The 55,979-nt window shown below is 63.0% G+C and carries 53 protein-coding genes (1 of these 53 running past the window's edge); 27 read left to right on the forward strand and 26 right to left on the reverse strand.

The window, feature by feature from the left end; translation table 11 throughout:
* Positions 1–125: 125 nt before the first annotated feature.
* The 3 genes from ACS8Y6_RS07870 to ACS8Y6_RS07880 all read left to right on the forward strand — a co-directional run bounded on the left by ACS8Y6_RS07870 (position 126) and on the right by ACS8Y6_RS07880 (position 4,157).
* On the forward strand, positions 126–1,922 hold the full coding sequence (locus ACS8Y6_RS07870; RefSeq protein WP_440855336.1) for a DUF262 domain-containing protein: 1,797 nt from the start codon (positions 126–128) through the stop codon (positions 1,920–1,922).
* A 540-nt stretch (positions 1,923–2,462) separates the two neighbouring features.
* Positions 2,463–3,242, forward strand: a complete 780-nt coding sequence (gene tam, locus ACS8Y6_RS07875) for a trans-aconitate 2-methyltransferase (RefSeq protein ID WP_440855337.1) — start codon at positions 2,463–2,465, stop codon at positions 3,240–3,242.
* A gap of 186 nt (positions 3,243–3,428) precedes the next feature.
* Positions 3,429–4,157: a gamma-glutamylcyclotransferase gene (locus ACS8Y6_RS07880; RefSeq protein ID WP_440851496.1), complete on the forward strand. Its 729-nt coding sequence runs from the start codon at positions 3,429–3,431 to the stop codon at positions 4,155–4,157.
* A 292-nt stretch (positions 4,158–4,449) separates the two neighbouring features.
* Here ACS8Y6_RS07880 and ACS8Y6_RS07885 read toward each other — a convergent pair whose 3' ends face one another.
* From ACS8Y6_RS07885 to ACS8Y6_RS07905, 5 genes are all read right to left on the reverse strand, one after another.
* Entirely contained in the window at positions 4,450–5,460 is a 1,011-nt protein-coding gene (locus ACS8Y6_RS07885) for a dipeptide ABC transporter ATP-binding protein (protein ID WP_440851495.1), read from the reverse strand.
* Entirely contained in the window at positions 5,457–6,464 is a 1,008-nt protein-coding gene (locus tag ACS8Y6_RS07890; protein WP_440851494.1) for an ABC transporter ATP-binding protein, read from the reverse strand. The genes ACS8Y6_RS07885 and ACS8Y6_RS07890 overlap by 4 nt, the downstream gene beginning before the upstream one ends.
* A 9-nt stretch (positions 6,465–6,473) precedes the next feature.
* The gene (locus ACS8Y6_RS07895; protein WP_440851493.1) at positions 6,474–7,379 is read right to left on the reverse strand and encodes an ABC transporter permease subunit; all 906 of its coding nucleotides are present in this window, start codon (positions 7,377–7,379) and stop codon (positions 6,474–6,476) included.
* Positions 7,380–7,383: 4 nt separating this feature from the next.
* Positions 7,384–8,394, reverse strand: a complete 1,011-nt coding sequence (locus ACS8Y6_RS07900) for an ABC transporter permease subunit (RefSeq protein WP_440851492.1) — start codon at positions 8,392–8,394, stop codon at positions 7,384–7,386.
* Between the two features lie 75 nt (positions 8,395–8,469).
* Complete coding sequence (locus ACS8Y6_RS07905; protein ID WP_440851499.1) at positions 8,470–10,017, reverse strand: ABC transporter substrate-binding protein; 1,548 nt, start codon at positions 10,015–10,017, stop codon at positions 8,470–8,472.
* A gap of 843 nt (positions 10,018–10,860) precedes the next feature.
* Here ACS8Y6_RS07905 and ACS8Y6_RS07910 point away from each other — a divergent pair.
* Entirely contained in the window at positions 10,861–11,277 is a 417-nt protein-coding gene (locus ACS8Y6_RS07910) for a helix-turn-helix domain-containing protein (protein ID WP_440855338.1), read from the forward strand.
* 5 nt (positions 11,278–11,282) lie between these two features.
* The gene (locus tag ACS8Y6_RS07915; protein WP_440855339.1) at positions 11,283–12,551 is read left to right on the forward strand and encodes a type II toxin-antitoxin system HipA family toxin; all 1,269 of its coding nucleotides are present in this window, start codon (positions 11,283–11,285) and stop codon (positions 12,549–12,551) included.
* 205 nt (positions 12,552–12,756) lie between these two features.
* On the opposite strand, the gene ACS8Y6_RS07920 is transcribed toward ACS8Y6_RS07915, so the two are convergent.
* The 7 genes from ACS8Y6_RS07920 to ACS8Y6_RS07950 form a co-directional block, all read right to left on the reverse strand.
* Positions 12,757–13,473, reverse strand: coding sequence for an ABC transporter ATP-binding protein (locus ACS8Y6_RS07920; RefSeq protein ID WP_440851489.1), 717 nt, complete (start codon positions 13,471–13,473; stop codon positions 12,757–12,759).
* A complete protein-coding gene (locus ACS8Y6_RS07925) occupies positions 13,470–14,264 on the reverse strand; it encodes an ABC transporter ATP-binding protein (RefSeq protein WP_440851488.1) in 795 nt (264 codons plus the stop codon). The genes ACS8Y6_RS07920 and ACS8Y6_RS07925 overlap by 4 nt, the downstream gene beginning before the upstream one ends.
* The gene (locus ACS8Y6_RS07930; RefSeq protein ID WP_440851487.1) at positions 14,261–15,187 is read right to left on the reverse strand and encodes a branched-chain amino acid ABC transporter permease; all 927 of its coding nucleotides are present in this window, start codon (positions 15,185–15,187) and stop codon (positions 14,261–14,263) included. Before ACS8Y6_RS07930 ends, ACS8Y6_RS07925 begins: the two co-directional genes overlap by 4 nt.
* Positions 15,184–16,089, reverse strand: a complete 906-nt coding sequence (locus ACS8Y6_RS07935; RefSeq protein ID WP_440851486.1) for a branched-chain amino acid ABC transporter permease — start codon at positions 16,087–16,089, stop codon at positions 15,184–15,186. The genes ACS8Y6_RS07930 and ACS8Y6_RS07935 overlap by 4 nt, the downstream gene beginning before the upstream one ends.
* A 33-nt stretch (positions 16,090–16,122) precedes the next feature.
* Positions 16,123–17,265 (reverse strand): branched-chain amino acid ABC transporter substrate-binding protein, encoded by a 1,143-nt coding sequence (locus ACS8Y6_RS07940; protein WP_440855340.1) that lies wholly within the window; start codon positions 17,263–17,265, stop codon positions 16,123–16,125.
* A 303-nt stretch (positions 17,266–17,568) separates the two neighbouring features.
* Positions 17,569–18,396 carry a LysR substrate-binding domain-containing protein gene (locus ACS8Y6_RS07945; RefSeq protein WP_440855341.1) on the reverse strand — a complete coding sequence of 276 codons (828 nt, stop codon included), beginning with the start codon at positions 18,394–18,396 and terminating at the stop codon, positions 17,569–17,571.
* Positions 18,397–18,414: 18 nt separating this feature from the next.
* Complete coding sequence (locus ACS8Y6_RS07950; RefSeq protein WP_440855342.1) at positions 18,415–19,329, reverse strand: LysR family transcriptional regulator; 915 nt, start codon at positions 19,327–19,329, stop codon at positions 18,415–18,417.
* A gap of 108 nt (positions 19,330–19,437) precedes the next feature.
* Here ACS8Y6_RS07950 and ACS8Y6_RS07955 point away from each other — a divergent pair, with 108 nt between their 5' ends.
* On the forward strand, positions 19,438–20,403 hold the full coding sequence (locus ACS8Y6_RS07955; RefSeq protein WP_440855343.1) for an NAD(P)H-binding protein: 966 nt from the start codon (positions 19,438–19,440) through the stop codon (positions 20,401–20,403).
* A 3-nt stretch (positions 20,404–20,406) separates the two neighbouring features.
* On the opposite strand, the gene ACS8Y6_RS07960 is transcribed toward ACS8Y6_RS07955, so the two are convergent.
* On the reverse strand, positions 20,407–20,616 hold the full coding sequence (locus ACS8Y6_RS07960) for a putative motility protein (protein WP_440855344.1): 210 nt from the start codon (positions 20,614–20,616) through the stop codon (positions 20,407–20,409).
* A 563-nt stretch (positions 20,617–21,179) separates the two neighbouring features.
* On the reverse strand, positions 21,180–21,863 hold the full coding sequence (locus ACS8Y6_RS07965) for a PEP-CTERM sorting domain-containing protein (protein WP_440855345.1): 684 nt from the start codon (positions 21,861–21,863) through the stop codon (positions 21,180–21,182).
* A 1,141-nt stretch (positions 21,864–23,004) separates the two neighbouring features.
* On the opposite strand from ACS8Y6_RS07965, the gene ACS8Y6_RS07970 reads away from it, so the two are divergent.
* Positions 23,005–25,041 (forward strand): phosphatase PAP2 family protein, encoded by a 2,037-nt coding sequence (locus ACS8Y6_RS07970; RefSeq protein ID WP_440855346.1) that lies wholly within the window; start codon positions 23,005–23,007, stop codon positions 25,039–25,041.
* A 1,337-nt stretch (positions 25,042–26,378) separates the two neighbouring features.
* On the opposite strand, the gene ACS8Y6_RS07975 is transcribed toward ACS8Y6_RS07970, so the two are convergent.
* From ACS8Y6_RS07975 to ACS8Y6_RS07985, 3 genes are all read right to left on the reverse strand, one after another.
* Positions 26,379–27,485, reverse strand: coding sequence for an AMP-binding enzyme (locus tag ACS8Y6_RS07975; protein WP_440850113.1), 1,107 nt, complete (start codon positions 27,483–27,485; stop codon positions 26,379–26,381).
* A 136-nt stretch (positions 27,486–27,621) separates the two neighbouring features.
* Positions 27,622–27,999 carry a photoactive yellow protein gene (gene pyp, locus ACS8Y6_RS07980; protein WP_109993106.1) on the reverse strand — a complete coding sequence of 126 codons (378 nt, stop codon included), beginning with the start codon at positions 27,997–27,999 and terminating at the stop codon, positions 27,622–27,624.
* 106 nt (positions 28,000–28,105) lie between these two features.
* Positions 28,106–28,312, reverse strand: a complete 207-nt coding sequence (locus tag ACS8Y6_RS07985; protein WP_440850112.1) for a putative motility protein — start codon at positions 28,310–28,312, stop codon at positions 28,106–28,108.
* Positions 28,313–28,512: 200 nt separating this feature from the next.
* Between ACS8Y6_RS07985 and ACS8Y6_RS07990 the strand changes: the two genes are divergently transcribed.
* Complete coding sequence (locus ACS8Y6_RS07990; protein WP_440855347.1) at positions 28,513–30,537, forward strand: S9 family peptidase; 2,025 nt, start codon at positions 28,513–28,515, stop codon at positions 30,535–30,537.
* 71 nt (positions 30,538–30,608) lie between these two features.
* On the forward strand, positions 30,609–30,887 hold the full coding sequence (locus ACS8Y6_RS07995) for a peptidylprolyl isomerase (protein WP_440850110.1): 279 nt from the start codon (positions 30,609–30,611) through the stop codon (positions 30,885–30,887).
* Positions 30,888–30,922: 35 nt separating this feature from the next.
* Here the strand turns inward: ACS8Y6_RS07995 and ACS8Y6_RS08000 are convergent, their stop codons facing one another.
* Positions 30,923–31,555 (reverse strand): IMPACT family protein, encoded by a 633-nt coding sequence (locus tag ACS8Y6_RS08000; RefSeq protein WP_440850109.1) that lies wholly within the window; start codon positions 31,553–31,555, stop codon positions 30,923–30,925.
* Between the two features lie 266 nt (positions 31,556–31,821).
* Here ACS8Y6_RS08000 and ACS8Y6_RS08005 point away from each other — a divergent pair, with 266 nt between their 5' ends.
* Entirely contained in the window at positions 31,822–32,463 is a 642-nt protein-coding gene (locus tag ACS8Y6_RS08005) for a YoaK family protein (RefSeq protein ID WP_440850108.1), read from the forward strand.
* An 87-nt stretch (positions 32,464–32,550) separates the two neighbouring features.
* Here the strand turns inward: ACS8Y6_RS08005 and ACS8Y6_RS08010 are convergent, their stop codons facing one another.
* Both ACS8Y6_RS08010 and ACS8Y6_RS08015 read right to left on the reverse strand, forming a co-directional pair.
* Positions 32,551–32,973, reverse strand: a complete 423-nt coding sequence (locus ACS8Y6_RS08010) for an RbsD/FucU family protein (protein ID WP_440850107.1) — start codon at positions 32,971–32,973, stop codon at positions 32,551–32,553.
* Positions 32,974–33,521: 548 nt separating this feature from the next.
* The gene (locus ACS8Y6_RS08015) at positions 33,522–33,743 is read right to left on the reverse strand and encodes a hypothetical protein (protein ID WP_440850106.1); all 222 of its coding nucleotides are present in this window, start codon (positions 33,741–33,743) and stop codon (positions 33,522–33,524) included.
* Positions 33,744–34,068: 325 nt separating this feature from the next.
* On the opposite strand from ACS8Y6_RS08015, the gene ACS8Y6_RS08020 reads away from it, so the two are divergent.
* The 5 genes from ACS8Y6_RS08020 to ACS8Y6_RS08040 are packed head-to-tail and all read left to right on the forward strand — an operon-like array spanning position 34,069 to position 39,778.
* Entirely contained in the window at positions 34,069–34,746 is a 678-nt protein-coding gene (locus tag ACS8Y6_RS08020) for a CerR family C-terminal domain-containing protein (RefSeq protein WP_440850105.1), read from the forward strand.
* The gene (gene hlyD / locus ACS8Y6_RS08025) at positions 34,743–35,738 is read left to right on the forward strand and encodes a secretion protein HlyD (protein ID WP_440855348.1); all 996 of its coding nucleotides are present in this window, start codon (positions 34,743–34,745) and stop codon (positions 35,736–35,738) included. The genes ACS8Y6_RS08020 and hlyD overlap by 4 nt, the downstream gene beginning before the upstream one ends.
* A gap of 1 nt (position 35,739) precedes the next feature.
* Positions 35,740–37,497, forward strand: coding sequence for an ATP-binding cassette domain-containing protein (locus tag ACS8Y6_RS08030; RefSeq protein WP_440855349.1), 1,758 nt, complete (start codon positions 35,740–35,742; stop codon positions 37,495–37,497).
* Positions 37,494–38,663 carry an ABC transporter permease gene (locus ACS8Y6_RS08035; RefSeq protein ID WP_440855350.1) on the forward strand — a complete coding sequence of 390 codons (1,170 nt, stop codon included), beginning with the start codon at positions 37,494–37,496 and terminating at the stop codon, positions 38,661–38,663. The genes ACS8Y6_RS08030 and ACS8Y6_RS08035 overlap by 4 nt, the downstream gene beginning before the upstream one ends.
* Positions 38,663–39,778, forward strand: a complete 1,116-nt coding sequence (locus ACS8Y6_RS08040) for an ABC transporter permease (RefSeq protein WP_440855419.1) — start codon at positions 38,663–38,665, stop codon at positions 39,776–39,778. The genes ACS8Y6_RS08035 and ACS8Y6_RS08040 overlap by 1 nt, the downstream gene beginning before the upstream one ends.
* 53 nt (positions 39,779–39,831) lie before the next feature.
* Here ACS8Y6_RS08040 and ACS8Y6_RS08045 read toward each other — a convergent pair whose 3' ends face one another.
* Together ACS8Y6_RS08045 and ACS8Y6_RS08050 are read right to left on the reverse strand one after the other, a co-directional pair.
* Positions 39,832–40,446 carry an alpha/beta hydrolase gene (locus ACS8Y6_RS08045; protein WP_440855351.1) on the reverse strand — a complete coding sequence of 205 codons (615 nt, stop codon included), beginning with the start codon at positions 40,444–40,446 and terminating at the stop codon, positions 39,832–39,834.
* Between the two features lie 48 nt (positions 40,447–40,494).
* Positions 40,495–41,427, reverse strand: a complete 933-nt coding sequence (locus ACS8Y6_RS08050; protein WP_440855352.1) for a VOC family protein — start codon at positions 41,425–41,427, stop codon at positions 40,495–40,497.
* 121 nt (positions 41,428–41,548) lie between these two features.
* Here ACS8Y6_RS08050 and ACS8Y6_RS08055 point away from each other — a divergent pair, with 121 nt between their 5' ends.
* The 3 genes from ACS8Y6_RS08055 to ACS8Y6_RS08065 all read left to right on the forward strand — a co-directional run bounded on the left by ACS8Y6_RS08055 (position 41,549) and on the right by ACS8Y6_RS08065 (position 43,594).
* Positions 41,549–42,457, forward strand: a complete 909-nt coding sequence (locus ACS8Y6_RS08055; RefSeq protein WP_440855353.1) for a LysR family transcriptional regulator — start codon at positions 41,549–41,551, stop codon at positions 42,455–42,457.
* Positions 42,458–42,542: 85 nt separating this feature from the next.
* Positions 42,543–43,091, forward strand: coding sequence for a peptide deformylase (gene def / locus ACS8Y6_RS08060; protein WP_440855354.1), 549 nt, complete (start codon positions 42,543–42,545; stop codon positions 43,089–43,091).
* A 77-nt stretch (positions 43,092–43,168) separates the two neighbouring features.
* On the forward strand, positions 43,169–43,594 hold the full coding sequence (locus ACS8Y6_RS08065) for a lysozyme inhibitor LprI family protein (RefSeq protein ID WP_440850096.1): 426 nt from the start codon (positions 43,169–43,171) through the stop codon (positions 43,592–43,594).
* A 79-nt stretch (positions 43,595–43,673) separates the two neighbouring features.
* Here the strand turns inward: ACS8Y6_RS08065 and gndA are convergent, their stop codons facing one another.
* Positions 43,674–45,086 (reverse strand): NADP-dependent phosphogluconate dehydrogenase, encoded by a 1,413-nt coding sequence (gene gndA / locus ACS8Y6_RS08070; protein WP_440850095.1) that lies wholly within the window; start codon positions 45,084–45,086, stop codon positions 43,674–43,676.
* Positions 45,087–45,296: 210 nt separating this feature from the next.
* Here gndA and ACS8Y6_RS08075 point away from each other — a divergent pair, with 210 nt between their 5' ends.
* Together ACS8Y6_RS08075 and ACS8Y6_RS08080 are read left to right on the forward strand one after the other, a co-directional pair.
* Positions 45,297–45,749: a YaiI/YqxD family protein gene (locus ACS8Y6_RS08075; protein ID WP_440850094.1), complete on the forward strand. Its 453-nt coding sequence runs from the start codon at positions 45,297–45,299 to the stop codon at positions 45,747–45,749.
* Positions 45,750–46,092: 343 nt separating this feature from the next.
* Positions 46,093–46,299 (forward strand): cold-shock protein, encoded by a 207-nt coding sequence (locus ACS8Y6_RS08080; protein ID WP_109993088.1) that lies wholly within the window; start codon positions 46,093–46,095, stop codon positions 46,297–46,299.
* Between the two features lie 463 nt (positions 46,300–46,762).
* Here the strand turns inward: ACS8Y6_RS08080 and ACS8Y6_RS08085 are convergent, their stop codons facing one another.
* Positions 46,763–46,969 carry a hypothetical protein gene (locus ACS8Y6_RS08085; protein WP_440850093.1) on the reverse strand — a complete coding sequence of 69 codons (207 nt, stop codon included), beginning with the start codon at positions 46,967–46,969 and terminating at the stop codon, positions 46,763–46,765.
* Between the two features lie 136 nt (positions 46,970–47,105).
* Here ACS8Y6_RS08085 and ACS8Y6_RS08090 point away from each other — a divergent pair, with 136 nt between their 5' ends.
* The 7 genes from ACS8Y6_RS08090 (at position 47,106) to ACS8Y6_RS08120 (ending at position 54,602) form a co-directional block, all read left to right on the forward strand.
* Positions 47,106–47,534 (forward strand): YkgJ family cysteine cluster protein, encoded by a 429-nt coding sequence (locus ACS8Y6_RS08090; protein WP_440850092.1) that lies wholly within the window; start codon positions 47,106–47,108, stop codon positions 47,532–47,534.
* Between the two features lie 425 nt (positions 47,535–47,959).
* On the forward strand, positions 47,960–49,297 hold the full coding sequence (locus tag ACS8Y6_RS08095) for an APC family permease (RefSeq protein WP_440850091.1): 1,338 nt from the start codon (positions 47,960–47,962) through the stop codon (positions 49,295–49,297).
* 596 nt (positions 49,298–49,893) lie between these two features.
* Positions 49,894–51,120: an ABC transporter substrate-binding protein gene (locus tag ACS8Y6_RS08100; protein ID WP_440850090.1), complete on the forward strand. Its 1,227-nt coding sequence runs from the start codon at positions 49,894–49,896 to the stop codon at positions 51,118–51,120.
* 167 nt (positions 51,121–51,287) lie between these two features.
* Entirely contained in the window at positions 51,288–52,049 is a 762-nt protein-coding gene (locus tag ACS8Y6_RS08105; RefSeq protein WP_440855355.1) for an ABC transporter ATP-binding protein, read from the forward strand.
* Positions 52,049–52,771 carry an ABC transporter ATP-binding protein gene (locus tag ACS8Y6_RS08110; protein WP_440855356.1) on the forward strand — a complete coding sequence of 241 codons (723 nt, stop codon included), beginning with the start codon at positions 52,049–52,051 and terminating at the stop codon, positions 52,769–52,771. The genes ACS8Y6_RS08105 and ACS8Y6_RS08110 overlap by 1 nt, the downstream gene beginning before the upstream one ends.
* A gap of 2 nt (positions 52,772–52,773) precedes the next feature.
* Positions 52,774–53,634 (forward strand): branched-chain amino acid ABC transporter permease, encoded by an 861-nt coding sequence (locus ACS8Y6_RS08115; protein ID WP_440850087.1) that lies wholly within the window; start codon positions 52,774–52,776, stop codon positions 53,632–53,634.
* A complete protein-coding gene (locus ACS8Y6_RS08120; protein WP_440850086.1) occupies positions 53,631–54,602 on the forward strand; it encodes a branched-chain amino acid ABC transporter permease in 972 nt (323 codons plus the stop codon). Before ACS8Y6_RS08115 ends, ACS8Y6_RS08120 begins: the two co-directional genes overlap by 4 nt.
* A gap of 358 nt (positions 54,603–54,960) precedes the next feature.
* Here the strand turns inward: ACS8Y6_RS08120 and ACS8Y6_RS08125 are convergent, their stop codons facing one another.
* Positions 54,961–55,575, reverse strand: coding sequence for a trimeric intracellular cation channel family protein (locus ACS8Y6_RS08125; RefSeq protein WP_440850085.1), 615 nt, complete (start codon positions 55,573–55,575; stop codon positions 54,961–54,963).
* A protein-coding gene (locus ACS8Y6_RS08130; protein ID WP_440855357.1) for a class I SAM-dependent methyltransferase crosses the window boundary here: on the reverse strand, positions 55,572–55,979 show its 3' portion. It continues 297 nt past the right edge of the window; only the last 408 of its 705 coding nucleotides appear in the window; the start codon falls outside the window, past its right edge; it ends in the stop codon at positions 55,572–55,574. The genes ACS8Y6_RS08125 and ACS8Y6_RS08130 overlap by 4 nt, the downstream gene beginning before the upstream one ends.

A 55,979-nucleotide genomic window follows, 5' to 3' on the forward strand; every position in this document is an offset into this window, starting at 1 on the left:
GGCATCATGCGGCATGATCTCGTTGACGATTAATCGTGGTCTGTCCCATATTATTCTCTAATCGTGGTCTGTCCCCTTCTGCCCCGACTTATTTCAACTTACTAAGAATTCCTAGGTCCAAATATATGGCAGCGAATCAGCAAGAATTAGTAGTTCGTGGCGAACAACTAGAACGTATCTATATAAGCTATATAGGCGAAAAATACGTAGTAAACCGCCGATATCAAAGAAAGCTTATTTGGACATTAGAAGAAAAGCAAAAGTTTATTGATTCAATTATAAACGGTTACCCCATACCAATTATTCTGTTAGCCGAACCAGCTGATCGCAACGATGGGTCGCTCGAAATTATCGATGGATTGCAGCGGATGAACGCCATGACATCGTTTATAAGTAATGAGTATCCGGTAGCTGACGGTTACTTCGATCTAAATACTTTCGCTACGACGAAAGATTTACTTGACAGGGATGTTTTGGAGCAAAAAACACCTGTCCTTTCGCGTGAACAATGTCTGGCTATTGCGTCCTATCCTGTTCCATTTTCCATATACGAGTTTGCTCAAGCCGAGTCAGTGAATGAAGTTTTTCGTCGAATCAATTCTGGAGGGCGGCAACTTTCCCGCCAAGAGCTGCGCGCCGCTGGTGCAGTAAATCCCTTCGCTAACTGTATACGAATCATCGCTTCTCGAGTCCGTGGTGATACTTCAAATTCAGATGTTCTTCTGCTCAATCGAATGAAAGAGATCAGCATTACGAATCATGAGCTGCCTTACGGCATAAGGGTTGAGGATGTTTTTTGGGTAAAAAATGGAATCCTTGCAAAAGACCAATTGAGGCAAAGTCGGGACGAAGAACTAATTGCAGATCTAGTTGCTTACATGATTTCTGAAGCTCCTACAGCTTCTAGGACAGAACTTTTTGATGACTACTTTGGTGCTTCGTTTCCGCTAGAGGGTGCGCGGCGCGAGCGATTTGAGGCAGTCGATCAAGGAATCCGGCGAAGGACAGAAGAGCTTGTAGAGAATGACTATCAACGTGTCCATGATGCAATAGAGCTAACGTTGCATCACGCTGGTAAGAGTTTCTACGAGCTCTTATTTGAACGAGATCGTAGTAACAATCCGGTCCCGAGATATTTTCAGGCTGTCTTTCTTGCTTTTCATGAGGTAGTTGTGAAACGAGGGATGCAGGTGTCTGATCGCGCGGGACTCGTCAATGTTCTCCGTGATCTAGGGAAAAATATTACGATTCAGGAAGGGGGACGTTGGGGCGCCGATAATCGTGCCAGTGCTGTCAACTCCGTTGTCGGCGTAATTCAGAGCTGTTTCGAAGAGGATAATGCGCCAGACCCGGCGACCATTCAATGGGTCTCTAAGTTCCAAAATTTATTAATGAACTCGAAGACTGAACAGGCGGCGTACGATTTTAAGCAAGGTTTTATGACATTGGCTACTCAGCCATCATTTGATGAAGACTCTTTTGAAAAGATTTTAAAGACATGTACTGCTATTTCGAATATTGCTCCGCAGCATAAAGGTTATGTGATCGTGGGTGTTGCGGAAACCCTAGAGACAGCAAGTCGGGTGGAAGAAACGTTTGGCATTCGAGCGATGACCTATTCAGGGTTCTACGTTACCGGTGTGGAGCATGAAGCAACTCAAATGAGTAAAAGCCTAGACCAATTATTCCAAGAGGTGACGAATCGAGTTTCGCAGAGCGGAATTTCTGAACCGCTTCGTTCGTATATCACGTCAAGAATTAAGACAGTTAGCTATTACGACAAGGTTGTTTTCATATTCGAAGTCACTGGCCAGGACCAGCCATCCCTATACGAGGAAAGTTACTTCGAGAGGAAAGGCGCGCAGGTTTTTGAAGTTGTACCAGCAAGCTATCCCGCGCTTTTCGCTCGGTTTCGCGCTTAAAATATAATTTGGCTGACTCAACTTCCCTCACTGTCAGACTACCTGTCGTGCCTTCGAATACACTGTCTTAAACGAGAGGGCGATAGGAGAATGTCATGCCTCGTTATTCTGAGAGATGTTTTACTGAGAGATGTTTTAGGGTCAGATACGAGGTCTTGCCTTTTGCGTCAAGAGAGATGTTTTAGGGTCAGGTCTTGCCTTTTGCGTCAACGCCGTAATAGTGGAGGCAGACCGCTGCTTTGCAGGCGGCTGTCCGGTCGGGTCTTGGATCGTGCATGAATGGCCTCCCGATTTCTTTGACACTCCTGGGTTTGATTTCGCCTCGCGCGTGGTGTGGGCGCAATGAAGCGTTTTGGTTTTCGAGTTGAGGATGTTTCGCATCTAGAAGATCTGGATCGACGCGACGTTGGCATGGCAAGCGGGTAAGATTCGATTTGCACTCGGGCCGAGCATCTCCGATGATTTTTAGTGCTACGATCGCCGTGGTTTCGTTGACGCGCCCCAGGTCGCGCCGATGACGATTTACGGTGGGTGTCTCACGTGAGCTGGTCCGCGCATCAGTATTCGCAGTTCGAAACAGAGCGGAATCGGCCGGTCGTCGATCTGTTGTCGCACTTGCCGGAGGCCGGAGTTAACCGGGCGGTCGATATTGGCTGTGGCTCCGGCAATTCGACGGGGTTGCTTCGACAGCGATATCCGCAGGCGTCGATCTACGGTATCGACAGTTCGGCCGATATGATCGCGGTCGCACGAAGGCGGTTGCCGGCGATCGATTTCCAGGCGATCGATATCGATGAGTGGAGGCCCGACGTACCGCCCGATTTGATACTGGCCAACGCCGTGTTGCAGTGGCTACCCGATCACGAGCGGCTGTTTCCGCGTCTGCTCGGCCAATTGGCAGGGGGCGGGCGCCTCGCGGTGCAGATGCCGGACAATCTCGATGAACCGGCCCATGTCCTGATGCGTGAGGTGGCCAGCTGGCCCCGATGGGCCGGCGTGTTCGACGACGTCGGCACCTTGCGTGCGCCGCGTCATGATGCGGCTTGGTACGTGCAGCGCCTGGATGCCCACGCCGGGCTCGTCGACGTATGGTGTACGACGTACTATCATCGGCTCGCCGCGGGCATTGATGGGGTAGTCGAGTGGTTCAAGGGTTCGGCGCTGCGCCCGTATCTCGATCGACTGTCGGCCGCGGACGAGCCGGCTTTCCTGGCGGCGTATCGAGAGGCGCTCGACGGCGCTTATCCGATCCTGGCCGATGGCGCCGTGCTGTTGCCGTTCCCTCGGCTGTTCATTTTAGTGACCGCCGAAGCCGATTGAGCGCAAGCGAACTGCCGGCGAAGTCATGGCTGATGTGATCGTGGGGACAGACCACGGTTTTCGCTGCGAGCGACCGTCCTTTGCCTGGCGGGGTTCGCTGAACGGGCAATATGGACCGGGCCAATTTGCATTGGCTTGCCTCACGCTTTTTAGCCAGCCGCGCCCGGTCGGCGTAATAATGACCGCATGACACGATCCGACCCGCGCCATCGTCCGCTGCCCAACGGGATTACCCGCGAGGTGCTCGAACGGGACGAATTACGCCAAGCGCTGGCCACGGCGCATCCGGATGTCGCGATGATCAGCGACAAGCAGATGCAGGACTCGATTCAGGCGATGCTGGCGCAGCGGCCGCCCGCCGCCGATCTCGACACGGGTGTATGGGTCTTCGGCTATGGATCGCTGCTATGGAACCCGTGCGTGCCGGTCGCGGAATGGCTCGACGTTTTGCTTTATGGTTTCCATCGCGATTTCCGCATCCGGCTGACGCATGGTCGCGGTTCGGCGGAAGCGCCGGGGTTGATGCTCGGCCTGGTGCCGGGCGGTTCCTGCCGGGGCATGGCGCTGCGGCTGCCGCCGGACGATCTGGAGCACGAGCTGCTGATGATCTGGCGGCGCGAGATGCTCACGGGGGTTTACACGCCGCGTTGGGTCACGCTGTACGATCGTGGTGGCGCGTCGCTGCCGGCCATGACCTTCGTGGCCAACACCGCACACCACAGCTTTTGCGGGCGGCTGAAAGACTCGACGGTGATCGATATGCTGGCCACCGGCCACGGCATGATCGGTTCGGCCGCGGAATATCTGAACAGCACCGTGGCTCATCTCGACGAGCAGGGCATCCACGATCAGCGGCTGCGCTCGCTGCGTGCTCGGGTGAATGCGGCGGTTGCCGCGCGTAACACCGGCAATTAACCGCCGTCCGGCGTGAAGCTGTAAGGGTCAAGTCTACTCATTATCTAAATGTGACTAAGAAACAAGCGGCGTGTGTATAGACTTGACTCCTGGTATGAATTGCATCGCAAGCATCTGTGCCAAAAAGACTTTTGTGGCGCCGATTTCGGCCTATCCCAAGGGCATCATGGATTGCGATGCAATCCATATGGTCTAGTGTCTGATCTCGCTTATGGGGTGCGCAAACACCAGATGCCCTATCAACCCCAAGACGTCGTATGAGTCCCTTGGTGCTGCGTCGGCAAGATTACATCTAGCTTTCGGCGACCGCCGGCCGGGCCGACGGTTGTTTGTCGGCAGCGATCGCCTCGGCGTGATGACAGGCCACCAGGCGCTTGTTGAACCGGCGGAGCGCGGGTCTGTCCTGCCTGCATACATCGGTTGCATAGGGGCAGCGCAAATGAAACGCACAGCCCGGCGGTGGGTTCATCGGCGACGGCGGTTCACCGGAAACAGCGACCCGCTTGCCGCGCCGCGCCGGATCGACCGCTGGCGTGCTGCCCAGCAACGCCATGGTGTAGGGATGCGCCGGCGCCTCGAACACCTGCGCCGACGGCCCTTTCTCGACCGCACGGCCTAGATACATCACCATGATTTCATCGGCGAAGTGATGCACCACACTCAGATCGTGGGCGATGAACAGATAGGCCAGCTGCAGTTCGTCCTGCAGATCGGCGAACAGGTTCAGCACCTGGGCCTGGATGGACACGTCGAGTGCGGACACCGGCTCGTCAGCAACCACGATAAGCGGATTGAGCATCAGCGCCCGGGCGATGGCCACGCGCTGGCGCTGGCCACCCGAGAACATATGTGGATAGCGGTCGTAGTGCTCTGGGCGCAGACCGACCTTCTGCATGATCGCGAGCGCCTTCTCGCGGCGCCCGGATCGCTTCAAGCGCGTGTTGATGACCAGCGGCTCTTCGAGAATGCTGCCGATCTTCTTGCGCGGATTGAGCGAGCCGTAGGGGTCCTGAAAGACCATTTGCACACTCTGGCGCAGGCGTTTTCGGGTCGCGCGCGAAGCAGCGGCGGCATTCTCGCCAGCGATCTCCAGGTCGCCGTGATCGGCGGTCTCGATCAAGGCCACCAAGCGCGCCAGGGTCGACTTGCCGCAGCCGGATTCGCCAACCACGGCCAGGGTCTGCCCCGCAGACAGAGAGAAGCTGACATCGGTCAGCGCTTGCACCTTGGCCCGGCGGCCCATGCCGCCGACGTCATAATGGCGGGTCAGGTCAGTGGCCTTGAGTACCGGTTGCTCGCTCATGTCTCGATCGCCTGTCTGGCCGGCTCCGGGCCGTCGGTGGGCTGGCCGTCGTCGAGCGGAAAATGGCAGCGAACACGCCCGTCGCGGTCGGGATCGAAAGCCGGCCGTCGGGCGCGGCAGTAATCCTCGGCAAACCGGCAGCGTGGCTCGAACACACAGCCGGTCGGGCGGTCGGCCAGCCCCGGCACCACGCCAGGAATCGTGGGCAATCGATCACCGCGGCTGCGCTCGGGCAACGCATCCAGCAGCGCTGCCGTATAGGGGTGACGCGGATTGTCGAACAGGCTGGCGGCCGGGCGTTCCTCGGCCTGCTGACCCGCATACATTACACACACACGCTCGGCGGTTTCGGCGACCACCCCCATGTCATGGGTGATCAGTACCAGGCCCATGCCGTGATCGCGCTGCAGGCTCACCAGCAAATCCAGAATTTGCGCCTGGATGGTCACATCCAGCGCCGTGGTTGGCTCGTCGGCGATCAAAAGACGCGGATTGCAGGCGATGGCCATGGCGATCATCACGCGCTGGTTCATGCCGCCCGATAGCTGGTGCGGGAACGCCTTGAGCCGATCCGCCGGAGCCGGGATGCCGACCTGGCGGAACAGCTCGATGGTGCGTTCCCGGCGTTGCCGGCGGCTGCCGCCGCGATGCGTGGCGAGCGCCTCCATGATCTGGAAGCCGACCGTGAACGACGGGTTCAGGCTGGTCATCGGCTCCTGGAAGATCATGGCGATATCCGAGCCGATCAGGCGACGGCGTGCCTTCGGCGTCAGGCTCAGCAAGTCGCGGCCGTCGAAGGTCAACCGGTCGGCGGTGATGCGCGCGGTCCAGGGCAGAAGCCCCATGACCGCGAGCATGGTCACGCTCTTGCCGGAGCCGGATTCGCCCACCACGCCGAGAATCTCGCCGGCGTCCACGCTCATGTCGATGCCTTCCAACGCCCGCAGCGCGCCTTGCGAGGTCTGGAACTCGACTTGTAGGTTGTGGATTTCGAGCAATGGCATAGCAGAAACTCAACTCCGCTTCATCTTGGGGTCGAGGGCGTCGCGCAGGCCGTCGCCCATGACGTTGAAGGCCAGCACGGTGATCAGGATGGCCAGCCCCGGAAAGGTCACCGCCCACCAGGCGCTGAGTACGAACTCGCGCGCGTTGGCCAGCATCGTGCCCCATTCCGGCAGCGGCGGCTGGGCGCCCAGCCCCAGAAAACCCAGTGCGGCGGCATCCAGGATCGCCGAGGAAAAGCCGAGCGTGCCCTGCACGATCAGCGGCGCCATGCAGTTGGGCAGTACCGTAATCAACATCAACCGGATCGGCCCGGCACCGGCCAGACGCGAGGCGGTGACGTATTCGCGCGACAGTTCGGTGATCGCCGAGGCCCGGGACAGGCGCGTGAACTGCGGCAGATAGACCAGCGCGATGGCGAACATGGCGTTGAACAGGTCCGGCCCGAGAATGGCGACGATGACGATGGCCAGCAACAGACTGGGCACAGCCAGCATGATATCCATCAGCCGCATGATCAGGCCTTCGATTACACCGCCCGCGAAGGCGGCAATCAGGCCCAGGAGGGTGCCGACCGAGAGCGACAGGGTCACTACGATCAGCCCGATCAGCAGCGAGTAGCGCGCGCCGTAGAAGATGCGCGACATGATGTCGCGGCCCACGGCATCGGTGCCCAGCGGAAACGACCAGCTGCCGCCGTGCATCCATACCGGCGGTTGCAACAGTGCGTTGTTGTGCTGCGCGTCCGGGCCGTGCGGCGCCAGCACGCCGGCGAAGATCGCGATCAGGCAGATGACGACGATGATGACGAGTCCGGCCAGCGCGCCGCGATTTTCGGCAAAGTAGTGCCAGGTCTCGCGCAGCGGATGCGGCGGTTTGGTGGCCGGCCGGGTGATGGCAACGGTTTGACTGTTCATGACGCTAACGCTTGTACCGAATGCGCGGATTGATCAGACCATAGATCAAATCGACGGCCAGGTTCACCAGCATGATCAACGAGGCGATGATCAAGACACCGCCCTGTACGGTCGGATAATCCCGCTGATAGACGGCGTCCACCAGCCATTTGCCCACGCCCGGCCAGGAGAAGATGGTCTCGGTCAGGATCGCGCCGGAGAACAGGAGCCCGACCTGCAGGCCGGTGACCGTGACCACCGGGATCAAGGCGTTGCGCAGTGCATGCACGCAGATCACCCGCATCGGCGACAACCCTTTGGCGCGGGCGGTGCGCACATAGTCTTCACCGAGCACCTCGAGCATGGCCGAGCGCGTCTGGCGCGCGATCACCGCCAATGGAATGGTGCCGAGCACGATCGCCGGCAGAATCAAGTGATCCAGCGCCGACCAGAATGCCGGGATATTGCCCTCCAGCAGGGTATCGACCAGCATCAACCCGGTGATCGGCTTGATGTAGTAAGCCACATCGATCCGCCCGGACACCGGCGTCCAGCCGAGAAAACCGGAAAAGAACACGATCAGCAACAGCCCCCACCAGAAAATGGGCATCGAATAGCCGGTCAGGGATATGCCCATGACCCCGTGGTCGAATATGGAGCCGCGTTTGACCGCCGCGAGCACCCCCGCCGGCAAACCGACCACGAGCGCGAACAGCATGGCGAAGAACGACAGTTCGAAGGTGGCCGGGAAACGGGTCAGAAACGCGCTGACCACCGGCTCGCGGGTCGTCAACGACTTGCCCAGGTCACCGTGGGACAGCCGGTCGAGGAAATGCAGATACTGCTTCCACTCCGGCTGATCAAAGCCATATTCGTGCATCAGCCGTGAGTGCTCGGCCGGGGTCAGATTGTGCTGGCCGGCCATGACCTGGATCGGATCACCCGGCACCAGACGTACCAGTCCGAAGGCGATCAGGGTAATCCCGAAGAAGGTCGGGATCACCAAGGCAAGCCGGCGCAGGGTGAATCTCAGCATAAAAACGTGGGTTCGAGAAAAAAACAGTGCCCCGCCGAATGGCGGGGCACGAGCGGCGACAACACGGCGGCTGCGCTACTTCTGGATACTGACTTCGCGGAAGTAGTGCTCGCCCAGCGGATCCATCACATAGCCGTGCACTTCCTTGCGCATCGGCACGAACACGGTGGAGTGATCGATGGTGATCCACGGCGCCTGCTGCTTGAAAACCTTGATGGCCTGCTGGTACAGCTTGGCGCGCTTGGCGTTATCCGTGGTTTGCTGGGCTTCGGTCACCAGTTTGGTGTACTTCTTGTTGCACCAGCGCGCGATATTGTTGCCGGTATGCACACCGGGGCAGGCCAGCAGCGTGTAGAGGAAGTTGTCCGGGTCGCCATTGTCGCCGGTCCAGCCCATGAACGCGGTCTGGTGGTCGCCCTGCGCAGTGCGCTTTAGGTACTCACCCCATTCGTAGGTCACGATCTTGGCCTTGACCCCGACCTTGGCCCAGTCGGCCTGGACCATCTCGGCCATGCGACGGGCGTTCGGGTTGTACGGACGCGCCACCGGCATCGCCCAAATATCGGTGCTGAAACCGTTCGGGTAGCCAGCCTCCTTGAGCAGCTTCTTGGCCTTGGCCGGATCGTATTTGTAGCCGGTCACGTTCTTGTTGTAGCCGAGCATGGTCGGCGGGATCGGATTCGAGGCGACCTGCGCATGCCCATGGAAAATAGCGTTGATGATTGCCTTCTTGTTGACCGCATAGGCCAGTGCCTGCCGGACCTTGACCTTGTTGAACGGCTTTTTCTCGGTATTGAAGGCCAGATAGCCGATGTTCAGCCCGGGCTGGGACTTCATCGTGATCTGTGGATTCTTTTTCAGCGAAGCGATATCCGACGGATTCGGATAGACCATGACCTGGCATTCGCCGGCCTTGAGTTTCTCCAACCGCACCGACGCATCGGGCGTGATCACATAGATCAGGTTCGCAAGCGACGGCTTATTGCCCCAGTAATCCGGGTTGCGCTTGTAGCGAATGACGGCGTCCTTCTGATAATGCAGAAGCTGGAACGGCCCGGTGCCGACCGGCTTGAGGTTCATCTGGTCCGGGTGGCCGGACTTGAGCAGCTGATCGGCGTACTGCTTGGACAGAATCGCCGAGAAGTTCATCGCCATGTCCGCCAGAAAAGCGGCGTTGGGCTTGTTGAGGGTGAACCTGACCGTGTACTTGTTCACCTTCGTGATGGACTTCAGCAGCTTGGAAAAGCCCATCGACTGGAAGTAGTTATAGGTGCCGCCGTTGACCTTGTAGTAGGGGTTATTCTTCTTCCACTGGCGATCGAAGGAAAACACCACATCGTCGGCGTCGAAATCGCGCGTCGGCTTGAACCAGGGCGTGGTCTGGAATTTGACGCCGTGGCGCAGGTGGAAGGTGTAGACCAGTCCGTTCTTGGAGACCGTCCAGGACTTGGCCAGCGCCGGCTCGATCTTCGTGGTGCCCAGCTTGAACTCGACCAGCTTGTCGTAAATGGGGTGGGTGGCATCGAAGGTCGTGCTATCGGTATACAGCTCCGGATTGAAGCCCGACGGGCTGCCTTCGGAACAGTAGACGAGCGTGCCGTTGGCCGCACTCGCGACCGCCATCTGCGTGAGCGACAGCGCGGCCAGTAGCAGCACCAGCCCGAACCGGGCATGGCCGCGACTGCCGACAGGCGCGGCTTTTGACAAATATGCCTTGAATTTCAACTTATCCCCCTTGCCGTGCTTGCTTGGCAGCACAGACTGTCGAATGGCGATCACGCTTGGTCGAACTGTCCCAGCAAAAGCCGCGCCAGTCTGCAGCAGATTTCCGAACCGTGGGCTTCATCTACGGTATGGCGCCCAGTATTGGCAATGAGCGATAACGTTATCACCCCCTTGACTGTTTCGGATTCACCGATTAGGCGTAGAAATTAACGGCCCTGATTTGCTGGGTGCCCCTCAAGAGGGCCCGCACCCGGTGCCAGATATCCGACGTCAACTGCTTTGGCCGGTCGATGATGCGTTCGGCGATTGGCGAACCAGGCATCGGCGCCTGCCGCATCAATGAGACACGGCTTGCCAACGCGATGCAGGATCGACTCGTCGGTGCCGTTGGTTTCGACAGCGTGATGGAAATGCCACTGATAAACGTCGCCCTTCTGGACGATGACCGGTTGGCCGCAAGCGATGCAGCTGCATTCGCAGTCCCGGCTGCGAGATACAGTCGACACCTGGACTGGACTGGCCGGCGCGATCGAGGGCCCAGCCGATCTTGGTTCTTGGATGGCGTGGCTCGCGATCCATAACCATTTGTAAAGCCGAGTATTTTAAGGCTGCCGAGACGCCAACATATCAGCTGAATGATATGGCTGTAATATCACCAGACCGAATAAAGCCTAACAATATCATTTTAATGATATTATTCTATTATCATTAAAACGAATAAATGCTGAGGTGTTTCTCGACATGAAAGTCACGACGCTGAAACAGCTTGGCGCCTTCATTCGTGACCAGCGCCGCCAGCGCAAGTGGACACAGAAGCAACTTGCAGACGCATCCGGGACACTGCAGTCCTGGTTATCGGGCGTTGAGAAGGGGAAAGGCAACCCTGAGTTCGGCAAGCTCATGGCGGTGCTGCGGGCGCTTGATGTGACGCTGGACCTTCATCGGCAAAGCGCCGGGCCTAAGCCTGTTCCGCGCCCGAATGCTAGTCCAGCCCAATTGGATCGCGCCAGCACGGTTCGACGCACGGCTTCTGGCGGACTGGACTCGTCTCGGCGTGACGCCCCCTCTCCGGCATCGGGGGGCATCGCTCGTGGAAGCGCGCAAGCACCGTCAGTGCAATCGCTTCGTGCGCGTTTCCAGAAGAGCGGCAAGAAGTAGCCGGCATGGAACAAACGGTCGAGATCTTCTTGAATGAAATCCGGATCGGTGCGGTCACCCGGCTGACCGGCGCCCGGTTCGAATTCGAGTACGACAAAACATATCTTGCGGACGAGGCCAACCATCCGCTGTCGCTTTCCATGCCGATGACCGCGGCTGTGCACCGCGATTCGCGCGGCGAGTCGATCGTGAGCAACTTCATGTGGGGATTGCTCCCCGATGATAGAGAGGTTCTGCGCCGATACGCGGCACATTTTGATGTACCCGAGGCCGATCCGCTCGCCTTACTCGAGGCCATTGGTGAGGATTGTCCGGGTGCGGTGAGTTTTGGAACGTCCGACCTGGGGCGAGGTTTGGGTCCGCTCGATGAAGCGGAAATGGCCGAAGTCGTCGATGGACTCAGGCGTGGTCGGACACCAGAGATTTTCGGTCGAAATCCCGGCTATTTTTCATTGGCCGGCGCCCAGCCGAAAACTGCCTTCGTTTATCGCGACGGCCAGTGGTACATGCCCGTCGGCGACGAGCCGAGCACGCATATCGTCAAGCCGGCGATGCGTAATCTTGATGACCAGCCGCTCAACGAGCATTTCTGTTTGCAGCTCGCGCGTGAGGTCGGCCTCGCTGCGCCGGAGTCATGGGTCGAGCGAATGGGCGCGGAGCAGGCAATCGTGGTCGAGCGATTCGATCGAATGACCGATGCCGGGCCTGAGACGCGTCGCATCCATATCGAGGATATGTGCCAGGCGCTGGGGTATGCCCCGAGCCAGAAATACGAGGAGAACGGCGGCCCCGGCATTCGGGCTATCGGCGAACTCCTACGTGACAACGCGACCGATCCTGCCGCGGACCTCGAACAGTTCATGCGGGCGGTGATGTTCAATGTGCTTATATGCGGTACAGACGCCCACGCCAAGAACTACTCGATCTGGCATGTGACAGGGCCGCAACTCGCGCTCGCGCCGCTGTACGACATCAACAGTGTCTACCCATATTTTCTGCGATGGAATGATCGGAAGATGGCTATGGCAGTTCGCGGCAAAAAGGTTCAGCACAATATCCGTCCGGAACATTTCGTGGCCGATGGCAAGGCACTGGGTCTGTCGGCAGAACAGATTCGGGGATGGTTGGGCGATATGGCCGAACAGCTGCCGGAGCAGGCCCGGTGGACCCGTGATCAGATGCCTTATGAATCAACGGTCATCGATCTCATCGTCGATGAGATCGCGCGCTGTACAACACGTCTTCTCGGTCAATTGCGTGGCCCAGCCGGGTGATGAGGTCTGCAACACTCACTTCGGCTTGAACGCTTCGACGGCGAACCGAACGCCTGAGTCAGGATAGAAAACAGCAGCTTTTCACCGTGCCGTTATACGTCCGGGGCAGATCTTGTCTGATGCGTCACATGGCCATTCGATGTCTGACCTTAAAAGGCGTCGTCCGCCGCGGGTCGGGCCGAGCCGTCGGCCCGCGGCGGACAAGTCATGCGCTTTTGCCGAGATAGGCTTCCTGCACTTCCGGCGAGGCCAGTAGGGCCGAGGCCTTGTCTTCGTGGACCATGCGGCCGACCTCCAGCACATAGCCGCGGTCGGCGAGCTTGAGCGCGATGCGCGCGTTCTGCTCGACCACCAGCACGGTGACACCCGAGTTGGCGATCTCGCGCAGTGCGGCGAAAATGCCCTTGACGATGAGTGGCGCCAGGCCGAGGCTCGGCTCGTCCAGCAGCAACAGGCGCGGTTTGGCCATCAGCGCCCGGCCGATGGCCAGCATTTGCTGTTCGCCGCCGGACAGGGTGCCGGCCAGTTGCGCGCGCCGCTCCTCCAGCTTGGGAAACATGCGGTAGACCTCGGCACGGGTGGTGCCGACTTCCGCCGGCGGCCGGGTATAGGCGCCGAGCCCGAGGTTCTCCTCGACCGTGAGGGTGCCGAACACGCGCCGGCCTTCCGGCGACTGGGCGATGCCCTTGCCGACGATCAGATCGGCGCGCACGCCCACCAGTTCCTCGTCGCGATAGACGATGGAGCCCGACTTCGGGCGCAGCAGACCGCTGAGCGAACGCATCAGCGTGGTCTTGCCGGCGCCGTTGGAGCCGAGAATGGCCACCACCTCGCCCTCGGCGACCCGCAGCGAGACGCCCTTCAGGGCCTCGATCTGGCCGTAGTTGACGTGGAGGTCGGATACCGTCAGAAGATCGCTCATGCGGCCGCCTCGTCATCGTCGTCGTCGGCGCCCAGGTAGGCTTCGATTACTTGCGGGTTGTTGCGCACCGAGGCGGGATCGCCTTCGGCGATTTTCTTGCCGAAGTTGATCACCACGATGTTGTCGGTGACCTTCATCACCACGTTCATGTCGTGTTCCACCAGCAGCACGGTGATGCCGGCGTCGCGAATGCCGAGAATGGTGTCGTTGAGCTCGGCCGATTCCTGGTCGTTTAGGCCGGCGGCCGGCTCGTCGAGGATGAGCAGTTCCGGACTGGCGGCCAGGGTACGCGCCATCTCCACCCGGCGCTGGATGCCGTAGGGCAGGGACGTGGCCAGCTCGTGGGCCACATCGGTCAGATCCAGGCGCTCGATGATTTCCATGCAGTTTTCCCGCAGGGCGCGTTCTTCGCGCCGCTGGCCGGGGGTAGCGAGCAGGCTGGACAGCCAGCTCTGCCGGGTGCGCATGTGTTGGCCGGCCAGCACGTTTTCCAGCACGCTCATGCCGCTGAACAGGCGGATGGTCTGAAAGGTGCGCAAAATGCCGCAGTGGGCGACGCGATACGGCGGCAGACCGCTGATGCGCTCACCCTTCCAGCGCACCTCGCCGTCGGTGGGTTTGTACACCCCGGTGATGATGTTGAATACCGTGGTCTTGCCGGCGCCGTTGGGCCCGATCAGGCCGACGATCTGGCCCTTGTGCACGCTGAAATCGAGCGCGTCCACGGCGCGCAGGCCACCGAAGCTGATGCCCACGTTGTCGAGCGTGAGTAGTGCGTTGCTGTCAGTCATTCCATGCGCCTGCGTCGGGGCCAAATACCCTGGGGACGGATCACCATCACCACGATCATGCCAATGCCGAAAACGAAGTAGCGGTACTGGGCGAGTTCGCGAAATACCTGGGGCACGACGAACATGAGTACCGTGCCGAGCAGCACGCCCGGAATCGAGGCCTGGCCGCCGACCAGGACGATCGCGAACAGGGTGACCGACTCGGTGAACACGAAGGCGCCCGGCGAAACCACCGCCAGCTGGCTGGCGAACAGGGTGCCGGCGGCGCCGGCGACCCCGGCCCCCAGGGCGAAGGCGAGAATTTTGTAGTAGCGGGCGTTCACGCCCAGCGTGGTGGCCGCCAGCTCGTCTTCCTTGAGATAGCGAAAGACGCGGCCGAGGCGGCTGTGCTCGAGGTTGTTCATCAGCAGCAGCACCAGCCCCAGCAGCACCCAGTCGACCAGGAAGTTGCCGCCCTGGGACATAATGGCGTGGCCGAACAGGCTCGGCACGCCGATGCCGAAGATGCCGTCCGGGCCGCCGGTGACGCCGCCGACATTATTGACCATCACCAGATGAAAGATCTGGCTGATGCCGATGGTGGCCACCAGCAGATAGTCGCCGCGCAACTTGACGATCGGTGCCGCGAGCAGGCCGCCGACCAGCGCCGCGGTGATAATGGCCGGAATCATGCTCCAGAGCACCGGCACGCCGTAGACCGTGTTCAGGATGGCGGTGACATAGGCGCCGATGCCGAAATACACGGCATGGCCCATGTCGAACATCCCGGCGCGGCCGAGCACGATGTCCTGGCTCAGGGCCACCACCGCATAAATGGCGAAAATGGCGAGGATGCTGATCCAGTTGGCGCCGAGAACGAAGGGCACGGCCAGCCCGGCGACCCAGACGAGCGGTCCGAGCCAGCGAAATATTTTTGTGTTCATACCTTCTCCGCCACGCGTTCGCCGAGAATACCGGTGGGCCGGACGAGCAGAATCGCGATCAAAAGACCGAAGGTAATGGCCTCTTGCCAGGTGCTCGAGATGTAGCCGGCGGCCAGGGCGTTGAACAGACCGAGCAGAAGGCCGCCAAGCATGGCGCCCGGGATGTTGCCGATACCGCCGATGATGGCGGCGATGAACGCGTTCAGGCCGTAGATCCAGCCCATGTTGAACACCGCCTGGCGATAGTACAGGCCGATGAACAGACCGCCGATCGCGCCCAGCGCGGGCCCGAGGATGAACACGCTCACGATCACCCGGTTGACGTTAATGCCCATCAGGCGCGCGGCATCCTGGTCGATGGCCGCCGCACGAATCGCGGTGCCGAAGCGGGTGCGGTTGACGTAGAGATACAGGGCGCCCATCAGCGCCAGCGACACGACGATAATGAGCAGCTGGGTGAAGGTCACCTCCACGCCGTGGATGTTCCAGCTGATGCTCGGCAGGGAGCCCTGCGGAAACACCAGGGTCTGGGGGCTCCAGATCAGCATCATGCCGTTTTCGAGCATCATCGAGGCGCCGAGCGCCGAGACCACCGCCGACAGCCGGTGCGCGCTGCGCAGCGGCCGGTAGGCGGTGAACTCCAGCAACACCCCGGCGCAGGATACCGCCACCACCGCCCCCACGAAGGCCAGCCCGACCACCCAGACCGCGGGGGAGCCGGCGGCGCCCCCGAGGCTGGAGATCACGGTCAGACCGATGAAGGCGCCGAGTACGCACAAGTCCCCATGTGCGAAGTTAATCAGCTTCAGAATGCCGTAGACCATCGTATAGCCCAGCGCGATCAGGGCATAAATACCGCCGACGGTCAGGCCGTTCACCAATTGCTGGCAAAACTCGCTCATGTGGTGCGTCCCCTGTGGTGAGCCAGGCGTCGATCAGCTGGCCGATGCGGAGGTCGGGTAGACCGTCTTGTAGCTGCCGTCGGCCTGCACTTCGAAGGCCTGGAACGCGCTGCCGATACGTTCACCCTTGGACGAGAAGCTGATCGGGCCGGTGATGCCCGGGAACTTGTCGACCTTTTGGTGCAGGTAGGCTTCGACCTTGTTGGGGTTGAGGCTGTGGGTTTCCTCGACCGCCTTCATCACTACGCGCATGCCGTCGGCGTTGGTCAGGGTAAAGATGCTGGGCGGGGCCTCGCCATAGGCTTTCTGGTAGGCGGCGAGGAACTCCTTGGCTGCCTTGTAGGGCAGATTCTCCGGGGCCGGCACGTTGACGATGATCGAGCCCTGGGCGGCGTCGCCGGCGATTTTCGCAAACGCCACATTCTGGTTGGCGTCACCGCCGACGAAGGGCACGTTCATACCGAGCTGCTTTTCCTGCGAGCGCAGCAGGCCGCCGTCGGAGTAGTAGCCCGAGAAGTAGATGACGTCCGGGTTCTTGGATTTGATATCGGTGAGTACCGAGGTGAAATCCTGCGAGCCGGAGTTGATATAGGCGCGGGTGAGTACGTGGCCGCCGTCGCTCTTGATCGCCTCGGCCACGGCGTCGCCCAGACCCTTCGAGAAGCTCGAATGGTCGGAGATCACCGCGATCCGCTTGTAGTGCTTGTGATCGACCAGATACTTGCCGGTGAACTTGGCCTCGGCGCTGTTCGGCGGCGCATTGCGGAAGAAGGTCTTGAAGCCGCGCTGGGTCAGTTCGTCGGCGGTGCCGTCGCTGGTCTGGATGACATTGGCGCGGGCGTAGATCGGCTGCGCCGCGGAGGCCGCACCCGAGGTATAGCTGCCGATGACCGCGAACACCCCGGCGTTGGTCAGACGGCGTCCGCACAGCGCGGCCTGGGTGGCCTTGCCCTCGTCATCACACACCTGCACTTTGATCTGTTTGCCGAGCAGGCCGCCCTTGGCGTTCTGTTCCTTGGCCAGCAGTTTGACTGCTTTTTCTATGCCCTGACCCTCATTGGCATATTTACCCGTGATCGGCGCCTGCACGCCGAAAGTGACTGTATCCGCTGCCATCGCCAGCGACGACACCCCCATCGCAACGGCGGCTGCCGTTGCCAGAATCGCTTTATGCATCGTTGTGACCTCTCGTTATTAGAATATTCAATATATAGGAAGATACAATCGATGCTTCAGTTATTGTGTATTATACAGAGGCTTATCCGGCCTTCGGCACGGTGTGGATAGCCTGCGACAAACGTCATCGGCGCCCGTGAGCCGGGCGCGCCGCATGGCGCGGTTTGATGCATCGAACACTCGGCGTCAGGCTTGGCGGTGTGTGCGAGGCAAGACCTGGCCGCGGGTTGGTGGACTCCAACATTGGGCAGCGGGATGAGGGGATAGCCTTTCAAGTTCGCAAGCCGCGCGCGCAGTTCGGCGTCAGCCATTGTCGGCAAGGCGCGGATAGGCTTCTTGTACCACCGAGAACACAATCCCGCGCAGCCAGCCATGTGCCGGGTAGGCATCCATGCGCGGGTGCCACATGGCATCAATCGTGAATTCCGGGGTTGGGACCGGTAGGTCGAAGTGTTGGAGCCCGAGCTTGGCGGCGTGGTCGCTGGCCAGCGCATTCCCGAGGCACGATTGCGGGACCAGCGCCACCAAATCCGAGTGACGGGCGATCCGCATGGCGTCCGGGAAACCGGGAACAACGGTATGGATCTCCCGCCGCAATCCAAGCGCCGCCAGTGGCTCGTCGACGGAAGCGGCGACCTCGCCGCGTGGGGAGGCGGCCACGTGCTTGCAGGCCGCATAGCGTTCGGGGGTCACGTTCGGCTCCGCCAGCAGCGGATGGCCTGCTCGCACGACGCCGACATACCGGTCGTGAAACAGCAAGCGAGCGCGCATCTCCGGTGCGGTTGTGTCTCCCACGCCGATTTCCAGGTCGATCGAGCCGTCGCGTAGCGCTGCCACATCCTTGTTCGGCTTGGGCGTAAAGCAAAGGCGGACGTGCGGCGCTACCGCGTCAACGGCCTGCATCAGGGGAACGGAAAAGAACGCCACGAAAGCCTCGTTGGCGCGCAGGGTGAAATTACGCTCCAGCGCAGCAAGCTCGAGACGATCGTTGCGCGGTTGCAGCATTGCCCGGGCGCCGCGGGTCAGTTCATGCACGTGATCGTGTATTGCCGCGGCATACGGCGTCGGCACCAGACCGCGACCCGCGCGTACCAGCAACGGGTCGCCCGCGAACCTGGGGTCTTGCGACATGCGTTGGCAGACACGCGGCTACAGGCCGGTCCCATCTGGCGGCTCATCCAGCCGTATGTAGGCGCTCAGGTGGCGGGCCAGGTGACGGAATACAAGGCGGACGCGTTGCACGCGCCGCAGGTCTTCGTGCATGACCACCCACGTTTCGAGCGGGTAGCTCATCAGATCGGGAAGAATCCGCACCAGATCGGGAAAGCGGCGAGCCAGGGGCGCCTGGCACACGCCGATCCCCAGGCCGGCTCGGATGGCCGCGAGCTGCGCCATGTCACTGTCGGTCCGGTAGGCGAAGTCCTGTCGTTGTTCCGTGAGCCCCAGGGCGCGCATCGTGCGGATGCTCGCCGTTTCGGTGTCGAAGCCAATCCACGGGAAGCGGCGTAGATCGTCGAGGTCGGCGGGCATGCCGCGGCGTTCGATCAGATCCCGGCGTGCGTGCAAGCCAACCGTGATATGCCCGATGCGTTTGGCGATGAGCGCGTGTTGGGTCGGGCGTACCATCCGGATCGCGATGTCGGCCTCGCGATGCAGCATATCGGCGTTGTCATTGCTCAGGCTGAGTTCGATGGTCAGCGTGGGATGTTCGGCCATGAGTGACGTAAGCAGCGCGGGCAGCACCTCAACTCCCATCACTTCACTGGCGGTCACGCGTACCACGCCCGAGATCTGATCGGCCGAGGCCGAGCCCGTGCGCGAAAAGGCGCGCGCGGCGTTGGCCATGGCGCGTGCCGGGGCGACCAAGTCGAGGGCGATCGCGGTCGGTTCGAGCCCGCTCGGGGAGCGGGTGAACAGGGCGGTGCCCAGCTCATTTTCCAGCGCCTCGATGCGGCGCCGCACTGTGGGTTGCATCGCGTTCAGCGCCCGCGCCGCCGCCGACAGGCTGCCGGTATCGACGACGGCGAGAAACGCGCGATAGCGCTCCCAGTCGGTGTCATTCAAGCTGAGAAGGCTCGTTCATCATTGACGGGCCGCTGGTTGGTGTTTGCCAATTCTAACCGAGCTTGTCCGCGCCTATCGTGAGCTTCCCTCATCTCTCCGGATCGGCTCATGAATACAACAGGTCAGGCACTGGTATTGGGTGCAGGCGGTGGCGTTGGCGGCGCCATTGGCCGAGCGCTGCTCGCGCACGGCTGGCGGGTGCGCGCCGTGGTTCGACGCCCAGACAGTGCGGCGGCCGTCCGGTTGCGGGCCGACGGCTTTGAAACGGTGGCGGGCGATGCGCTGAATCGGCAGGCGGTGGTACAGGCAGCCGCCGGAGCCCGCGTGATCGTGCATGCCGTCAATCCGCCGGGATATCGCCATTGGGACACCCAGGTAATGCCCATGTTGGATAACACCATCGTGGCGGCTCATGCCCAGGGCGGGCGTATCTTTCTTCCCGGCACGATTTACAACTACGGGGCGGATGCGCTGCCGCTGCTGTACGAGACGTCGCCCCAGAACCCGCAGACCAGAAAAGGCGGGATTCGGGCCCGGATGGAAGCCAATCTCGCCGCGGCCGCCGCGGATGGGGTACGCTCGCTGATTGTTCGGGCCGGCGACTTCTACGGGCCGCGTGCCGGTAGCAGTTGGTTTTCCCAGGTTTTGGTCAAGCCCTGTAAGCCGCTGCGAAAAATTGTCTATCCCGGGCGGCCGGGTATCGGCCACAGCTGGGCCTACCTGCCCGACCTGGGCGAGGCCTTCGCGCGGTTCGCCGATCGTGAGCAAGAGTTGGAGCCGGCCGCGCGGTACCATTTTGCCGGCTACTACGATGGCGGCGGTCACGGTATGACCGCCAGCATCAAACGCGCCGCCGGCGCGCTCCATCTGCCGGTAAAGCGCTTTCCCTGGCGCTTGTTGTCGCTCCTGGCGCCGTTCAACGCGACGCTGCGTGAAATGCGCGAAATCCGTTTTCACTGGCAAACCGATGCGCGTCTCGACAATACCGCGCTGACCGCGTTTCTCGGCGCCGAGCCGCAGACGCCGCTGGACGACAGCGTGAGAGCGACCTTGCAGGGGTTGTCCGTGCTGTAGTGCTCAGGCGTATGTGTTGATCTGCGTACCAACCGTGCCGCTCGTGGCCGGCGCGGGCTGCGCTTCCACCGACGACATCAGCTGGCTGAGCTGCGACGACTGACTATCGAGCGACTTGCGCAACAGGTTCGCCTGTATGTCCTGGTTCTGGTTTTTTTGCTGTAGCGCGACCGCCGTATTGACGGCCGAATTCACGCTGCTTCCTGCGTTCATAACGCCTCCTCTTCCTGCGAGTACCCATGGCCGGATGGAGGTTATCGGCGTCTATCGCATGGACTTGAATCGGTAATGAGGCACCACGCCGTACCACCCGTTCCGGTCCGCGTCCTCGTCCGGGCCCGCGACTCGGGCGCTGGACCGGTCTCGCGATCAAGGTGCTGCCCGGCTCGGAAAATGGCCGGCGTTGCCTCATCGTCGGCCTCGGGCCCGACGCCGACCGGCGCGATCCGAGTGTTCTGTAATGCCTATTAATCAGGCTGTTTCGTGCGCTTTGTTTCGCGTCACCGCGCCGGGCAATAAGGATTGCCCGAAATCCATGACGCGAACTCACGTGACAGGACACTCGGTTATTAATCCGGCATCAAAACAGCTGACTTCATCCGCTGTTTTCAACGCCTTCAAAAATAAAAGCCGGCGCCTGTCCGTCTTTTATTTTCAAAGGCTTCGCGGCCAATGGCCGCGGCGAGCATGCAGTCGCATACTCGCGCTATTAAGCCGAAGAATCATCCATTTTTGTGCCGGGTTAATAACGCGGTATTCGATGCTCGAATTATCCGCTAATCGAGGCGAACGCTTAGTCCAAGGCGCCGACGTCCCACCCACAGCACAAGACACAAGGCGGCCAGGAACATGGGAAGTGAACCGGGCTCCGGTACCGACACCCCGGGCGAAACATAATCCAGTGCCTGAGTCTGGGTGGCGACCGCCACGCCGTAGAACGCATTGCCGCTCGAGCCCGGCGATCCGATGCCGTCACTCCACAAGCCCACCACGTCGCCATTACCCAGATTGAACAAGAGTCCGTAGATATCCAGCAAACCGCCGTGAAACGGATAGTCGGTAGCCGTTTGGGGCGAGCCGTCCGGCCAGATCAGGTTGTCATACGTGAGATAGCCGTTGCTATTGGGCGATAAACCGAAAGCAACGGCAAACCGACTGAAATCATGGGGGGCGAGGTGGTTGGTGGGCTCCGGTGTCGCATTGTTGACCGCGACGAGCGAGGTGACGTTCTCGTTGGCGATATCGAGCCCGTTATTGGCGTCGGAAAACGTTCCGGAGATTGCGGTGATTTCATGGCCATCCGAAAACAAGGCATCGGTCGCCGGGCCGTAGGTCAACGCAAGTGCCCCGCTGATGCCCGACGTACTGAAATTCAGATAAGTCACAGTGGCCAGCGCCGGCCCTGAAATCAGCAGCGACAGGCTCGCAAGCACTGCAAGCCCGAAATGTTTTGGTGTCATGGAAATCTCCGGGTCGGTGAGGTTAGCGCAAGCGCCGATCCTCTGTTTTTTCTTAAGAGAGATGCCTTATAAGCAAATTACGATCCAGAAAATTTTACGCAATAAAAACATGGGGCTAAATTTCATCTCCGTCTGATAACCATCGATGATGTAAGAAAATCTGACACTTCAAGGGCTGGGGCGCTCGATCGCCAAGATCCCGTCGTATGCGCGGTCGGGGCAGGGCCCGAGTCCGGTCACCAAGCGGCATCAATCACCGGTCTGACTTTGGGCTGCCGACGTCACTCACGCTTGCGTGCAATAAGCGCTACCGCTGCACAGGCAACGGGCCTGGATAACGCTCAATTTAATAGCGCGCGTATGCGACCGCATGCTCGACGTGGCCATTGGCCGCTAAGGCTCGGAAAATAAAAGACGGACAGGCGCCGGCATTTATTTTTGAAGGCGTTGAAAACAGCGGATGAAGTCGGCTGTTTTGATGCCGGATTAATATATCCAAATCGGGGGGGGCGACTGCCGCGTGCACGCACGGCAACGTGTTCCGGGACGGGGCTTGTGTCCGTATCCCGCCGCCAACGCCCGAGATGGCGGATGCCGTAATCGTCGGTAAGTCTCTATCAACTTTCGAAATTTTTATTTTTTTTAATAATTTATGCCAGAAAACACTTTTCTTAATATATACGTCATATTGCGAAACTAAGCTAGCGGCTCGGTGGAGTCGGGCCGGGGGTTGCAAAGGTTCGAGCGCCTTGCATTGTGGAAAGTAACGGGTACTGACGGTTCGGCTGTCTGGTGAAGCCGGCAACATTGATAACGTTACCATTACCGCGCTGCCCCTCCTATCGGCCCTCTCCTTTATCGTTCTTGGGAAAATAAGGAAACGATGATGGTTTGCAAAGATAAACGGTGGGGCCTGGCGGTCGCGGCGCTGGTTGTCACGATGTCCGCCTGTAACGACAATAGTAATAACAATAACAACGCCAAGACCTATACCGAACCGAGTGTTCCGCAAGGGGTCGGTTATATCCAGGCAGTCGACACGCCGCAGCTCGGATCGGGTGAACAGGCGGTCGTGGACAGCCATCTCGCGGAGACCAATAATAATAATTACGCGATCGCCTACAGCCCGACCTACGATCCCATGCTGCAGATCCTGAAGGGTTTCAACAAGATCTACATCCTGGGCGACCCGACCTGGTCGGATTATGGTTCGGACAAACTAAAATCGGGCAGCCCGCAGGGCACGTACAGCTATACCGGTGTCGCGGGTGGCGGGACGAAACAGACCAACGGCGTTCTGAGTACGGTTTCGTTCGATAACGCCCAAGTCCTCAATATGACGATTTGGAAGGAAAATTTCGATTACGTCAAAACACTGACCCGTGCCGGGCAGAGCACCCCGGACGTCGACCGCTCCCAGGTCCAGTCGCAACGCGGCGCCTATCTCGACGACCAGCGGGAGAAGGGCTACAGCATCACCTCGGGGCTCGGGCCGCTGGCCCCCGCCTATCGCGTCGGTGCACACTCGGTGACAACGTTGTCAAGAGACAGTAGCAACCCGGATCAGATCGTTTACGATCCGGCTTCCGGCAACAAGACCTCGTTTTCGATCACCGACAGCAACCACTTGATCAATTCGATCAGCGACGGGGGCTCGGGTGGTACAAACTACGGTCAGACCGGTTACAGCCTGGACGCGGTCGTATCATTGCTGAGCGATATCGCGGGCTACGGAGCCTCGACCGAGGCGCCCAAGTATCATTTTGAATCGCCGCGCCCGTGGCGCATCAATGCCGGGGATTATACGGTTGCCTCCTTCAATGGGCAGGACAAGAGCAGTTTGCAGAAACTGACCTGTTACAACCCGGACGGCACCACGCAGACGAAATATTTCGAAGAGCCGAGCGATCCGCTCGTCCGCGCCATTACCGGGCTGAAGTGCGCGCGCCGCTCGGTATACACCGACAATGGCGATGGCACCTACGCCAGCGATTTCAACGGCACCGGCACCTGGAAATCCAGCCGCGCCAAGGATGCGGCGTTCCCCAGCGGCCATACCACCGAAGCCTATGACCGCGGCCTCGGCATGGCCTACGCGATCCCGCAACGCTTTGCCGAGATGGCGGCCCGAGCGGCTGAACTCGGTGAAAACCGGATCGTCGCCGGGATGCACTCGCCGCTGGATGTCATCGGTGGCCGCATCATGGGCGAGGCTGTAACGGCGGCGACGCTTTACGATCGCAGCAATCAGGGCGCGGCTGACCAGGCGGTGGCGCAGGCCTACGCATACTTCAGCGACCAGGCGAAAACCGCCGGGTACGATTCCGTCTATGCTTGGGCGCATAGCGCCGACACCGTGGCAGCCCACAAAGCCATGAAGGCGCGCTACAGGGCGTTTCTTACGTACGGCCTGAGCAAGCTGAACGAGCCGGTCAAGGCGCCGGAGGTACCCAAGGGCGCCGAAGTGTTGCTGCGGTCGCGTTTTCCCTATCTTGACGCGCAACAACGTCGGGCGGTTCTCGCCACCACCGAGATCGCATCGAATTACCCCGTCATCGACCAGTCGCATGGCTGGGGGCGGCTGGATCTGGTGGCGGCGGCTGACGGATACGGCGCGTTCGATGGTGATGTGGATGTGACCATGGACGGCACGAACCGCAGCGGCTTTAACGCGGAAGACTATTGGCAGAACGACATATCGGGCCCCGGCCGGGTCCGCAAATATGGCACGGGTACGCTGCATCTGAACGGCGACAATTCGTACAGCGGCGGCACATTGCTGGTCGATGGGGGCCTGGTGGCCGGTTCGGCCCGCGCCTTCGGCAGCAATACGCTGTATCAGCAGGGCGGAACGGTCGGCATAGCAATCAAGGCGGGCGCCGACAAGAACGCGCAGGGGGCCCTGAAAGTCGCCAACTTCGTGCAAAAGGCTGGTACGCTCTCGCTCGATCTCGCCGATCAGGCGCAGTTGCAGGTCTCCGGCAGCGCTTTCCTCGATGGCGGCTCGTTGCTGCTCAAGGTGCCGACATTGACCGGGCAAACCCATTATACGGTGGTTACCGCCGATCACCTGGAAGGCAAGTTCAGCCAGGCGATCGCCAGCGACGCGAGTGGCAAGACGTACAACGTGGCGTTGCAATACAGCCAGGGCGAGGTCGTTGCCACGATCAAACCCTGATCCAGCGCTTGGCGTCGGGGCCCCGGTGCGCCGGGGTTCCGACAGCGGCGGAGGGCGGGCGAGGATGCCGCGATTGCCGTAACATCCGGGCAGCGTTGCGGGCGGAGCCTGCATCAACCGTCAGGGAATGGCGCTAAACAGCGAATGTCGTTGCTGTTGAAAGCCGCGCTATCTTCGACCAGCGTCCCTAATCCGTATCCGGCTCACGCATGGTTGTGACTCGGCTGACGCGGCCCGATGGATGCTCCGCGTGGTGCCGAGCAGTTCCCGCCGTGGTTATGACCCTGCGGCTTCCGTCAGCGAATCTGGACCATGAGCTGCTGACGATCTGGCGGCGCGAAATGCTCACCAGAGTCTATGTCCCGCGGTTGGTCAATCTGTATGACCGCAATGGGCGGTCGCTGTCACCCCTTATCTCCGCGACCAACGAGCCGCCCCTTCCGCCATAGATCATCGTCGACGGCCTCGACCCAGTTGATTCGCGATGTCGACGACAAACAGTGCCACGTGGTTGTCGCCTGCATGTTCAGCGTAATCAAATGCGGTGTGTTGCGGTTGACGCCGGCCGCCGGCGAGTTGCCCTGTCGCTCATGGTTTTGCGCGTATTCGACGCGGCTGGCGCCGCTTTCGGCGTGGCCCGCGGCGGCGTTCTCGTATACCGGGGGCGTCGTACAGATTGGCAACCGATACCGGGGCAAGCCGTGACCACCTATCGGCATGACGGGCCAATCGTTATCGGTCTACCGCCCGTCGACGCTGATTGGCTGCCTGCGAGGGAGAGTCAATGAACAACGGGCTGGCGCGCCGCACGCATTGTCTCGCGGCTCTGGCTTTGACGGCTGCGCCCATGATGACCGTGTTCGGCTACGGTCACGACGGATGGCATTCGGCCGATAGCAGTCATTGCCAGCGGAGGCCCATGGGTGGGTGGCCCCGACCATCGCGACCGCGTCGGCCGCTACGGCGGTCCGTGCTTTACCTGCTCAGCGCCGGACTTCGGCGATCACCGTGGTTTGGCTGATCGCGGGCAGTGGTCGGGGCGGCATTTCCACGTCGACCATTGTGATCCACTGCCGGGCCCGTGGTTTGGATCCATTTACGTAGGTGGTTCATTGCCTTGGCCACGCCGGGAAGGGCTCGATCAGATTGTCGACTCCCCGGGCTGCGATCTCTATCCGTCGCCGCCCGGATGTGGCTCGGTGTGCTAGCGATGATGCCCGCGTTCTCGACCTCGGTAGGCGGCGGGTGAATGGCATTGTCTACGCCGTGTTTTCTAACCGTTGGCGGCCGACCATCGTCGAAACTGTGCTTATCCCTATACGCCCGCGTGTGACGGCCTACCAGTCAGCCGGTTTCCCGAGGGAATTCATGGGTAAGGCCGACCCCACTGTAATCACCGCCGGCATTTGTGCCGTTGTGAGGCTGGCACGACACCATTCCACGAGACGCTTTTTTACTTGGGCGGGTGGAAAATTTTCATCGGAGGGCACGACATAGGCCTTAAGACGGTCTCCCTCGCCGGGTCGCATGAGCCGCACGTACGCTTGATCGATATCCGGGTGCTGGGCAATCTGCATAGCGATCTGGTCGGGATAAACATTATGACCCGCGACCTGAATAGCCTGATCCAGTCGCCCGCGCAGCTGATAGCGACGCGGGTCAACCCAGTCAACACGATCAGGCAACAACACGGTTTCAGACAGATCACGATTTCTGGCCAAGCGCGCCTTATCCGGTCCGACATGCCAGCGATTCATCAGCGTATAGGGATCGCTGCCATGCGACCGATAACCTATACCGGCCGTTTCGCTGGATCCATGTATTTCGATCATCGCCTTCAGGCCCCTTGCTTTGAGACGCGGACTTATGTCAGCGTCCAAGGAACCGGTTGATGAGAGGCCGATACAGGACTCGGAAAACTGCGTTCCCGCTTGCGCCAGGGCGCGCCAAAACCAGGGAAAACCGACGATAAGATCACCGTCGCTGAAGCGCCCGGCGTGCGCTGTCAGCATTGCTTGCGGACGATCGAGTACCGGCAGATCCAAAACTGCGGGCAACACAATGCCGAATAGAAAGCCGTAAATGTGGTGCGTTGGGACACATACGACGACCCGCGTGATCGGCTGGCCAAGATGAGTGGCGAATTTCGGCGCCAGATCCCGTACTTCGTCAAGTAAATCGATCCATTCGTGACGATAGGTGGCGGGTTCTCCTGTGCTGCCTGAGCTCGTAAATGCCAGCGCCTGAGCGCCGCTGTTTCGCGACTCCATCACCACATCGACCCAATCGCCGATCGTTTGTCCGCGCAACAGATAATCTTCAAGCCCACTATCGGGTATTTGGAATAGTGTGCTGACGTCCATCGCCAGACTCATCAACTTGAGCGAGTCGATATTCAGTGCGGAGTTCGTATCGTGCGCGCGCAGCGGGGTATCAAGGCCCATGTTAGCAAGCGGGCCGAAATGACCCTGACCTCGGTACGACCCATCGAGCTTGGCCGCGATTAGCGAAAACAGACAACGGCTTATAAAAGTCCGCCCAAGCATGCTCACAGCCTTTGACCCGTTCCGCGCCAATGCATTAAAGACGTTTGACGAAGATCCAGTAGCTGTCACCCGAGATCGCTTTCTTCATCTGGACTCTTACCTTGGTGGGTGTCATCTCGTAATCGAATGTATATTCGAAAACGGCACTTAAATCACCGTTACGCACGCCGTCGTCGAAGCGGCCTTTGAACTCCGGACGATTGGTGCACGGTGCGACGTCCCGAAAAAAGTTTTTCCCTATGACTTGCGAAGGGTCGCGGCCCGTTATTGCACCTTCGGCTGAGTTGTACTGCAGAATTTTTCCGCTGCCATCCAGTTGAATTGCGCCAAAAGCCATCTGGTCTATCTGCTTTTCCGACATCTTGGACAATGTATTTTCGATGTCGTCGGCACCAAACTTTACGATTTCTATAGCTATAATCCTATTTTATATAAGGAATTTTATTATGGCGCGATCGAAAAGATGCGCCGGCCCTTATGTTGCCGCTGCTCAAGTCCTTTCGTTTTAAACGCGGCCGTCAGGCATAGGTATTGATCTGCGTTCCGACGGATCCGGTCGTTGCCAACGCCGGCTGTGTTTCCAGCGACGACATGAGCTGACTCATCTGCGAGGCCTGGCTGTCGAGCGACTTGCGCAGCAGGTTTGTCTGCACGCTCTGGTTTTGATTACTTTGCTGCAAAGCCATGGCGGTACTGACGGTCGAGTTCACGCTTCCTGCGTCCATGAGATGATCTCCAAGCTTTGGGAATGTCTGGCCGAAGTCGGTTTATCGGCGAGCGGTGGCTGAGCTTTAGCAATCATGGCGATGCGTCTGCCGGGGCCGTGTCGCGTGGCGATCACCCTGTGGGTGCGGCGCCCGCGTTATCCTGACCGCCCGACGCCTCACCCAGTGAGGCCTGATTCAATCCCGCAAAGGAGCGCCCCATGCGTTGGCATCATCCGGCTCACAACATTGCCATGGCGGCGAGCGACGCGGCCGGCGCCGGTGGCGTGGGCGATGTGCCGTTGATCGAACGCGAGCGGCTGTTCGGCAACCCCAGCCGTATACAAGGCCGGCTGAGCCCGGACGGCCGCTGGCTGTCGTGGATCGCCCCGTTCAACGACGTGCTCAATCTCTGGGTGGCGCCCGTCGATCGCCCGGATGAAGGCCGGGCGCTGACCGACGAGCGCAGCCGCCCGATCCGCAGCTATTTCTGGTCGCCGGACAGCCGGCAGCTGTTGTTCGTGAACGACCAGGGCGGCGACGAGAACTTCCGGCTGTTCGGTGTGGACGTGGAAAGCGCGGCCCAGCGCGCCCTGACACCGCAGGAAGGGGTACGGGTGCAGGTACTCGGCGTCAGCCGACACGTGCGCGACCATATCGTGGTGGGCATCAACGACCGCGATCCGCGCTGGCACGATGTCTATCGCCTGGATCTGGCCAGCGGCGAACTGGCGCTGGCAATGCGCAACGACGGTTATGGCGGCTTTCTGGTGGATGAAAGCCTCGATATCCGCCTGGCGCAAAAGCCCCGCGAGGACGGCGGCGAGGATTTCTTCCGCGTGCGGGACGGCGCGGTGGCGGCCGAGCCGTTGGTCAGCATCCGCTTCGAGGACAGCGCCAACACCGGCCCGGCGGGCTTCACTCGCGACGGCAACACGCTCTACTGGATCGACAGCCGCGGCCGCGATACCGCCGCGCTCGTCGCCCAGAATCTCGAAACCGGTGACATGCGCGAAATCGCCGCCTCGCCGAAGGCGGACGTGACCGGCGTGATGGCCGACCCCGAAACTCACGAAATCCAGGCCTGGGCAGTGGATTATCTGCGCACCCAGTGGCACGTGATCGACCCGGCCATCGGCGACGACCTGGCGTTTCTGGACGCGCGGCTCGAAGGCGACGTGCACGTCACCTCCCGCACCGACGACGATCGCCGCTGGGTGGTGGTCAACGACCCGGTTACCGCGCCACCGGCAACCCATCTCTATGATCGCGACGCCGGGACGCTCACCACGCTGTTCGTCAGCCGCCCGGAACTGGTGGGTGCGCCGCTGGCCGGTATGACGCCGCTGGAGATCACCGCCCGCGACGGGCTGACGCTGACCGCCTATCTCACCTTGCCGCGCGGCAGCGGCGCCGAAGGCTTCACCGCGCCGGGTGAGCCGCTGCCGATGGCGCTGCTGGTGCACGGCGGCCCCTGGGCGCGGGACGACTACGGCAGCAACGGCTACCACCAGTGGCTGGCCAATCGCGGCTATGCGGTGCTGTCGGTGAACTATCGCGGCTCGACCGGCTTCGGCAAATCCTTCACCGCCGCCGGTGACGGCGAGTGGGGCGCCGCCATGCACGACGACCTGATCGACGCCGTGAACTGGGCGGTCGACAAGCGTGTGGCCGACCCGAAGCGGGTGGCGATCATGGGCGGTTCCTACGGCGGCTATGCCGTGTTGGCCGGGCTCACGCTGACGCCGGAAACCTTCGCCTGCGGCGTGGATATCGTCGGCCCGTCGAACCTCACCACCCTGCTGGAGAGCATCCCGCCCTACTGGGAAGCGGGCCGCCGCCAGATGTATCGGCGCATGGCCGACCCCGGCACCGAGGCCGGTCGCGCCTGGCTGGCCGAGCGCTCGCCGCTGACCCATGCCGATCGCATCGTTCGCCCGCTGTTGATCGGCCAGGGCGCCAACGACCCGCGCGTCAAGCAGGCCGAGAGCGACCAGATCGTGAACGCAATGGCCGAGAAATCGATACCGGTCACCTACGTGCTGTTCCCCGACGAAGGCCACGGCTTTGCCCGCCCGGCCAACAACATCGCCTTCAACGCGATTATCGAGGCGTTTCTGGCCGAATACCTCGGCGGGCGTGCCGAGCCGATCGGCGACGCGCTGGCGCCGTCGACGGCGACCGTGCCCCACGGCGCCGATTACGCACCGGGGCTGGCGGTAGCGCTGGGCTCGGGCGCGGCCTGATTGGGTCCGCGGCGTCGCCATAATTGCCGTACCATGACGGCCCCGTCATTCAGTGAAGCAGGACTTTCATCATGGCCAAAGCCAGTGCCCGTCATATTCTGGTCGACAGCGAAGACAAGTGTGTCGAACTCAAGCAACAGATCGAAAACGGCGGCGATTTTGCCGAAGTCGCGCGTGAGCATTCGACGTGTCCGTCCGGCCGCAAGGGCGGCGAACTCGGTACATTCGGCCCCGGCCAGATGGTGCGCGAGTTCGACGACGTGGTGTTCAGCGCCCCGCTCAACGAAGTACAGGGGCCGGTGAAGACACAGTTCGGTTATCACCTGCTGGAAGTCACCGCGCGCGGTTGATGGGCCGGGGCCGGCCGCGCGCGTCGCGCGCCGGCTCATTGCCCGGCGGTGTCGTCGTCTACCAGTGCGAGGCGACCGCTCAGCCGGGCGTCGAGTTCGGCAAAATCGGTATCGGCGTCCCGGGGCCAATCCACCGCCAGCGTCACGCCCCCGCCATGGTAGCGGGCGTCGATGATCCGGCCCTCGTGTTCGCCCAGCCAGCGCCGCACGGGTTGCTCGTCGGCAAAGGCCAGGTCGAGCGCCAGCCGGCGTCTTGGCACGTGCTCCCGTGTCGGCAGGTCGGCGATGAGTGCGCTGACTGTCTGGCCATAGGCGCGCGCCAGGCCGCCCGTGCCGAGCTTGATACCGCCGAAATAGCGTGTCACGACACAGGCGATGCGACCGAGGCCGCTACCCTCGATCACTTGATACATCGGCCGGCCGGCCGTGCCGCCGGGTTCGCCATCGTCCGAGAACCCGATCACCCGATCGTCGCCCGGGGCGCCGGCGATCCAGGCTGAGCAATGATGCGAGGCGTCGGGATAGCGCTGACGTGCCAGCGCGATCAGCCGGTGCGCGTCGTCGACGCCGTCGATGCCGGCACACCAGCCGATGAAGCGGCTTTTCTGTATCTCGAGTGTTGCCGCATGGGGGGCATCGAGACTTGTCGCCGGCATGGGATAACGCATCGGAACTCCACAGCAATGGACCCGGCGGCGCGATGGCATGGCGCCGGGCGGTCGCTATCGATCGCTTCTGGCGAATGCTAGCGGTTTTCGCACGGGATGTGACGAGTGGGCTGCGGGTCCGGGAAGGCGGTCGCCCGGGCGGCGCGTCTGGCGGTGTGCGACCGGATGGCGACGGCGCGAGCGGTATTGGCTGTCCGCAACCGATTCGCCCGCCGGGCCCCGACTTTCGTATAGTCTGCGCACTCTGTCCGGATATCCTCGAAGCCTTGATCACTCATCGTCGACGCGAGCGCGCGATTGCCATAGCACTGACGGGCCTGGCCGGCTATGTCGACGCCCTGGGGTTCATGACGCTGGGTGGGTACTTCATTGCCTTCATGAGCGGCAATACCACGCGGCTCGGGGTCGGCGCCGTGCGCAGTCTGTCGACGGCGTTCGTGCCGGCCGTGGTGATCGCTTTGTTCGTGCTCGGCGTGATGATCGGGTCGCTGGTCAATCATCGGACCGGGGCCTGGCGCCGTGCCGCGGTGATGGCGCTGGTAACCGGCCTGTTGGCGCTGGCCGCCTGCTTTGCCGGTGCCGGCGTCACATGGGGCGCGGTCGTCTGCATGGCGCTGGCCATGGGGGCCGAAAACACCGTCTTCGAGCGCAATGGCGAGGTCAGCCTGGGTGTGACTTACATGACGGGCACGCTGGTCAAGCTCGGTCAGCGGCTGATGGGCGTCCTGTTGGGTGGTGACCGCTGGGCTTGGGTCTGGTACTTCCTGCTCTGGGCCGGTCTGCTGTCGGGTACCGTGCTCGGCAGTTTCGCGTATCTGCGCTTCGGTCTGCACAGTCTCTGGTTCGCGGTCGGGCTGGGCACGGCGTTGACCGGCCTGTTGCGCTGGTGGGCGCCAGCCGGCCATTGAACGCATGCGCCCGTCGCCACCCGCCCGGGCGAGGTCTGCGCCCGGGTTATCGGCCGGGCCGTGCCCGGTCGGCGCGGCGGACTTGCCTCAGATCCGCAACACGCCCTTCTTGAGGATAATGTTGCCGTACAGCCGCCGCTCACCGGTGGCGAGTACGGCGTAGGCTGCGCGGGTGCGGTTGTAGAAATCGAAGCGATCGATGCATTCGATCGGGATCTCCCGACCCTCCGCCGCGGCCAGCATGCGGTCGAATTCGGTGTAGAGCGCGGGTCGGCCATCGGGCGCGTCCATCGCCGCCGTGGGGGCAGCGACGAAGTCGTCCAGCGGGAGCAGGCTGAGCACGGCGGACAGCGTATCGGTGGCCGAGATACCCGGGAGTTGCACCAGACGTTTCGCCAGGGCGTCGGCCGGGAAATTGGCATCCACGATCGCCAGTTCGTCGCCATGGCCCATATCGGCGAGCAGGGCAAGCACGTCCCCCGTCAGCAGGGGATTGATGTGTTTGAGCATGGGCATTCCTTGCTGACCCGGCGGGATGTTGCGAACCGGGCATGAATGTCGGGTCGAAGGTATTGCAAGCCGTCGACCTGCCGCGGCAACAGAGTGGTTCCGCGGTGTCAGTCTATCCGGTCATGGCCCGATGGCAGGCGGCGCCCGGTGATCAGGGATAAATCGCCGCGCATCCTCGCTCAGCGGTAGCCCTTGAATTGGCGGTTAGCCCTGTTCGGCCCGGGTGTCTTGCCGCGCGCCGTGTCCTTGATGGACTTCAGGCTCTGCCGCGGCAGTTTCTGTTGTGATTTCTGCTTGGAGCCCATGCTGGTCTGGCCGGTATCGAAAGGGGGCGCTTTTCAGGTATATCCAGTGTAGCCCGTTTTGACGTCAACCGGCAGCGGCCGGCAGCCGTGGCTCATCGCCGTGGGGGGCGGTGCCGGTATCGCCGGAACACCAGCCAGGCGCGGCCATCGAAGGCTGTCATCCCAGCAGCGCATCATCGCGCTGTCATCGCGCCGGCACGACAGAACCGCCCGCCGCAGTGGCGGGCGGTCCCGAGCCGTTGGCTAGGCCGTCACATTGATGTGCTGGCCGATGCTCTGGCCCGACGCGTTCACGCGCGGGCCGGCCGTCGAAGCGGCCTGGGCCGGCTGGGCGCCCTGCTTGTCCGAATCGCCGTCGTGGTCCCGGGTGCCGGGCGCTTCCTGGGATTCGTTGGCCGAGTGCATTTGCATCTGCATCTGGGCCTGGGCAGCCAGCTGGCTGCTTCCGGTCGCGGTAATACTCATAAGGTACTCCTTTTCGAATGGTTCACGGCCACTTTGCCGCACTGTTGTATCGGCGGAAAACCTTTGAACCTGAATAGAAAATTAAATTTACGACGTAAAAACGAATGGGTAACGCCAAGCAAACGATAAACGAACGCTTTTAAAACACATCGATTGGCGTCGATGGCCTCGTCGAGCCCGTACGGCGGCTGTCACCCTCGGCCGTGGCGAACGGCGGGGCGACGCGCCCGTTTTGATCTGACTCAACAAGCGGGTGCGGGCGCGGGCGTAGGATTTCGGCTCATTGCTCGATTGATCGATTCACGGGGCCTTTCCATCACACGACATGAATAAGCTGGCCTCCCATTGTTTGACGCGTGGCGACCTGACCCGCGATGCGTTATTGCGGACCGCGATGACGGCGTTCGCCGAGGCGGGGTACGACCAGGTCAGCCTGCGCGCGCTGGCGATTCGGGCGGGTGTCAATCAATCCCTGATCGGTTATCACTTCGGCCACAAGCGGGGGCTGTATCAGGCCGTGTTCGTGGCGATTGCCGGGCGGGTACGGGCCCGGCTCGATCCCGAGATGACGCTCGTGGAAGCCGCGCTGCATGATTCCGCACCCGGCGTGCACGGGCGGGAGGACGATTTTCGTGCGCTGTTTCGCTTGACGGACGGCTTGCTCGATCTGATGACCGATCCGGGCACGGACGCCTGGGCTCAATTGATCATCCGCGAACAACAGCTGCCGACCGAGGCGTTCGACCTGCTCTACAGCGGGTTCATGGACCGTCTGCTCACCCTGATCGTGCGTCTGATCGGGCGGCTTCGCGGCTCCATGCCGGAACCGGAGGCTCGGCTTTTGGCGTTGACCGTGCTCGGCCAGATTCTGGTGTTCCGCGCGGCGCGGGCCGGGGTATTGCGGGCGCTGGCCTGGTCGGACATCGACGCGGGCGCGGTCGAGGCGATTCGTGCCCGTTTGCACGGCAACCTGCGGGCGCTGCTGGCGGCGTCCGGCTCATGACGCGCCGGCGTCTGGGCGCCGCGCTGGCGCTGATCGCCGTGTTGCTTGTCGGCGCGGGCGGCCTGCTCTGGTGGACCTGGCCCGGGCACGGCGATCATGGACTGCGTCTGTATGGCAATGTCGACATCCGCCAGGTCGAGCTGGCTTTTCGGCAACCCGGTCGCCTGGTATCGGTCGCGGTCGAGGAAGGCGATCGGGTCAAGGCCGGCCAGCGGGTCGCCGAACTCGACGCCACGCCCTACCGCCAGGCGCTGGCCAAGGCGAAGGCGGCGGTCCGGGCCGACGCGGCCGTACTGGCGAAACTGCAGGCCGGCAATCGCCCGCAGCGGATCGCCGAGGCCCGGGCCGAGGTTAAGCGGGCGCGGGCCGGCTATCGCAATGCCGGGCGCAACTACCACCGCGAGCGCTTGATGCGGGCATCGCACGCCGCGGCCCAGCGCGATCTGGACGCGGCGCGCGCCGCTCGCGATCAGGCCGCCGCCGAGCTGGCCGCGGCCACGCAGGCTCTGTCGTTGCAGCGGGCCGGCGCGCGCAGCGAGGACATTGCCGCGGCGCAGGCCACGCTCGCCGCTGCGCGGGCGGCCCGCGATCAGGCCCGGACCGCGCTCGGCGATACCCGGCTGCTGGCCCCGGCCGCAGCCACGGTACTGTCGCGGGTACGCGAGCCCGGGAGCATGGTCAGCGCCAGCACGCCGGTACTGACGCTCAACCTGCGCGATCCGGTCTACGTGCGCGCCTATGTCGACGAGCCGGATCTGGGCCGTATTGTGCCGGGGGCGGCGGTGACACTACGGACCGATTCTTCGAAACGGGTGTACCACGGGCGCATTGGCTTCATCGCGTCGCAGGCCGAATTCACGCCGAAGACCGTGGAGACGGCCCGGCTGCGGACCGATCTCGTCTACCGGCTGCGCATCGTGGTATCCGATGCCGACCAAGGCTTGCGCCAGGGCATGCCAGTCACCGTCGATGTCCTCGGCAAGGGGCCGTGACATGGCCGAATCACCACCCGAGTGCCCCGGTCCGCCGGCCGACGATGCCGGCATCGAGATCGTCGGCCTGAGCAAACGTTTCGGCGACACGGCGGCGCTGGCCGGTCTCGATACCTGCATCCGCCCCGGTCGGCTCACAGGCCTGGTCGGGCCCGACGGCGCCGGCAAGACCACGCTGATGCGCATCCTCGCCGGGCTGATGGCGCCCGACGCGGGCCGGGTGGTCGTGGCCGGCTGCGATGTCGTGGCCGATAACACGGCCGTGCATACGGTCACCGGCTACATGCCGCAGCGCTTCGGGCTGTACGAGGATCTGTCGGTGCGTGAAAACCTGCGCTTGTACGCCGAGCTGCACGGGCTGCCGACGATGCCACACGATGACACCTTCGAACGCCTGCTGGCGTTCACCCGGCTCGAACCCTTCACCACACGCCTGGCCGGCAACCTCTCGGGCGGCATGAAACAGAAGCTGGGCCTGGCCTGTGCGCTGATGGCCCGGCCGCGGGTGTTGCTGCTCGACGAGCCGGGCGTCGGCGTCGACCCGCTCAGCCGGCAGGATCTGTGGCGCATGGTCGACGCGCTGACCGGCGAAGGCATGACCGTGGTCTGGTCCACGGCCTATCTGGACGAGGCCGAGCGCTGTGGGCAGGTGCTGCTGCTCAACGGCGGCCAGCTGATCTACGATGGCCTGCCGCAGGCACTGACCGAACGCCTGACGGGCCGCAGTTTTCGGATCGATGGGGCCGCTGGCGAACGGCGGGCCGTGCTGGCCGAGGCCCTCGATCTGGCGTCGGTCTGCGACGGCGTGATCCAGGGCAGCGCGGTGCGCGTGGTGCTGCGCGACGGCGCGGCCCGCGACCCGATCGACACCCTCGCGCGCAAGGCGGGCGCCCGTATCGCCCGGGTCGCGCCCCGCTTCGAGGATGCCTTCGTCGATCTGCTCGGCGGCGGGCCGGGTGGCACGTCGGCGCTGGCCGCGCGCATGGCGCCGGTGACGCGGGCCGAGCCGCATCCGGTGACCTGCCGGGGGCTGACGAAATGTTTCGGCGAGTTCACTGCCACCGATGACGTCAGCTTCGCGGTGGCCCGCGGCGAGATCTTCGGTCTGCTCGGGCCCAATGGCGCCGGCAAGTCCACCACCTTCAAGATGCTCTGCGGTCTGCTCAAGCCGACCCGCGGCGAGGCGCGCGTGGCCGGTCTGGACCTGCGCCGGGCGGCCGGCGCGGCCAAGAGCCAGCTCGGCTACATGGCCCAGAAGTTCTCGCTCTACGGCCTGTTGTCGGTGCGCCAGAACCTGGATTTCTTTGCCGGGGTGTATGGCCTCGACGGCGCGCGCCGGCGCGAACGCACGGCCGAAATGATCGAGATCTTCCAGCTCGCGCCGTATCTGGACGCGGCGCCGGAGTCGCTGCCGCTCGGCTACAAGCAGCGCCTGGCGATGGCCTGCGCCCTGATGCACAACCCGCCGGTACTGTTTCTCGACGAGCCCACCTCGGGGGTGGACCCGATCACCCGGCGCGAATTCTGGACCCATATCAACGGCCTCGTGCGCCGCGGCGTGACCGTGATGGTGACCACCCATTTCATGGACGAGGCGGAATACTGCGACCGCGTCGCCCTGATGTATCAGGCCCGCTTGATCGCGCTCGACACCCCGGATGCGCTCAAGCGCGCCGCGGCGACGTCCGCCTGCCCCGATCCGAGCATGGAGGCGGCGTTCATCCATCTCGTGCAGGCGGCGCGGGCTGCGAGGTCATGAGTGCCCGGCGCGTCGGGCCCGGCGGCCGGTCGATCGCCGGGCCGCGCCGCTTCAACCGGCGCCGGCTGACGGCCCTGGTGCGCAAGGAAAGCCTGCAGCTGGTGCGCGACCCTTCGACCATTCTGATCGCCTTCGTCTTGCCCGTGGTTCTGCTGTTCCTGTTCGCCTACGCCGTATCGCTGGATGTGCGCGGCGTACGACTGGGTGTCGTACTGCAATCCGACGCCGCGCCGGCCCAGTCGCTGGCCGCGGCCTTCGCCGGCACGCGTTATTTTCGCGTCCGCATGTTTCAAGACCGGCGCGAGGCGAACGCGCAACTGGTTTCGGGCGCGTTGCGGGGCTATGTCGTGATCCCGCAGGATTTCGCGCAACGCCTGGCGGCGCAGGGGCGCCGGCCATGGGTTCAGATCGTTACCGACGGCTCGCACCCCAATACCGCGAACTTCGTGGCCAACTATGGCCGCGGCGTGGTGAGCGACTGGCAGGCGCGGCAACCCGGGGCCGCTGCAACGCCGCCGCCGATCGCGCTGGTGCCGCGGTTCTGGTTCAACCCCGGGATCGACAGCCGACGCGCCCTGATTCCCGGAGCGATCGCCATTGTGATGACAATCATCGGCACCCTGCTGACGGCGCTGGTGGTCGCCCGTGAGTGGGAGCGCGGCACCATGGAGGCGATCATGTCCACGCCGGCCTCGGTGGCCGAGATCCTGCTCGGCAAGCTGCTGCCGTATTTCGCTCTCGGTCTGGCCGCCACGCTCGTCGCCACGCTGCTCGCCGTATTCGTGTTCGACGTGCCGCTGCGCGGTTCGCCGTTGGCATTGCTGCTGTTGTCGATGGTGTTTCTGGTGCCCGCCCTCGGTCAGGGCTTGTTGATCTCGGCGCTGGCACGCAACCAGTTCGTGGCCGCACAGGTGGCATTGCTCACCGGTTTCCTGCCGGCCTTTCTGCTGTCGGGCTTCATTTACCCAATCGACTCCATGCCATGGCCGATCCGGCTGCTGACCTGCATCGTGCCGGCGCGCTATTTCGTGACTGCGCTGCAGACCGTATTCCTGGCCGGCGACGTCTGGCCCCTGCTGCTGCGCGATCTCGCCGCCATGCTGGCGATCGGCGCGGTGTTCTTCGTTCTCGCTCTGCGCCGTACGCACAAGAGTCTGGACCGGTGATGCGGCGCCTGTGCCATGCCCGGCTTCGGGCCCAGATCATCAAGGAATTGCTCAGCCTCCTGCGCGATCCGCGCAGTCGTATCGTGCTGATCGTGCCGCCATTGATGCAGCTGCTGATCTTTTCCTTCGCCGCGACACTGGAGTTGAACCACGTCGATCTGGCGGTCTACAACCGCGACACCGGGCGCGCCTCCCACGAGTTGCTGGCAGAGCTCGGTGCGGCCGGCTTTGTCGATCATCTGTTCATGGTGCACAGCCCGGCCGAGCGCCGCGCGTTGATCGACCAGGAGCGGGTGATTGCGGCCATCGAGATCCCGCCGGATTTCTCGCGTCGTGTTGACGCCGGGCGAACCGCCACCGCGCAGGTCATTCTCGATGGCCGGCAGGCGAATGCCGCCCGGATCACGCTCGGTTATCTCGACGAGATCGCCGCACGGACGGGGGCCATGCTCGTTGCCGGTGGTGCGCACATGCGCGACCCGACGGTCGTGCGTCATGGATTCAACCCGAATCTCATCTACCGCTGGTATGTCGTGCCCAGCCTGTCCGGCATCCTCGCCACGATCATCGCGCTGATCGTGACCGCGCTGTCGATCGCCCGCGAGCGCGAGCTGGGCACCTTCGACCAGCTGATGGTCTCGCCGACCCCGACGTCCGAAATCATCATCGCCAAGACCGTCCCGGCGCTGCTGATCGGTACGTTGCTCGGCCTGGTCATGATCGGCGCCGATGTGTTTTTGTTCGGCGTGCCGTTCCGGGGCTCATTCGTGCTGCTGCTGATGAGCCTGGGGCTGCTGATCCTGTCGGTGGTCGGGATCGGGCTGATGATCTCGGCGATCGCCCGGACCCAGCAGCAGGCGATCCTCGGCGCCTTTGCGGTGGCCGTACCGATGGTGGTGTTGTCGGGATTTGCCACGCCGGTCGAGAACATGCCGCGGGTGCTGCAGTGGGTGGCCGAGGCCTTGCCGCTGACCCATTTCCTCGTGATCGTTCAGGGCTGTTTCGTCAAGGCGTTGCCGCCCGCGGTGGTATTCGCCGAGGCCTGGCCCATGGCGGTGATCGCACTGGTGACGCTGGTATTTGCCCAGGCGTTCGTACGCCGCCGGCTCGGCTGATCCGCGTGGCCGCGGGCTTGCGGCTCGGCGCCGGATGAAAACGGCCGCCCGAGCTAAGCCGCGCCCGCCTGCATGAAGTGTTGCAGCGCCGTCAGTTCGGGTTGCGAGATCTCGTGCCCGCCGGGCGTGATCACCGGCTCGACAGCCGCGCCCTGGCCTTGCAACCAGTCGATCAGGGCGTGAGTCAGCGCCGGCGGGCAGATCGGGTCGTGGGCGCCGGCGCTGATGAACACGGGCAGGTCCGCCAGCTCGGGCTGCGGGTCCGGCGTCCAGGGAATCAACGGATGCAGCAGCGCCACGCGCTCGAACAGACCCGGCTGGTTGAACAGTACCGCCGCCAGGATATTGGCCCCGTTGGAATAGCCGAGCGCATAAATGGGTCGCCCCGGGTGCGCGCTGCGCGTGGCGGCGATGAAGCGGGTCATGCGCTCGGTACGCATCGCCAGATCAGCCATATCGTAGACGCCTTCGCCGGTACGCCGGAAGAAGCGGTTGGCGCCGCCTTCGCAGACATCGCCGCGCGGCGCGACGATGCCGGCTCGGGGCAGCATCTCGCGGATCAGGCCGACGAACTGGTTCTCGTCGCCGCCGGTGCCGTGAAAAGCCATGACGAGTGGCGCGCCGGGATCGCCGGCGAAGCGATACGTTACATAGGACGATGCCGTCATGACACGCTCCGTAAAAGCCGCCGGGCACGCCGGCCCGGCCGCGGGTGGTCAATCGGTGATCGGCTCGAGACGAGAGGCGATCCGCTCGCGCTGGGCTTCGTAGCGATCCGGCAGCTTGAGCGCTTCGCCGAGATGCGCTCGGTCTTCGTCGCGGTCGAAGCCCGGTTCGTTGGTGGCGATCTCGAACAGCACGCCGCCCGGGGTCCGGAAATAGATCGCCCAGAAGTAATCGCGATCGATCACCGGCGTGACCTGGTAGCCGGTATCCAGCAAGGCCTGGCGCACCTCGGCCTGGGTCGCGCGGTCGGGCACGGCAAAGGCGATGTGATGGACCGAACCGGCGCCCTGGCGCGAGGCCGCGGTGTCCGGCAGCACTTCGATGTCGATCGTATCCGCGCCGTTGCCGTTCGGCATCACGAATCGGGTGACGTTGTCCTCCTGCTCGGCGCGTTCATAGCCCATGAATTCGAGCAGTTCGCTGGTGGCGCCGCCGTCCTGCAGACGCAGCCGAGCGCCCGCAAAACCGTGGATCGCCGATTCGGCCGACACGCCGCCTTCCGGCCATGCGCGGCGCGCATCCTCCGGGCGCTCTACCAACGCGAGCTCGTCGCCGTCCGGCCCGGCAAAGCGCAACCGGCGCTGGCCGAAAGTGGCATCCGTGGCCAGATCGGTGGCGCCGAGTTCGGCCAGGCGGTCGGTCCAGAACGCCAGGGCGCCGGGAGCGACGGCGAACTGGGTCTCGCCGACTTCGCCGGTGCCGGGCGTGCCGCGGGCAGCTTGCGGGAATGGGAAATAGGTCATCACCGTGCCGGGCGTGCCGACCTCGTCGCCGTAGTAGAGGTGGTAGACGCTGGGCTCGTCGAAATTCACGGTCTTCTTGACCCGGCGCAGGCCGAGCGCATCGGTGAAAAAACGATTGTTCCGGTTGGCATCGGCCGCCAGCACGGTGATGTGATGCAGGCCCTGGATCTGCGTGATCATGCGTGTGTCCCGCCGGTGTGATGCCGACTTCTGGAAGTATGGGGATAATCTAGCAACGTGGGGCGCTACAGAGAATTGGCATAATCATTTTCACACTATTGCGAAAGGCGCAATAATAGCGATGGACGATTTCAAGGCACTGCGCACTTTCCTGCTCGCGGCCGAACGCCATAATTTCGCGGCTGTGGCCCGCGAACTCGGGGTCACCCCGGCCTCTGTGACGCGCACGATCGCGGCGCTGGAAGCCGACCTTGGGGTGCAGCTTTTCGTGCGTACGACACGCCGAGTGAGCCTGACCAGCGCGGGCGCCGCCTACGCCGCGCGGCTGCGCCCGGCCATGGCCGCGGTTGCGGAGGCCCGGCGCGAACTGCTCGATGCCCATCGCGCGGATGCCGGCACGCTGCGGATCAACGCGCCCATGTCTTTCGGGATGCGGGTGTTGCCTGCGGTGCTCTCGGCCTTTCGCTCGCACCATCCGAACATCCAGGCGGAGGTGTCGCTGTCGGACGAAATGGTGGATATCGTGGAAGGCGATTTCGATCTGGCCGTGCGGATTTCCGGGCCGCCGAACGACAAGTTCACGATCTGGCGCAAGATCTGTCCGATCGAGCGGTTTCTCGTCGCTGCGCCCGACACACCATTCGCCGCGGCGGTTCATCCCAACGATCTGCCGCGCGATGCCTGTCTCGGCTTCAGCCCCGACGGCCGGAGCGAAACCTGGCGGTTATCGCATGGCACCACACACGTTGATGTGCCCGCCGGGCGACCGATCTGTGCGAACAACGGTGAATTTCTGGCCCGCATGGCGGCGGCGGGTGACGGCGTGGCGCTGTTGCCCGAGTTCATCGTCGCCGACGCGCTGGCGGCCGGCCGGCTGGTGCGCGCGCTGCCCGAGTGGTCACCCCCGCCGATCTGGCTGACGCTCTATTACCCGCCGTATCAGCGCTTGCCGCCACGCGTCGCGGCGTTCTCCGATTTCTTCGAATCGATGATGCACGCAAACCGGGGTGCCGCCGGGCCGGCGGGCTGAGTTGCAAGCCGAGCACGTGGCCGGGGCTGCCCGGGACGGGCGCGCGCCTGTATTCTGGCGCGCAGGTTCACGGCCAACGAAGCATATGGCGATACGCAAGATCGCGCGCATGGGCCACCCCGTGCTGCGCCGGCCCACCACGGCTGTGTCGGATGTGTCCGATCCCGAGATTCAGCGCCTGATCGCGGACATGAAGGAGACGCTGGCCGATGCCCAGGGCGTTGGCCTGGCCGCGCCGCAGGTGTATGCGACCAGCGCGGTACTGATGTTCTTCGTGCCGCCATCGCGAGCCGTCGGCGACGCGAACGAAGACGGCGTGCCGCTGACGGTATTGATCAATCCCGAGATCGAGCCGATCGGCGACGAACAGGTCGGTGGCTGGGAAGGTTGTCTGTCCATTCCCGGCCTGCAGGGCTATGTGCCGCGCTGGCAGCGCATCCGTTACCGCGGGCTGGATGAGACCGGCGCCTCGATCGAGCGTGAGGCCGAGGGTTTTCATGCCCGCGTGGTGCAGCATGAATACGATCATCTGCGGGGCGTGCTCTACCCCGAGCGCATGACCGACATGACGCGCTTCGGCTTCGCCGAGGAGCTGATGCGCCACCCGATGGGCGAGCCGACGAACGCCGATTGAATCGGGCGCGCCCGGGTGGCGCGTCGGGCGTGTAGATTGCCTCTAAAGAACGGGACGTTCCACGTGGAGGCAAGACCATGAAACATTGGGCGCTGGCGTTGCTGTTGTTCTGCAGCGTAGCCGGCGCGGTGGATAACCCGGATACGCCGGATTATCTCGGCGCTTTTCACCAACGCATGCAGGCATATCAGCAGCGTATCGATCACGCCCGGACCACGGCCGACATGAGCCAGGCGTCGGTCGCCAAGGCCAAGGCGCTGGATCACGAACTGAACACGGCCTATCGGATGCTGATGGCCCGCCTCTCGCCGGAGCAGCAGACCGCGCTGCGTGCGTCGCAGCGCCGATGGCTGAAATATCGCGACGCCGAATTCGCGTTTCTCAACACGACGTTCACGCGGCAATCGCATGGCACGTCATCGGTGCTGACGGTCGGCCATGCCCGCAACGCGCTGGTCTACGCACGCGCGCAGGAACTCTGGGATTATCTGGAGGAGCTTTGAGTTGCGCCGTCGTACTCAGCGCTTGTGCAGCGGCCCGGTGCTTTCCCGGCGCCGGGCCCGCTGATGCGCTAGTCGCGCCTCACTCGCTCCACTGTTCGTGGAAGCTGCCGTCCTTGTCCACGCGCTCGAAGGTGTGGGCGCCGAAGAAATCGCGCTGGGACTGCAGCAGGTTGGCCGGCAGCCGGTCGGCGCGGTAGCCGTCGTAGTAGGCGATCGCGGAGGCGAAGCAGGGCACCGGCACGCCGGCCTTCACCGCCGTACCCACCACTTCGCGCAACGCATCCTGATAACGATCGGCGATGTCCTTGAAGTACGGGTCGAGCAGCAGGTTGGTCAGCTCGGGGTTGCTGGCGTAGGCATCGGTGATCTTCTGCAGGAAGCCCGCGCGGATGATGCAGCCGGCGCGGAAGATGCCGGCGATGGCGCCGTAGTCCAGCGGCCAGTCGTATTCCTCGGCGGCGGCGCGCATCTGGGCGAAGCCCTGGGCATAGGAAATGATCTTGGAGAAATAAAGCGCCTTGCGCACCGCTTCGATGAAGGCATCGCGGTCGCCGATGTCGATCTTCGGATCGGGGCCGGTGAGCTGCTTGGAAGCCGCCACGCGCTCGGTCTTGAGCGAGGACAGCACCCGCGCGAACACCGATTCAGTGATCAGCGGCAGCGGCACGCCGAGATCGAGCGCGCTCTGGCTGGTCCACTTGCCGGTGCCCTTCTGGGCCGCGCGGTCGAGCACCATGTCGACCAGATCGTTGCCGGTCTCGCCGTCCTTCTTGAGGAAGATCTGGGCGGTGATCTCGATCAGGTAGCTGTCGAGCTCGCCGGTATTCCATTCGGCGAAGGTCGCGGCCAGCTCGGCGTTGGACATGCCGGCAACGTGCTTGAGCATGGCGTAGCTCTCGGAGATGAGCTGCATGTCGCCGTATTCGATGCCGTTGTGCACCATCTTCACATAATGGCCGGCGCCGTCCGGGCCGATGTAGGCGACGCACGGCGTGCCGTCCGGCGCGCGAGCGGCGATCTGCTCGAGGATCGGCGCGACCATGTCGTAAGCCTCGCGCTGGCCGCCGGGCATGATCGACGGCCCATTGAGCGCGCCTTCCTCGCCGCCGGACACGCCGGTGCCGATGAAGTGCAGGCCGGATTCGGCCAGTTCCTTGTTGCGGCGGATGGTGTCCTGAAAGAAGGTGTTGCCGGCGTCGATGAGAATGTCGCCGTCCTCGAGCAGCGGCTTGAGTTGTTCGATCACCTTGTCGGTGCCGGTACCGGCCTTGACCATCATCAGGATCCGGCGCGGTTTTTCCAGTGACGCTACGAAGTCCTCGAGCGAGAACGTCGGCACCAGATTGCGGCCCGGCGACTCGGCGATCACTTCGTCGGTCTTCTCGCGCGAGCGGTTGTAGACCGAGACGGCATAGCCGCGGGACTCGATGTTCAGCGCAATATTGCGGCCCATTACGGCCATGCCGATCACGCCGATCTTCTGTTTGCTCATGACAACGTCCAGTAGGGGAAACACAGAGAAAATACCGAAAAAACCCCGCCCTTGTCTGGGCCATATCGCGACGCGGCGGTCTCGGCGCGCGGCGCTTTGCACGGAGGATGCATCACCTGGCCGGGATATCCGTGTGATCATGGGACCAGGAAACGGCGTCTGGCGCCGCGAGTACGGCGCCGTCCGGCGGAGTCGTTCCGGGAGAGCAACGTGCAGATATGGGTGGATGCGGACGCCTGTCCCGTCGCAGTGAAACAGACGCTCTATCGCGCGGCCAGGCGCACCGGCACGGCCGTGACGCTGGTCGCCAATCGCCCGTTGAAGGTGCCGCGTCTGCCGCAGGTCAGCGCCGTGCAGGTGGCCGCGGGCTTCGACGTGGCCGACGACGAGATCGCCCAGCGTCTGGAAGCCGGCGATCTGGTTGTCACCTCGGACATCGCGCTGGCGGCGGCCGTCCTGGAACGGGGCGGCGCCGCGCTGAGCCCGCGTGGCGAGGTCTTCTCGGCCGATGACATCGCGGCCAAACAGACCATGCGCGATTTCATGGACACGTTGCGCGGCAGTGGTATCCACGGCGGTGGCATGCCGCCGCTGGGCCCGCGCGAACGTCAGGCGTTTGCCAACGCACTGGATCGCTGGCTCGCACAGGCGCGCAAATCCTGAGCCGATCACCCGTTCGCGCGCGGAATTTGCGCAACAATCCCGGGTTTTTGGTCGCCGGCGAAATAAATCGAACGCCGGTTTGCCGCCGGAAAGGGGCGTCGGCGATGGCCGGCCCGACATGGCTGGGCGGCGTTATTTTATTTATAAGTTTCTGAAAAATATTATTTATTTCTATGCGGGCAGCGATGGAGGCCGAGTCGCCCCGGGCCGGCCGGCCGGCGAAATACCCTGGCCCGGCCGGTTGCCGTGCAATAAAGCGTTCGTGCATGCGCCGACATCCGCGTATGGTGGGACCCGCAGGCAACTGCATTAATCAAAATCGGTTAGATACCAAGAGTAAATTATGTCCAAAGGCACAGTGAAGTGGTTCAGCTCCGAAAAAGGCTTCGGCTTTATCGCTCCTGAAGACGGCAGCAACGATCTGTTCGTGCATCATTCCCAAATTCAGAGCGGCGGCGGTTTCGCCACGCTCAACGACGGCCAGGCCGTCGAGTTCGAAGTTGGCGAAGGCAAGAAGGGCCCCTGCGCCAACAACGTGGTCCCGCTCTAAGTAGCGATTCCACGCAGGAACGAAGGCGGGCCGGGGTTTTCCCCGGCCCGTTTTTTTTGCCCGGCGTTCCGGCTTCGGTCCTACGCCGACGGTGCTGACGAAACCACGCCCGTCGAGACAGCCCTGGCCAGCATCCCGTCCCGGAACCCCTTGATGCCAGCGTGGCCGTTGTCGCCCCGGGTGATCTCGTTGAAGGGCAGGCGGGGAGGTCGCTTCGTACAACTCGCGGGTCAGCCTGCTCACCGGCTGTTACCCGTCATCGGCCCTTGCTCTAATTCGCCCGGCCGACGAGGGCGACGAATACCGAGTAGGCCACTGAGGTGCGGCCGATCATCGCCTTGTTCCGTTGCAAGATGATCTGATAGCTGTCGGCGAGCCGATGCTCGCGATCCCCTGCGATCAACTCAAAGGCATTCTCAAACCGCGTTTTCTGCCGGGCGGCGGCTGACGGTGCCCGCCTGCCTCACAGCCGAATCCACCAGGCGAGCCCGATCAGAACGACGTCGACGGCGACCAGAAGGTAGGTATTCGTGATAAACCAAGGGTCGATCATTAACAGCGTACCGACCATCCAGGGCATGATCGCTTTCTGGCGACTGCCGTAGGTGAAAAAGCCGATCCCGACCGCGCCGAACAGTAGGCTCCAGATCATCAATGCCGAATCGTTCATGCCGTGGCCGGACTGTGAAGTGGACAGGAGCCGTCATGGTACGGCAGCGCGCCGGTTTGCCGGCTATCGACCGGGGCCGCGCTTTCGGGCACTATCGCATCGTCACCACTGCCGCGGCGCGGCTATTCCATTGCCCATGCATCCGTGTATGACCTGTGGCGCGTGCTGCGCCACGTATCGTGTGGCCTTTCACTGGCTGGAAACCGAGGCATCGCCGAGCCACGAAGGTGTGCCGGCCGCCCTGACCGAAGCCCTCGATCCGCACCGCCTGGTGATGCGGGGAACGCGCAATGCGCCGACGCGTTGTGTGGCCCTGGCGGCCGAGATCGGTCGCGCCGCGCACTGTCGTATCTATGAGCGCCGGCCGAGCGTTTGCCGCGAGGTCGCGGCGTCCTGGGAATTCGGGCAGGCCAGTCCGCAGTGTGACCGCGCGCGCTCGGCGCACGGGCTGGTGCCGCTGACGCCGGCCGACTGGCCCGACCTGGCGCGCCCCGCGGCCAACGAGCACGGCAATCACCGCGACGACGAGCCGCCGTCGCCTGCCCGCCCGCCGTTCGCTGCCTAGCTCGCGCACCTGAAGCAGCAATGCCTTGATTCTACTTTTCATTTGCGCTCAGTCGCGTGTATTTGCGGACAAAATGCCCAGCGGATGCAGCCCGCTGCGTGTCGGACATGATCAAGACAGGCCTCAGAGGCCGGGTTCCGGCCGGCACGCGACGGCCGGACGGCATGTTTCATGCTTCGGTGCCGATGTCATATTGGCGAATGGGCGAATCGTCAACGCACGAAGTCCCCTGCTAATGTGATCACGATCCGGCGTCGCCGGATTCGGGGGTAAGCCAGAATGCCAGGACGCCAGTTCCGAGATGGGTCAACGCGAGATGTCGATGCGTCGTCGCGCTCCGTTGCCGTGCGTGCTGGATGTGTTTGCCCGCCCGGGTCCCGTGGCCGGTAACGATCGACAATTCAGGCACAACGGGAGTCCGTGCGATGAGCGAATCAGCCAATCATAATCCCACCCTGGAACGGAGCCTCGGGCTCGGTTCGGTGGTGCTCACCGGGGTGGCCTATATGGCGCCGATGATCGTGCTGGGCACGTTCGGCGTGGTGGCCGAGGCCTCCAACGGTACGGTGCCCACGGCCTATATCGTCACCCTGATCGCGATGCTTTTCACGGCGTACAGTTACGGTCGCATGGCGCGCGCCTATCCGGTCTCCGGCTCGGCCTATACCTATGTCGGCAAGGGCATCGGGCCGAAGCTCGGCTTTCTCGCCGGCTGGCTGATCCTGCTGGATTATTTCTTCCTGCCGCTGGTGATCTGGCTGATCGGGGCCGCGTTTCTCTCGCCCGAGTTTCCGGGGGTGCCGAACTGGGTGTGGATCGTCGCCTTCATCGGGCTGACCACGGCGCTCAACATCATCGGCATCAAAGTGGCCACGGGCGTGAATTTCGTACTCATGGCGTTCCAGATCCTGGTGCTGGTGATCTTCGTGGCCCTGAGCTTCGGCCATTTCTTCGCCGGCGATACCGGCGCCACGGCGCTCACGCCGTTCTTCAATCCGCACACGTCGGTGGCGGCGATCTCCGCGGGCGCGGCGCTGGCGGCCTATTCCTTCATCGGTTTCGATGCCGTGACCACGCTCACCGAGGAAACCAAGGATCCGAAGCGCAATATCCCGCGGGCGGTGATCATCACCGCGCTGATCGGCGGCGTGGTGTTCATCATCACCAGCTACGCGGTCGAGCTGGCGCATCCGGGCACGCACTTCAAGGAAACCGACTCGGCGGCCTACGAAATCGCGATGACGATCGGCGGCAATCTGTTCGCCTCGTTGTTCATCGCCGGCATGGTTGTCACCCAGTTCGCCTCCGGCATCGCCGCCCAGGCCACCGCCTCGCGCCTGTTGTTCGCCATGGGCCGTGACGGCGTACTGCCCAGGCGCGTGTTCGCCTTCGTGGCACCGAAGCTGCACACGCCGGTGTTCAGCATTGCGTTGATCGGCATCGTCGGCCTGGCCGCGATCGGCATGAGCGTGAGTACCTCGACCTCGTTCATCAACTTCGGGGCGTTCAGCGCCTTCACGCTGGTTAACCTGAGCGTGATCGTGCACTTCTGGCGCGAACGCTCGCATACCAGCGTCGGTAACGTGTTTGGCTGGTTCATCGTGCCGCTGCTCGGTGCCGCGGTCGATGCCTATCTGCTGTTCAGCCTCGATACGCCCGCGCATGTCGTTGGCGGGATCTGGCTGGTGCTCGGCCTGGCCATGCTGGCCTGGCTGACGCGCGGCTTCACCCAGGCGCCGCCGGAGATGGCGATCGGGGAATGATGCAGATCGCCCGCGGGCCGAGCGGCCGCGGGCGGCGTGTCGGTTGGCACAAGTCTGTAGGTCGGCATCGGTGGATGGGCGCCCGGTGTCCCGGGCTCGGGTTGGCCGTACATGCGCCGGCCATGGAGGCTGCAGCGGATCGGCCGGTGCCGCGCCTACGCAGGGTCGGCGTCGCTCGCTGGTCGGGTTGGTATGTTCCCGGGCCGCACGGCCCCTCATGATCGGTCCGGTGACATCCATTCGGTCCGGCGCGCGGCGCCGGGCTGCCTATCCTCGATTCGCATATCGCCCGCGACGTATCTCCAGGGATCGGAATCGGGTCGTTTTTCCTCGAAATTCCTGCCGCACGCGCCGGCATTGCGCGCTGAAATTCCTTTCGCCCCGGGCGTTCGATAATTGCGGGGATAGCGGCCTGACCGCGGCGTACAGCCGGCACCGCGGGCATGGGGCCTGCCGACGTGGCGCGATGTTTGCTGCCTGTCGACAGCGCGACTGACGCTGAATACGACAAAGATGGTACAGAGTTTGCTCGCGTCAACGCGCATGCTCAATGTGGCATTTTGATTAACTCGATAAACAGAATAAAGGGAGATTCCATGATCAATAAAAAATGGATCGCGGTCGCCGCTCTGGCCGCCGGCTGTGCACCGTTGGCGGCCATGGCCGCTCAGACGCCGCTGCGTCTTGGTGCAGTACTGGCCTTGACTGGCGACCTGCAGTCCCAGGGCGGGCCAGGCCTGAACGGCGTCAAACTCGCCGCGCAGGAAATCAATGATGCTGGCGGCGTGCTCGGCTCGCCGGTCAAGATCTATTCGGGGGATACCCAGACCCTGCCGCAACCGGGCGTGGCGGCGGCGCAGAAGCTGGTGAACGCGAACAGCGTGGTGGGCCTGGTGGGCGCCATGTCCAGCGGCGTGACGATCCCGATCGCCCTGTCGGTAAGCAAGCCAAACCATATTCCACAGATTTCGACCGCGTCCACGTCGCCCAAGATCACCCATCTGGATGACGACGACTATTTGTTCCGCACCATTCCTTCGGATGCGTTCCAGGGCGTGGCGTTGGCCAAGGTCGTGCACGACGCCGGCGTGAACAAGGTCGGCATCATCTATGTCAACAACGATTACGGCGAAGGGCTGAAGGATGCCTTCGCCAAGGCCTACAAGGCCGATGGCGGCAGCGTCGTGGCCTCGGCCGCCTATGAACAGAAACAGGCCTCCTACGATGCGGAAATCAGCCAGGCCTACGGCGACGGTTCGACCCAGTCGCTGGTGCTCATCGGCTATCCGGAGAACGGTCAGACGATCCTGCGTCAGTCGTTGGAAGGCGGTAAGTTCAACCGGTTCTTCTTCGCCGACGGCATGAAATCGACGACGCTGGTAAAGAATCTGGGCGCGAAGTACCTCAACGGTTCGCTGGGTACGGTCCCGCAGGCCAATACCGATACGCCGGCGGCCAAGCATTTCGAGGCGGCTTACAAGAAGGCCTACGGTCAGTTGCCACCGCAGCCCTATATCGACACCGCCTATGACGCGACCTATCTGCTTGCGCTCGCCGCCGAGGACGCCAAGACGACCACCGATAGCAAGGCGATCAAGGATCATCTGCGCGACGTGGCGGATCCGCCCGGCGTCAAGATCTATCCCGGCCAATGGAAGAAGGCGGTCAAGCTGCTGCAGGCCGGCAAGAAAATCGACTATGTCGGTGCCGCCGGTGACGAGAACTTCGATCAGCATGGCGATGTCGCCGGCAGCTACGCGAAGTGGGCCATCAAGAACGGCAAGATCCAGACGGTCAATATTTTCACGCCGTCCAAGCAGTAGACGATCGACATCGCGATCGCAGACGACCCGACCCCGCTGGATCGGGTCGTCTGCGTTGGCGCGATGTGCCGAGGGCGCGCATCGTCGCCTCTCCGTGTGCAGGCAGGTAGCGCGGGCGGTGGCGGTTGGCGGTGCGCGGTGTTCCGATTCGTTGGACGGGTCCCGCTTTGATAAAAATCGAGAAGATATCCAAGTCGTTCGGCGGTATTCGTGCCGTCAATGAATGCTCATTCGAGGTCGCCAAGGGCAGCATCACGGGGCTGATCGGGCCCAACGGCGCCGGCAAGTCCACCCTGTTCGGCATCGTCGCCGGCTTCATCAAGCCCGATTCGGGGCGCATCCTGCTCGATGGCGAGGACGTCGCCGGCGTCGCGCCGCACCGGCTGTTCCGGCGCGGCCTGGTACGCACGTTCCAGACGCCGCACGAATTCTCGCGCATGACCATCCGCGAGAACCTGATGCTCGTGCCCGAAGGCCAGAGCGGTGAGAGTCTGCTGCAGTCCTGGTTGCACTGGGGGCAAGTCAAGGCAGAAGAGCGCGCGCTGCTCGACAAGGTCGACGACGTGCTCAACTTCCTCAATCTCGCGCACGTGGCCGACCAGAAGGCGGGCAATGTCTCCGGCGGCCAGAAAAAATTGCTCGAGCTTGGTCGCACCATGATGACCGACGCCAAGGTGGTGCTGCTGGACGAGCCCGGCGCAGGGGTCAATCGTACGTTGCTGGCCACGCTGGCCGAGGCGATCGAGCGGCTCAATCGCGAGCGCGGCTATACCTTCTGCGTGATCGAGCACGACATGGACCTGATCGGACGCCTGTGCGATCCGGTCGTGGTCATGGCCAACGGTAGCGTGATCGCGCAGGGCGATTTCGACAGCGTGCGCAGTAACCGGCAGGTCATCGATGCCTATCTCGGCGGCGAGGCGGCCTGATGAGTGACAGCAATCAACCCATGCTGGCGGTCGAGAAGGTCAGCGGTGGCTACGGCGACGTCAACATTCTGCACGACGTGGACCTGGAAGTTCGGGCGGGCGAGCTGGTGGTCATCGTCGGTCCCAACGGCGCCGGCAAGTCGACCCTGATGAAGGCCGCCTTCGGCCTCGTGCGGATCAATGCCGGCAGCGTACGCCTGGCCGGTGAGGACATCACCAACGTCAGCCCGGACCGGCTGGTGCACAAGGGCATGTCCTACGTACCGCAGGAACGCAACGTGTTCCCGACGCTCAGCGTTCAGGAAAACCTGGAGATGGGCGCCTATATCCGCAAGGATGACGCGCGCCCCCAGATGGAGCGCATTTTCGATCTGTTCCCGCGCCTCAAGGAGCGTCGCCGCCAGCCGGCGGGGCTGATGTCGGGCGGCGAGCGCCAGATGGTGGCGATGGGCCGCGCGCTGATGATCGAGCCGAAGCTGCTTTTTCTCGACGAACCCACCGCTGGTCTGGCGCCGGCCTACGTGCATCAGGTGTTCGACTGGATCAAGGAGATCAACGCACAGAACATCAGCATTCTCATGGTGGAGCAGAACGCCAAGCAGGCGCTGCGCATCGCCGATCGCGGCTACGTGCTGGCTACCGGTCAGAACCGGCACGAGGATACCGGCGCAGCCCTGCTCGCCGATCCGGAAGTCGCGGACATGTTCCTGGGGGGACGATAGGGATGGACATACTGCAGCTGACCTACAACGGCATCGTGCTGGGCAGCATTCTGGCGCTCGGCGCGATCGGGCTGACCATGATCTTCGGCGTGCTGCGGTTTGCGCATTTCGCCCACGGCGACCTGATGACGGTGGGGGCCTACATCGCCTTCACTTTCGTCCACTGGCTGGGCTGGCCGCTCTGGCTGGCCGCGCTTCCGGCGATCATTCTGACCTCGGTGATCGCGGTGATTCTCGACCAGCTGTTCTACCGTCGCATGCGTCGCGTGGCACCGGTGATCCTGCTGATCTCCTCGTTTGCGACCGCGCTCATGCTGCGCGCGCTCGTCCAGATCATCTGGGGCCCGGACAACCAGGTCTACGAGACCGGCATCAGCATTCCCTATCGCGTGGCCGGTCTCGTGGTCACCCCGGACAGCCTCAAGGTGCTCGTTGGCGCGGTGGTGATGGTGGTCGTGGTGCATCTTTTCCTCGCCCATACCAAGATGGGCAAGGCCATGCGCGCGATGAGCGATAACGTCGATCTGGCGCGGCTGTCGGGTGTGCCCGTCAAACGGGTGATCTTCTGGACCTGGGTGTTCGCCGGGGCGCTGACCGCGGTCGCCGGCATTCTGCTCGGCATGGACACCCGCCTGATCCCGACCATGGGCTGGAACACGCTGCTGCCGATCTTCGCCGCGACCATCCTGGGCGGCGTCGGCCGGCCCTATGGCGCCATTCTCGGCGGCCTCGTCATCGGTCTGGCGATGAATTATTCTGTACTGATCATGCCCTCGGCCTACAAGCTCGCCGTGGCGTTCGTCATCATGATCGGCGTACTGATCCTCCGCCCGCAGGGCCTGCTCAAGGGCATCAGTCTATGAGTTACCTCGGTCTTTACCATTACGGCCTGTACTTTCTCGCCACGGCCGGCATCTTCGGCATCCTGGCCCTCGGCCTGAACTTGCAGTGGGGTCTGTCGGGCGTGTTCAACCTGGGCATCGCCGGCTTCTTTGCCATCGGGGCCTATGCCAGCGCGCTGCTGACCGGTGCACCGGACCCGGAGCACTGGGGCGGCTTTTCATTGCCGCTGCCGGTGGGCGCGATCGCGGCGATGATCATGTCGGGGGCAGTGGCCTTTGTCATCGGCGCGGCCACGATCCGCTTACGATCGGATTATCTCGCCATTGCAACGCTGGGCATTGCCGAAATCATCCGCCTGGTGATCAAGAACACCGGCGATCTGACCGGTGGCGTGCGTGGCATCGCCGGTATTCCGTCGCCGTTTCATGCCGACAGCCAGCTGGTACTGCTGATTGTCGTGCTGGTCGTGATCGTTGTGCTCTACTGGCTGGTCGAGCGGGCGCGGGTTTCGCCCTGGGGGCGCGTGCTGCGCGGCATCCGCGAGAATGAAGACGCCGCCATGGCGGCGGGCAAGTACGTCACGCGGTTTCGGCTCGAGGCATTCGTGGTCGGGTCGGCCTTCATGGGCCTCGGCGGCGCGCTCTATGCCAGTTCCATCGGCTTCATCAGCCCGGAAGCGTTCCGGCCGGAATACGGCACGTTCCTGATATGGGTGATGCTGATCGCCGGCGGCAGCGGCAACAACGTCGGCGTGTTGGTGGGTACCTTTCTGGTGTGGCTGGTCTGGTCGTTCTCCAGCCTGTTGACCGACCTCTTGCCCGGCGGGCTCGCCACCCAGGCCGGCGCCGTGCGGATATTTCTGATCGGTCTGCTGCTGCAGGTCATTCTATTGGTTCGCCCGGAAGGCCTGTTTCCGGAAAAATCGCCCCGGCTGATCGGGCGATCCCGCGCCGACGCCAAAAGCCGGCACTCGCCACGCGAAAGCTGACGCCGCGCCGGATTCGGCGTCTCGGTGTCGGGCCGGGATCGATTGGAACGCGTGATATCGGTCCGACATGGCGCGCGCCTGTGGCGGCCACAGGCGCGTGAAGTCGACGCGGAATTTCCCGGCCCTAGGGCCTGTTGCCGTTTTGTACACGTGCCGCGTTGGAGACCGCAAATCCGTCGAGACAAGGCGCGCAACGCCGTATCGGCGGATTTGCGGCCCAACCCTTCGGGCCAAGCGCTGTTTTGCGGCAATACAGCGTTGTAGCTCTCTCACGTAGAACGACTACGCTACGTTCGCTACGCCTCGTCTTGCCGCAAAACTGCGCTTGGCGCGGACGCGGACGAAACGGCAACAGGCCCTAGTCCGGCAAACGGGGCACGGGCAGCCGCCAGCCGTGGCGCAGCGCCATGAAGCGCAGGCCGAAGCACAGGGCGGCGCCGGCAATGGCCGTAGCCGCCGGCGGTAGCGCCAGAACCGCGCCGAGTACGACCACCGCGGCCCCCGCGAGCGCAGCCACGGCATAGAGTTCGGCGTGCAGCACCGCCGGGATGCGCGCCAGCAGAATATCGCGCACGATGCCGCCGCCGATCCCGGTGAGCATGCCGAGCACGGCCGCCATGATCGGGTGCAGGCCGAAATCCAGCGCCTTGCGGGCGCCGACCACGGCGAACAACGCCAGGCCGGCGGCATCGAAGATCGAGACCGGGCTCTGGATGCGTTCGACCCGACGGTGGCCGAAAAAAGCCACCAGCGCCGCGATCAGCGATACCACCACATAGCGCCAATGGCCGATCGCGGCTGGCGGCGTCGCGCCGATGAGGACGTCGCGCAGAATGCCGCCGGCGTTGCCGGCCGCGAACGCCAGTACGGCGACGCCGAATATGTCGAGCCGCTTGTTCACGCCGGCCATCGCGCCACTGATCGCGAACACGAATGTGCCCGCCAGATCCAGCACGGGTAGCAGCTGGTTCAAGCGCTGCGTCCGGTCGGCGCCTGCGGGCGATGATGGCCGCTGCGTTGTCGAACCGCGAATCGCGCCACGCAGCCAGTCACGATCATCCGTAGATCATCGAACCGGGCCTCGAGTTCGTCGCGCAGGCCAATCAGGCTGTCGTCGACGTTGTCGAAGATGCCGCGGGCGTTGTAGAGCGCCATCAACCGTGTCGCCGCGGACGAACGACGTACGCCCTCGGACAGGATGGTGGCGCCGAACAGCACGCCGCCCGGCGCCAGATAGGGCATCAGGTGATCGAAGGCGCGGGCCTTGTAGGTCATCGGCCCAGGCAGGCAGTGCAGCAGGTAGTTCATCGCGATCGAACCGAAGGGCTCGGTCTCGACCGTGATCTGGGCCAGCACATCGACACGCTCGGTGCGCGG

Origin of the sequence: Salinisphaera sp. RV14, from assembly GCF_052044135.1 — a bacterium.
GTDB lineage: Bacteria > Pseudomonadota > Gammaproteobacteria > Nevskiales > Salinisphaeraceae > Salinisphaera.

Excerpts from the sequence above, each read along its gene's own strand:
- ACS8Y6_RS08050 (WP_440855352.1), bottom strand. The coding sequence starts at position 41,427 with ATGATCACGCAGATCCAGGGCCTGCATCACATCACCGTGCTGGCGGCC.
- ACS8Y6_RS08030 (WP_440855349.1), top strand. The coding sequence starts at position 35,740 with ATGGCCGAATCACCACCCGAGTGCCCCGGTCCGCCGGCCGACGATGCC.
- ACS8Y6_RS07945 (WP_440855341.1), bottom strand. The coding sequence starts at position 18,396 with ATGTCGCAAGACCCCAGGTTCGCGGGCGACCCGTTGCTGGTACGCGCG.
- ACS8Y6_RS08020 (WP_440850105.1), top strand. The coding sequence starts at position 34,069 with ATGAATAAGCTGGCCTCCCATTGTTTGACGCGTGGCGACCTGACCCGC.
- gndA (WP_440850095.1), bottom strand. The coding sequence starts at position 45,086 with ATGAGCAAACAGAAGATCGGCGTGATCGGCATGGCCGTAATGGGCCGC.
- ACS8Y6_RS08035 (WP_440855350.1), top strand. The coding sequence starts at position 37,494 with ATGAGTGCCCGGCGCGTCGGGCCCGGCGGCCGGTCGATCGCCGGGCCG.
- ACS8Y6_RS08055 (WP_440855353.1), top strand. The coding sequence starts at position 41,549 with ATGGACGATTTCAAGGCACTGCGCACTTTCCTGCTCGCGGCCGAACGC.
- ACS8Y6_RS08110 (WP_440855356.1), top strand. The coding sequence starts at position 52,049 with ATGAGTGACAGCAATCAACCCATGCTGGCGGTCGAGAAGGTCAGCGGT.
- ACS8Y6_RS07870 (WP_440855336.1), top strand. The coding sequence starts at position 126 with ATGGCAGCGAATCAGCAAGAATTAGTAGTTCGTGGCGAACAACTAGAA.
- ACS8Y6_RS08040 (WP_440855419.1), top strand. The coding sequence starts at position 38,663 with ATGCGGCGCCTGTGCCATGCCCGGCTTCGGGCCCAGATCATCAAGGAA.
- ACS8Y6_RS07975 (WP_440850113.1), bottom strand. The coding sequence starts at position 27,485 with ATGGGCCTTGATACCCCGCTGCGCGCGCACGATACGAACTCCGCACTG.
- hlyD (WP_440855348.1), top strand. The coding sequence starts at position 34,743 with ATGACGCGCCGGCGTCTGGGCGCCGCGCTGGCGCTGATCGCCGTGTTG.
- ACS8Y6_RS07915 (WP_440855339.1), top strand. The coding sequence starts at position 11,283 with ATGGAACAAACGGTCGAGATCTTCTTGAATGAAATCCGGATCGGTGCG.
- ACS8Y6_RS07960 (WP_440855344.1), bottom strand. The coding sequence starts at position 20,616 with ATGAACGCAGGAAGCAGCGTGAATTCGGCCGTCAATACGGCGGTCGCG.
- ACS8Y6_RS07995 (WP_440850110.1), top strand. The coding sequence starts at position 30,609 with ATGGCCAAAGCCAGTGCCCGTCATATTCTGGTCGACAGCGAAGACAAG.
- ACS8Y6_RS07940 (WP_440855340.1), bottom strand. The coding sequence starts at position 17,265 with ATGCATAAAGCGATTCTGGCAACGGCAGCCGCCGTTGCGATGGGGGTG.
- ACS8Y6_RS08095 (WP_440850091.1), top strand. The coding sequence starts at position 47,960 with ATGAGCGAATCAGCCAATCATAATCCCACCCTGGAACGGAGCCTCGGG.
- ACS8Y6_RS08080 (WP_109993088.1), top strand. The coding sequence starts at position 46,093 with ATGTCCAAAGGCACAGTGAAGTGGTTCAGCTCCGAAAAAGGCTTCGGC.
- ACS8Y6_RS07970 (WP_440855346.1), top strand. The coding sequence starts at position 23,005 with ATGCTGCAGATCCTGAAGGGTTTCAACAAGATCTACATCCTGGGCGAC.
- def (WP_440855354.1), top strand. The coding sequence starts at position 42,543 with ATGGCGATACGCAAGATCGCGCGCATGGGCCACCCCGTGCTGCGCCGG.
- ACS8Y6_RS08000 (WP_440850109.1), bottom strand. The coding sequence starts at position 31,555 with ATGCGTTATCCCATGCCGGCGACAAGTCTCGATGCCCCCCATGCGGCA.
- ACS8Y6_RS07985 (WP_440850112.1), bottom strand. The coding sequence starts at position 28,312 with ATGGACGCAGGAAGCGTGAACTCGACCGTCAGTACCGCCATGGCTTTG.
- ACS8Y6_RS08010 (WP_440850107.1), bottom strand. The coding sequence starts at position 32,973 with ATGCTCAAACACATCAATCCCCTGCTGACGGGGGACGTGCTTGCCCTG.
- ACS8Y6_RS07930 (WP_440851487.1), bottom strand. The coding sequence starts at position 15,187 with ATGAACACAAAAATATTTCGCTGGCTCGGACCGCTCGTCTGGGTCGCC.
- ACS8Y6_RS07920 (WP_440851489.1), bottom strand. The coding sequence starts at position 13,473 with ATGAGCGATCTTCTGACGGTATCCGACCTCCACGTCAACTACGGCCAG.
- ACS8Y6_RS07885 (WP_440851495.1), bottom strand. The coding sequence starts at position 5,460 with ATGAGCGAGCAACCGGTACTCAAGGCCACTGACCTGACCCGCCATTAT.
- ACS8Y6_RS07990 (WP_440855347.1), top strand. The coding sequence starts at position 28,513 with ATGCGTTGGCATCATCCGGCTCACAACATTGCCATGGCGGCGAGCGAC.
- ACS8Y6_RS08085 (WP_440850093.1), bottom strand. The coding sequence starts at position 46,969 with ATGAACGATTCGGCATTGATGATCTGGAGCCTACTGTTCGGCGCGGTC.
- ACS8Y6_RS08045 (WP_440855351.1), bottom strand. The coding sequence starts at position 40,446 with ATGACGGCATCGTCCTATGTAACGTATCGCTTCGCCGGCGATCCCGGC.
- ACS8Y6_RS07890 (WP_440851494.1), bottom strand. The coding sequence starts at position 6,464 with ATGCCATTGCTCGAAATCCACAACCTACAAGTCGAGTTCCAGACCTCG.
- ACS8Y6_RS08120 (WP_440850086.1), top strand. The coding sequence starts at position 53,631 with ATGAGTTACCTCGGTCTTTACCATTACGGCCTGTACTTTCTCGCCACG.
- ACS8Y6_RS07880 (WP_440851496.1), top strand. The coding sequence starts at position 3,429 with ATGACACGATCCGACCCGCGCCATCGTCCGCTGCCCAACGGGATTACC.
- ACS8Y6_RS07905 (WP_440851499.1), bottom strand. The coding sequence starts at position 10,017 with ATGGCGGTCGCGAGTGCGGCCAACGGCACGCTCGTCTACTGTTCCGAA.
- ACS8Y6_RS07965 (WP_440855345.1), bottom strand. The coding sequence starts at position 21,863 with ATGACACCAAAACATTTCGGGCTTGCAGTGCTTGCGAGCCTGTCGCTG.
- ACS8Y6_RS08115 (WP_440850087.1), top strand. The coding sequence starts at position 52,774 with ATGGACATACTGCAGCTGACCTACAACGGCATCGTGCTGGGCAGCATT.
- ACS8Y6_RS07955 (WP_440855343.1), top strand. The coding sequence starts at position 19,438 with ATGAATACAACAGGTCAGGCACTGGTATTGGGTGCAGGCGGTGGCGTT.
- ACS8Y6_RS07910 (WP_440855338.1), top strand. The coding sequence starts at position 10,861 with ATGAAAGTCACGACGCTGAAACAGCTTGGCGCCTTCATTCGTGACCAG.
- ACS8Y6_RS08015 (WP_440850106.1), bottom strand. The coding sequence starts at position 33,743 with ATGAGTATTACCGCGACCGGAAGCAGCCAGCTGGCTGCCCAGGCCCAG.
- ACS8Y6_RS07935 (WP_440851486.1), bottom strand. The coding sequence starts at position 16,089 with ATGAGCGAGTTTTGCCAGCAATTGGTGAACGGCCTGACCGTCGGCGGT.
- ACS8Y6_RS07895 (WP_440851493.1), bottom strand. The coding sequence starts at position 7,379 with ATGAACAGTCAAACCGTTGCCATCACCCGGCCGGCCACCAAACCGCCG.
- ACS8Y6_RS08090 (WP_440850092.1), top strand. The coding sequence starts at position 47,106 with ATGCATCCGTGTATGACCTGTGGCGCGTGCTGCGCCACGTATCGTGTG.
- ACS8Y6_RS07900 (WP_440851492.1), bottom strand. The coding sequence starts at position 8,394 with ATGCTGAGATTCACCCTGCGCCGGCTTGCCTTGGTGATCCCGACCTTC.
- ACS8Y6_RS08065 (WP_440850096.1), top strand. The coding sequence starts at position 43,169 with ATGAAACATTGGGCGCTGGCGTTGCTGTTGTTCTGCAGCGTAGCCGGC.
- ACS8Y6_RS08100 (WP_440850090.1), top strand. The coding sequence starts at position 49,894 with ATGATCAATAAAAAATGGATCGCGGTCGCCGCTCTGGCCGCCGGCTGT.
- ACS8Y6_RS07925 (WP_440851488.1), bottom strand. The coding sequence starts at position 14,264 with ATGACTGACAGCAACGCACTACTCACGCTCGACAACGTGGGCATCAGC.